The organism is Prevotella pectinovora (assembly GCF_000834015.1).
Lineage (GTDB): Bacteria > Bacteroidota > Bacteroidia > Bacteroidales > Bacteroidaceae > Prevotella > Prevotella pectinovora.
The window spans coordinates 57,672-115,342 of record NZ_JXQI01000026.1 but is presented as its reverse complement, the minus strand read 5'-3'; the positions used below and the strand labels follow the sequence as shown (position 1 = coordinate 115,342).

The 57,671-nt window shown below is 45.4% G+C and carries 43 protein-coding genes (2 of these 43 cut by a window edge); 16 read left to right on the top strand and 27 right to left on the bottom strand.

Annotated features, from left to right (window positions below):
* Positions 1 to 297 carry the 3' end of an endolytic transglycosylase MltG gene (gene mltG / locus ST42_RS03805; protein ID WP_044072385.1) on the top strand. 735 nt of this gene lie to the left of the window's left edge, so 297 of the gene's 1,032 nt are visible here — the last part of the coding sequence; the start codon falls outside the window, past its left edge; it ends in the stop codon at positions 295 to 297.
* Between the two features lie 277 nt (positions 298 to 574).
* On the opposite strand, the gene ST42_RS03800 is transcribed toward mltG, so the two are convergent.
* The 3 genes from ST42_RS03800 to spt form a co-directional block, all read right to left on the bottom strand.
* A complete protein-coding gene (locus ST42_RS03800; RefSeq protein ID WP_044072383.1) occupies positions 575 to 2,626 on the bottom strand; it encodes a M13 family metallopeptidase in 2,052 nt (683 codons plus the stop codon).
* 86 nt (positions 2,627 to 2,712) lie between these two features.
* Positions 2,713 to 4,653, bottom strand: coding sequence for an ABC-F family ATP-binding cassette domain-containing protein (locus ST42_RS03795; protein WP_044072382.1), 1,941 nt, complete (start codon positions 4,651 to 4,653; stop codon positions 2,713 to 2,715).
* Between the two features lie 179 nt (positions 4,654 to 4,832).
* On the bottom strand, positions 4,833 to 6,020 hold the full coding sequence (spt, locus tag ST42_RS03790) for a serine palmitoyltransferase (protein WP_044064849.1): 1,188 nt from the start codon (positions 6,018 to 6,020) through the stop codon (positions 4,833 to 4,835).
* A 199-nt stretch (positions 6,021 to 6,219) separates the two neighbouring features.
* Between spt and ST42_RS03785 the strand changes: the two genes are divergently transcribed.
* Positions 6,220 to 7,254 carry a diacylglycerol/lipid kinase family protein gene (locus ST42_RS03785; RefSeq protein ID WP_044072381.1) on the top strand — a complete coding sequence of 345 codons (1,035 nt, stop codon included), beginning with the start codon at positions 6,220 to 6,222 and terminating at the stop codon, positions 7,252 to 7,254.
* A gap of 116 nt (positions 7,255 to 7,370) precedes the next feature.
* Here ST42_RS03785 and ST42_RS03780 read toward each other — a convergent pair whose 3' ends face one another.
* From ST42_RS03780 to ST42_RS03715, 14 genes are all read right to left on the bottom strand, one after another.
* Positions 7,371 to 8,336 carry a F0F1 ATP synthase subunit gamma gene (locus ST42_RS03780; protein ID WP_044072379.1) on the bottom strand — a complete coding sequence of 322 codons (966 nt, stop codon included), beginning with the start codon at positions 8,334 to 8,336 and terminating at the stop codon, positions 7,371 to 7,373.
* A 6-nt stretch (positions 8,337 to 8,342) separates the two neighbouring features.
* Positions 8,343 to 9,932 carry a F0F1 ATP synthase subunit alpha gene (atpA, locus tag ST42_RS03775; protein WP_044072377.1) on the bottom strand — a complete coding sequence of 530 codons (1,590 nt, stop codon included), beginning with the start codon at positions 9,930 to 9,932 and terminating at the stop codon, positions 8,343 to 8,345.
* 14 nt (positions 9,933 to 9,946) lie between these two features.
* Positions 9,947 to 10,480, bottom strand: a complete 534-nt coding sequence (locus ST42_RS03770) for a F0F1 ATP synthase subunit delta (RefSeq protein ID WP_044072376.1) — start codon at positions 10,478 to 10,480, stop codon at positions 9,947 to 9,949.
* A 5-nt stretch (positions 10,481 to 10,485) separates the two neighbouring features.
* Entirely contained in the window at positions 10,486 to 11,001 is a 516-nt protein-coding gene (gene atpF, locus ST42_RS03765) for a F0F1 ATP synthase subunit B (protein ID WP_022316982.1), read from the bottom strand.
* A 54-nt stretch (positions 11,002 to 11,055) separates the two neighbouring features.
* The gene (atpE, locus tag ST42_RS03760; RefSeq protein ID WP_042517461.1) at positions 11,056 to 11,295 is read right to left on the bottom strand and encodes an ATP synthase F0 subunit C; all 240 of its coding nucleotides are present in this window, start codon (positions 11,293 to 11,295) and stop codon (positions 11,056 to 11,058) included.
* A gap of 89 nt (positions 11,296 to 11,384) precedes the next feature.
* On the bottom strand, positions 11,385 to 12,434 hold the full coding sequence (gene atpB / locus ST42_RS03755; protein ID WP_022316980.1) for a F0F1 ATP synthase subunit A: 1,050 nt from the start codon (positions 12,432 to 12,434) through the stop codon (positions 11,385 to 11,387).
* A gap of 10 nt (positions 12,435 to 12,444) precedes the next feature.
* Positions 12,445 to 12,870 carry a hypothetical protein gene (locus tag ST42_RS03750; RefSeq protein WP_044072375.1) on the bottom strand — a complete coding sequence of 142 codons (426 nt, stop codon included), beginning with the start codon at positions 12,868 to 12,870 and terminating at the stop codon, positions 12,445 to 12,447.
* A gap of 16 nt (positions 12,871 to 12,886) precedes the next feature.
* Complete coding sequence (locus ST42_RS03745) at positions 12,887 to 13,129, bottom strand: F0F1 ATP synthase subunit epsilon (protein WP_022316978.1); 243 nt, start codon at positions 13,127 to 13,129, stop codon at positions 12,887 to 12,889.
* An 18-nt stretch (positions 13,130 to 13,147) separates the two neighbouring features.
* Positions 13,148 to 14,674, bottom strand: coding sequence for a F0F1 ATP synthase subunit beta (atpD, locus tag ST42_RS03740; protein ID WP_022316977.1), 1,527 nt, complete (start codon positions 14,672 to 14,674; stop codon positions 13,148 to 13,150).
* A 342-nt stretch (positions 14,675 to 15,016) separates the two neighbouring features.
* Positions 15,017 to 15,991 (bottom strand): 6-phosphofructokinase, encoded by a 975-nt coding sequence (gene pfkA, locus ST42_RS03735; protein WP_022316976.1) that lies wholly within the window; start codon positions 15,989 to 15,991, stop codon positions 15,017 to 15,019.
* A gap of 69 nt (positions 15,992 to 16,060) precedes the next feature.
* Positions 16,061 to 17,467, bottom strand: a complete 1,407-nt coding sequence (locus ST42_RS03730) for an SLC13 family permease (RefSeq protein WP_022316975.1) — start codon at positions 17,465 to 17,467, stop codon at positions 16,061 to 16,063.
* 141 nt (positions 17,468 to 17,608) lie between these two features.
* Positions 17,609 to 18,466: an N-acetylmuramoyl-L-alanine amidase-like domain-containing protein gene (locus tag ST42_RS03725; RefSeq protein WP_042517467.1), complete on the bottom strand. Its 858-nt coding sequence runs from the start codon at positions 18,464 to 18,466 to the stop codon at positions 17,609 to 17,611.
* A 15-nt stretch (positions 18,467 to 18,481) separates the two neighbouring features.
* Complete coding sequence (locus ST42_RS03720; RefSeq protein ID WP_231556898.1) at positions 18,482 to 19,612, bottom strand: DUF4421 domain-containing protein; 1,131 nt, start codon at positions 19,610 to 19,612, stop codon at positions 18,482 to 18,484.
* A gap of 49 nt (positions 19,613 to 19,661) precedes the next feature.
* Positions 19,662 to 20,645, bottom strand: coding sequence for a Gfo/Idh/MocA family protein (locus ST42_RS03715; RefSeq protein ID WP_022316972.1), 984 nt, complete (start codon positions 20,643 to 20,645; stop codon positions 19,662 to 19,664).
* A 171-nt stretch (positions 20,646 to 20,816) separates the two neighbouring features.
* On the opposite strand from ST42_RS03715, the gene ST42_RS13760 reads away from it, so the two are divergent.
* From ST42_RS13760 to glgP, 5 genes are all read left to right on the top strand, one after another.
* The gene (locus tag ST42_RS13760) at positions 20,817 to 21,692 is read left to right on the top strand and encodes a hypothetical protein (protein WP_044074275.1); all 876 of its coding nucleotides are present in this window, start codon (positions 20,817 to 20,819) and stop codon (positions 21,690 to 21,692) included.
* A gap of 585 nt (positions 21,693 to 22,277) precedes the next feature.
* Positions 22,278 to 24,389 carry an anaerobic ribonucleoside-triphosphate reductase gene (gene nrdD, locus ST42_RS03700; RefSeq protein WP_044072366.1) on the top strand — a complete coding sequence of 704 codons (2,112 nt, stop codon included), beginning with the start codon at positions 22,278 to 22,280 and terminating at the stop codon, positions 24,387 to 24,389.
* A 113-nt stretch (positions 24,390 to 24,502) separates the two neighbouring features.
* Positions 24,503 to 24,976, top strand: coding sequence for an anaerobic ribonucleoside-triphosphate reductase activating protein (gene nrdG / locus ST42_RS03695; protein WP_044072365.1), 474 nt, complete (start codon positions 24,503 to 24,505; stop codon positions 24,974 to 24,976).
* A 174-nt stretch (positions 24,977 to 25,150) separates the two neighbouring features.
* The gene (locus tag ST42_RS03690) at positions 25,151 to 26,818 is read left to right on the top strand and encodes a glycosyltransferase (RefSeq protein ID WP_044072364.1); all 1,668 of its coding nucleotides are present in this window, start codon (positions 25,151 to 25,153) and stop codon (positions 26,816 to 26,818) included.
* Positions 26,819 to 26,849: 31 nt separating this feature from the next.
* Positions 26,850 to 29,408: an alpha-glucan family phosphorylase gene (gene glgP, locus ST42_RS03685; protein WP_044072362.1), complete on the top strand. Its 2,559-nt coding sequence runs from the start codon at positions 26,850 to 26,852 to the stop codon at positions 29,406 to 29,408.
* Positions 29,409 to 29,600: 192 nt separating this feature from the next.
* Here the strand turns inward: glgP and ST42_RS03680 are convergent, their stop codons facing one another.
* The 6 genes from ST42_RS03680 to ST42_RS03655 form a co-directional block, all read right to left on the bottom strand.
* On the bottom strand, positions 29,601 to 31,127 hold the full coding sequence (locus ST42_RS03680) for a DUF4301 family protein (RefSeq protein WP_044072360.1): 1,527 nt from the start codon (positions 31,125 to 31,127) through the stop codon (positions 29,601 to 29,603).
* Positions 31,128 to 31,286: 159 nt separating this feature from the next.
* The gene (locus ST42_RS03675; protein ID WP_044072359.1) at positions 31,287 to 33,428 is read right to left on the bottom strand and encodes a peptidylprolyl isomerase; all 2,142 of its coding nucleotides are present in this window, start codon (positions 33,426 to 33,428) and stop codon (positions 31,287 to 31,289) included.
* Between the two features lie 115 nt (positions 33,429 to 33,543).
* Entirely contained in the window at positions 33,544 to 34,812 is a 1,269-nt protein-coding gene (locus tag ST42_RS03670) for a hemolysin family protein (RefSeq protein WP_044072357.1), read from the bottom strand.
* A 9-nt stretch (positions 34,813 to 34,821) separates the two neighbouring features.
* Positions 34,822 to 35,460, bottom strand: a complete 639-nt coding sequence (gene lptC, locus ST42_RS03665; protein WP_044072429.1) for an LPS export ABC transporter periplasmic protein LptC — start codon at positions 35,458 to 35,460, stop codon at positions 34,822 to 34,824.
* A gap of 2 nt (positions 35,461 to 35,462) precedes the next feature.
* Positions 35,463 to 36,764: a membrane protein gene (locus tag ST42_RS03660; protein WP_044072428.1), complete on the bottom strand. Its 1,302-nt coding sequence runs from the start codon at positions 36,762 to 36,764 to the stop codon at positions 35,463 to 35,465.
* Complete coding sequence (locus tag ST42_RS03655) at positions 36,748 to 37,485, bottom strand: type III pantothenate kinase (protein WP_022316961.1); 738 nt, start codon at positions 37,483 to 37,485, stop codon at positions 36,748 to 36,750. Before ST42_RS03655 ends, ST42_RS03660 begins: the two co-directional genes overlap by 17 nt.
* A gap of 135 nt (positions 37,486 to 37,620) precedes the next feature.
* Between ST42_RS03655 and ST42_RS03650 the strand changes: the two genes are divergently transcribed.
* The 5 genes from ST42_RS03650 (at position 37,621) to feoB (ending at position 47,058) form a co-directional block, all read left to right on the top strand.
* On the top strand, positions 37,621 to 38,778 hold the full coding sequence (locus tag ST42_RS03650; protein ID WP_044072355.1) for an Lnb N-terminal periplasmic domain-containing protein: 1,158 nt from the start codon (positions 37,621 to 37,623) through the stop codon (positions 38,776 to 38,778).
* On the top strand, positions 38,771 to 40,213 hold the full coding sequence (locus ST42_RS03645) for an alkaline phosphatase family protein (RefSeq protein ID WP_044072352.1): 1,443 nt from the start codon (positions 38,771 to 38,773) through the stop codon (positions 40,211 to 40,213). Before ST42_RS03650 ends, ST42_RS03645 begins: the two co-directional genes overlap by 8 nt.
* Before the next feature lie 110 nt (positions 40,214 to 40,323).
* On the top strand, positions 40,324 to 43,635 hold the full coding sequence (gene secA / locus ST42_RS03640) for a preprotein translocase subunit SecA (protein WP_044072350.1): 3,312 nt from the start codon (positions 40,324 to 40,326) through the stop codon (positions 43,633 to 43,635).
* 119 nt (positions 43,636 to 43,754) lie between these two features.
* Positions 43,755 to 44,486 (top strand): ABC transporter ATP-binding protein, encoded by a 732-nt coding sequence (locus ST42_RS03635; RefSeq protein ID WP_042517489.1) that lies wholly within the window; start codon positions 43,755 to 43,757, stop codon positions 44,484 to 44,486.
* Positions 44,487 to 44,643: 157 nt separating this feature from the next.
* Positions 44,644 to 47,058 carry a ferrous iron transport protein B gene (feoB, locus tag ST42_RS03630; protein ID WP_044064866.1) on the top strand — a complete coding sequence of 805 codons (2,415 nt, stop codon included), beginning with the start codon at positions 44,644 to 44,646 and terminating at the stop codon, positions 47,056 to 47,058.
* A gap of 356 nt (positions 47,059 to 47,414) precedes the next feature.
* Here feoB and ST42_RS03625 read toward each other — a convergent pair whose 3' ends face one another.
* Together ST42_RS03625 and ST42_RS03620 are read right to left on the bottom strand one after the other, a co-directional pair.
* A complete protein-coding gene (locus tag ST42_RS03625) occupies positions 47,415 to 48,476 on the bottom strand; it encodes a mannose-1-phosphate guanylyltransferase (protein WP_042517493.1) in 1,062 nt (353 codons plus the stop codon).
* A 165-nt stretch (positions 48,477 to 48,641) separates the two neighbouring features.
* Positions 48,642 to 49,352 carry a tRNA1(Val) (adenine(37)-N6)-methyltransferase gene (locus ST42_RS03620; protein WP_044072426.1) on the bottom strand — a complete coding sequence of 237 codons (711 nt, stop codon included), beginning with the start codon at positions 49,350 to 49,352 and terminating at the stop codon, positions 48,642 to 48,644.
* Between the two features lie 243 nt (positions 49,353 to 49,595).
* On the opposite strand from ST42_RS03620, the gene lon reads away from it, so the two are divergent.
* From lon to ST42_RS03600, 4 genes are all read left to right on the top strand, one after another.
* The gene (lon, locus tag ST42_RS03615) at positions 49,596 to 52,061 is read left to right on the top strand and encodes an endopeptidase La (RefSeq protein WP_042517496.1); all 2,466 of its coding nucleotides are present in this window, start codon (positions 49,596 to 49,598) and stop codon (positions 52,059 to 52,061) included.
* Between the two features lie 74 nt (positions 52,062 to 52,135).
* Complete coding sequence (tgt, locus tag ST42_RS03610; RefSeq protein ID WP_044072348.1) at positions 52,136 to 53,263, top strand: tRNA guanosine(34) transglycosylase Tgt; 1,128 nt, start codon at positions 52,136 to 52,138, stop codon at positions 53,261 to 53,263.
* A 167-nt stretch (positions 53,264 to 53,430) separates the two neighbouring features.
* Positions 53,431 to 54,552: an LptF/LptG family permease gene (locus tag ST42_RS03605; RefSeq protein ID WP_231556905.1), complete on the top strand. Its 1,122-nt coding sequence runs from the start codon at positions 53,431 to 53,433 to the stop codon at positions 54,550 to 54,552.
* A 94-nt stretch (positions 54,553 to 54,646) separates the two neighbouring features.
* Positions 54,647 to 56,101 (top strand): DEAD/DEAH box helicase, encoded by a 1,455-nt coding sequence (locus ST42_RS03600; protein WP_082027876.1) that lies wholly within the window; start codon positions 54,647 to 54,649, stop codon positions 56,099 to 56,101.
* A gap of 96 nt (positions 56,102 to 56,197) precedes the next feature.
* On the opposite strand, the gene rprY is transcribed toward ST42_RS03600, so the two are convergent.
* Together rprY and ST42_RS03590 are read right to left on the bottom strand one after the other, a co-directional pair.
* Positions 56,198 to 56,896 carry a response regulator transcription factor RprY gene (gene rprY / locus ST42_RS03595; protein WP_042517498.1) on the bottom strand — a complete coding sequence of 233 codons (699 nt, stop codon included), beginning with the start codon at positions 56,894 to 56,896 and terminating at the stop codon, positions 56,198 to 56,200.
* 135 nt (positions 56,897 to 57,031) lie between these two features.
* Positions 57,032 to 57,671: the end of a sensor histidine kinase gene (locus tag ST42_RS03590; RefSeq protein ID WP_044072346.1), read on the bottom strand. Its footprint extends 944 nt past the window's final position; only the last 640 of its 1,584 coding nucleotides appear in the window; its start codon lies off the right edge, out of view; the stop codon is at positions 57,032 to 57,034.

The window sequence follows — 57,671 nt, the reverse complement described above, 5'->3', positions numbered from 1 at the left end:
GACCCCACGGTAAAGTTCGCACTCAAGAAATTCGAGCTCAAGCGCATCTACCACAACATGCTCTCCTTTGACAGTCCTTATAACACATACAAATACAAAGGTCTACCGCCAGGGCCAATCAGAATACCATCGGTGGCAGGCATAGACGCCGTGCTGAATTATGTACACCACGACTATCTGTATATGTGTGCGAAAGAGGATTTCAGCGGCACCCATAATTTTGCAAGGACTTATGAGGAACATAAGGAAAATGCAAGGAAATATACCAAGGCGCTGAACGACAGGGGAATAAACTGACAAGTCCGTCATCGGACAGCAAAGACAACATTTACAATCTTGTCACCTGACAGTAAAGACAATATTTACAAGCCCGTCGAAACAGACAACATTTATATACACAGCTAAAACAATAGCCATAAGACTGTATACAAAGATACTTTCTTATGGCTATTTTTTATGCTCGGGCCGAACATACCTCCTACTCGATCGTTTATGGATGATTTAAACCAAATGGTCAGTATGCCTTTTAAACTAAACCAATTTTATTTAAGTTAAAACCGAAATCAATCCTGTATTACCAAAGTTTGAGTCTCTGGTCAGCAGGAACGAACAATTTGTCTGTAGGCTTCACATTGAATGCGTCATACCACATGTTGATGTGAGGCAGAGCACCGTTTACACGCCACATACCAAGAGAGTGTGGGTCGCTCTTTGTACGGTTTCTGATTTCAGCATCCGTGATGTTTGCTGCCCAAACCTGTGAGTAAGCGATGAAGAAGCGCTGGTCTGCAGTCAGACCGTCGATTACAGGAAGAGGATTGTTCTTCGTAGCCTCCTTGTATGCCTCGTAGGCAACCATCAGACCTCCGTGGTCAGCAAGGTTCTCACCAAGAGTGAAACGGCCGTTGGCGTTCAGGTCAGGCAATACCTTGATGTTAGAATAGAACTTGGCGTATCCGTCAGCTCTCTCGTTGAAATTCTTGCCGTCGTTTTCTGTCCACCAGTCTTTCATGTTGCCGTCTTTGTCATAATGACGACCCTGGTCATCGAATCCGTGAGTCATTTCATGACCGATTACAACACCGATAGCTCCATAATTGAATGCGTCGTCGGCTGTTGGGTCGAAGAATGGAACCTGCAGAATACCGGCCGGGAAGCATATCTCGTTGGTCGTAGGATTGTAGTAAGCATTGACGGCCTGTGGAGACATCTGCCACTCATCCTTGTCTACTGGCTTGCCCACCTTAGTTGCGATAACCCATTTGTTCCAGAATCTACGACACTCCTCGATATTTGAATAATAAGACTTTGCCGGGTCGATGTTGAGGTCGCTCATGTCTATCCACTTGTCAGGATAGCCAATCTTCACATAGAAGGCATTCAGCTTGTCAAGGGCGTTCTTCTTTGTTTCCTCGCTCATCCAATCCTGAGCCTCGATGCGCTTTGCCAAGGCAATCTGCAAGTTGTGTACAAGAGTCTTCATGCGTTCCTTTGATGAAGCAGGGAAATATTTCTCCACGTAAATCTTGCCCAAAGCCTGGCCCATCTGGCTTTCCACCTGGCTTGTAGCACGCTTCCACAATGGATGGTTTTCTTTTCTTCCACTCATTGTCTTGCCGAAGAAGTCGAAGTTTGCAGCAATTACGTCATCGCTCAAATAAGCAGCCGCACTCATTATCTGGCCCCACTCCATATAGTCTCTGTATTCATCAGGGGTGATAGCAGACAAGAGTTTGTCGGCACCTGCCACGAAGCCAACCTGACCCACTACCAGATCCTTCACGAGATTCAGGTCTACGCCAGATGCGACAAGCACCTTGTCAATATTGATATGAGGATACTTTGCCATGAATTCAGACAAAGCCATCTTGTTGTAGTTAGCCTCAGGGTCACGAAGTTCTGTGTTAGACTTAGACACCTTAGCCAATTCAGTTTCGAGACGCATCACGTTCTCCATCTTCTTCTGGGCAGCCTTGGCATTGAAGCCGAACATCTGGAACATTCTTACGATGTGCTTCTTGTAAGCCTCTCTGATTGCAGTTGTAGCCGAGTCTGTATCCAGGTAATATTCTTTCTGTCCGAGGGTGGTACCGCTCTGCACTACGTTCAGGATATTCTGTTTGGCATTCTTCTCGTCGGCTCCAAAATACATGCCGATGAATTCGCTGTCGCCATAAGGCACAAGCTCCAGCTGAATCTTGAACAAAGCCTCCTTGGTTTTAGCCTTCTCCATCTTCTTCAGGATTGGCATGAGTGGAGAAACGCCATCTGCGTTGCGGCGCTGCTCGTTCATAGCAAGCTTATACAAATCGCTGAGCTTCTTCTCAATGGTGCCTTCACTATAGGTATTCTCAAGCAGTTCCTGAAAAATACCGTTGATGCGTTTTTTTTTATCTCCCCCCACCACAACAAAGCTGCCATAACGGGAAAAAGCAGCGGGCAGCGTTTTTTTCTTCACCCAACCGCCACAAGCGTAATGGAAAAAGTCGTCTTGTGGCTTGACGCTGTTGTCCATGTTGGACATGTCGAGACCAGAACGCAATTGCTGAGAATGCGGATTCTGTGCCACAGAGGTCATCGATACTGTGGCCAAGGCCACAATAGGAATAATTGATTTAATTTTCATAGTCTTAATATTTATGTTACTAAATTGATAACTGTATTTCGATTGATATATTGCAGATCCGGTGATAAAACTTTCATTACAGTTAGCTATTGGGAAGAAAGCTGCTCGTATTCCTCAGAGAGTTTCTCCCAATTGTCCACTTCTTCATCCAGCTTTGCCTTTATTGATGTATATTCTTCAACAATCTCCATATTTGAGGAGTTTTCCGGTTTCAGAAGCAATTCGTCAAGCTCACCGAGTCTTTTCTCAAGTTCCCCTATCTGGGATTCAGCTTTATCAACGGCTTTCTTCATTTTGTTGAGCTTCTTCTGCAGCTCCTTATGTTCGAGATAGTTCTGCTTGCCTTGTGAGGGTTCAGAAGCGGTCTTCGCATCAGAAGCGGCAGGAGAGGGATTATTGTTGGTGGCAGCATCAATGCTGTCTGTGTGGTGTTTCTGAAGAAAATCATATATTCCTCCGATATGCTCTATCACCTTTCCGTTGCCGAACTCATATACTTTAGTAACCAGACCATCCAGGAACTCGCGGTCGTGGCTTACGACAATGGCTGTACCGTCGAAAGCTTTTATCGCTTCCTTCAACACATCCTTTGAACGCATGTCGAGATGGTTGGTAGGCTCATCAAGAATCAACAGGTTTACGGGCTCGAGCAGAAGGCGGATCATTGCCAGTCTGCTCTTCTCTCCACCGCTGAGAACTGAAACCTTCTTCTCTGAAGCTTCACCGCCAAACATGAAGGCGCCTAATATATCGTTGATTCTCAAGCGCACATCACCTCTTGCCACGCTGTCAATCGTGTCGAAGACGGTAAGGCTGTTGTCAAGCATCTGGGCCTGGTTCTGTGCAAAATATCCAATCTGCACGTTATGGCCAATCTTGAGAGTTCCGGTATATGGAATCTCATTCAAGATACATTTGACGAGAGTGGACTTTCCCTCTCCATTCCTTCCGACAAAAGCGACTTTCTCTCCTCTCTTGACTGTAAGATTGACATTGCCGAAAACCATGTGGTCTCCATAATCCTTCCTCACGTCTTCGCATATGACCGGATAGTCGCCGCTTCTCATGCAGGGAGGAAATTTCAGATGCATTGAAGAATTGTCAACTTCGTCTATTTCTATCGGAACAATCTTCTCCAGCTGCTTTATTCTGCTCTGCACCTGTACTGCCTTTGTCGGTTTGTAACGGAACCTTTCGATAAAATCCTTGATATCAGCTATCTCTTTCTGCTGATTCTCGTATGCACGTATCTGCTGCTCGCGTCTCTCTTTGCGCAATTCCACATACTGGTCATACTTCACCTTATAGTCTGCTATCTTTCCGCAACTGATTTCCAAAGTCCTGTTCGTCACATTATTAAGAAATGCGCGGTCGTGGCTCACAAGCACGACAGACTTCGCACTTTGGGAAAGGAACTGCTCAAGCCATTGGATACTTTCGATGTCGAGGTGGTTGGTAGGCTCGTCGAGCAACAACACGTCTGGTTTCTGCAGAAGAATCTTCGCAAGCTCAATTCTCATACGCCAACCGCCACTGAACTCCTTGGTGGGTCTGTCGAAATCCGTACGCTTGAAACCTAAGCCGGAAAGAGTCCTCTCAAGATTGGCCTCACAGTTGTCTGCACCTAGAATCTGCAACTTGTCATGAGTGGCAGTAAACCGTTCTACAAGGTCAAGATAGCTCTCGCTCTCATAATCTTCACGCTGGGCAAGTTCGGCATTAAGCCTGTCAAGTTCCGCTTTCAACGAACTTATTCCTGCAAATGCCTTAGAAGCCTCCTCGCGAACAGTGGTGTCATCCTTCAGATTCATCACCTGAGGAAGATAGCCGATTGTTGTGTCGCTCGAAACAGACACATTGCCCGATGTCGGACTTTGCAGACGGTATAGAATTTTCAGCAACGTGGATTTGCCTGCGCCGTTTTTACCGACAAGGGCTATCCTGTCATTATCGTTTACAACGAAGCTGACGTTACTGAAAAGGGGCTTGACCCCGAACTCAACACCAATATTATTTACAGATATCATTATTACCGATTATAATATGGATACAAACCTGTAACCCTAATGGCGGTAAACCGTAATGTCACAGGCATGTCTTGATTACATGCTTTTCACACAATATCAACATTTTACAAAACAATGGCAAGCAAGAGGGTTTATTCAATGCAACCTCATGCTTGCCATTTTGTCAATATCGAAGTGCATTATTTGATAATGCCTTGTTCAACAAAAATCTTCTTCAAAGCTTGTACGCCTTTCTCTACTTGCTCCTTAGTATGTGTTGCCATCAAAGCAAAACGTACCAACGTGTCTTGCGGAGCACAAGCTGGAGGAATCACAGGATTTATGAATACTCCTGCATCGAAGGCCAACTTCGTAACGAGGAATGTCTTGTAAGGATCACGCACATATAGTGGGATAATCGGGCTCTCGGTTTCTCCTATCTCAAATCCTTCCTCGCGGAAACGCTTCAAAGCATAGTTCGTGACATCCCATAGACGAGTGATTCTCTCTGGCTCTTTTCTTATAATATGCAAAGCCTCCATTGCCGCAGCTGTAGCTGCAGGTGTGTTAGATGCGCTGAATATATAAGTTCTACAGGCATGACGCAGGTAATTTATCGTATCCTTGTCGCCTGCGATAAATCCGCCGATGCTGGCAAGACTCTTTGAGAAAGTTCCCATAATCAGGTCAACGTCGTCAATCACACCGAAGTGGTCACACACGCCACGTCCCTCACTACCGAAGACACCAAGGCCATGAGCTTCGTCAACCATTACGGAAGCATTATATTTATGCTTCAGTTTGATGATTTCAGGCAAATTAGCCAAATCGCCCTCCATAGAGAACACACCGTCAACGACAATGAGCTTGACAGCTTCAGGACGGCATTTCTTCAACTGCTTCTCCAGGTCTTCCATGTCGTTATGCTTGTATTTCAAGCAAGTGGCAAAAGACAATCTCCTGCCATCTACAATACTGGCATGGTCACGCTCATCGCAAATTATATAGTCTTCTCTGCCACAGATGACCGAGAGGACTCCTGAATTGACGAAAAATCCGGTTGAGAAGCATAATGCCTCATCTTTGTGTTCATAAGCAGCAAGCTCTTTCTCCAACTTCACATGGAGGTCAAGCGTTCCGTTAAGGAAACGGCTGCCTGCGCATCCTGTACCATACTGATCTATTGCAGCTTTTGCAGCTGCCTCCACACGAGGATCTCCTGTAAGTCCCGTATATGCATTAGAGCCGAACATGAGCACCTCATGCCCATCCATCTGTACTACAGTACCCTGTTTTCCTGTTATCTCACGAAAATATGGGTATATACCAGCCTCCATATACTTCTGAGGCTCACGATATTTCTTGTATTTCTCTTGTAAAAGTCCCATTATAAATATAGGTGTAATAAACCACTGTTGTTTATATTTCTTGCAAAGATACGAAAAATAGGTAAAACAGAGCATTATTTCAAAAGAAATGTTCATTTAGGATTAAAATAATGCGCTACAAACTATAAATAAGATATTATTTACTATATTTGCATATTACAAAGTTAAAACAAAATTATATAGCCAAAGCATTATATTTATGCCCCAGAAGAAGATTGCTTTTATAATGAACCCCATATCCGGCACAGTAAAAAAGGCCGGCATACCTAAGCTCATAGACGAGTATTTGGACAAGGATACCTTCAGTTACTCTATCTTGAATACTGAATACGCAGGACATGCGACCTTGTTGGCGAGGAAAGCCTGTGAGGATAATTGCGATGTGATAGTAGCTGTAGGCGGAGACGGAACCATTAATGAGATAGGCAGGGCGCTCATCGACACAAATACTGCTATGGGAATCATACCGTGTGGTTCGGGCAACGGACTGGCGCGGCATCTGATGCTACCCATGGACATAAAGAAATGCATAATGATTATCAACAAATGCATGACCCACGACCTTGACTATGGAGTAATTGACGGCCATCCGTTCTTCTGCACTTGTGGCATGGGGTTTGACGCTTACATTAGCATGAGATTTGCCGAGGCAGGCAAACGAGGCCCCGTGACTTACCTTGAAAACATTCTAAAGTCCGGATTGAAATATGAGGCTGAGGAATACACTATTGAAGCCGAAGAGATAGGCACAATACACAAGCGTGCTTATCTCGTGTCGTGTGCCAATGCCTCACAATATGGCAATAATGCATACATAGCCCCACAAGCCTCGATGAGTGACGGATTGCTCGACGTTATTATAATGGAACCTTTCGACATGATTGATGCACCTCAAATTAGTATTGACATGTTCAACAAGACAATTAACAAAAATCCGAAAGTTAAGACTTTCAAGTCGAGCCACATATTGGTACATAGGAAAAATGAAGGGGTAATTCATTACGACGGTGACCCTGTAATTGCAGGAAAAGACATTGACATAACCTTACACCATAAAGGGATAAAAATTGTTGTAAATCCTGAAGCAGACAAGAGCAGAAGAAAGCCCAATATGGTGCAGAACGCCTTTTGTGACTTGTTCAATGACATTTATGCAGTAAGGACAGACATAACGAAACAGGGAAAACACATACAGACAATAAACAAGCTTCTGCTGAAGAAGCTTAATAAATGACATAGACAAACTGATTATTCTATCCAACCAATGAAGTTGGCTGGTAATAAAAAATTTAAGCCGGACTCAAACAAATGGTCCGGCTTAAATTTTAATCATCGGGTATGTTGAACATATTAGTTGTTTACAGAACCACCAACAATATCCAACAATTCATTAGTAATGGCCTGCTGTCTGCTCTTGTTATATTGCAAATTCAACTCTCGCAACAATTCATCTGCATTGTCCGTTGCCGTCTGCATGGCAACCATACGGGCTGCATGCTCGGAAGCTATACTATCCAATAGAGCCGTATACAGCATAAGATGCGCCAGCTTGGGAATCAGGAGCTTGAGAACCGTGTTCATGTCTGGCTCTACAATGAAATTGTCATTCAGAGGTACCACATGCTCTTCTTTCTTTTGCTCTTCCTTCTGATTCTCTTTCAGATAGGCTTGCATTTCTGCAGTAACAGTCTTATGCGAGAGATCACGGTTGTTGTCTTGTCCAACACCAGAAGTAATGTCAATAGGCAGGAAAGTCTTGCGCTGCAATATTTGAGAACCGGCACTCTTGAAATGATGATATAGAAGCTCAACTTGATCAATCTCGCCTTCAACGAATTTCTTTCCGAGTTCTTTAGCTATTTCTATACATTCTGAGACATTAGGCTTCTCGGCAAGTCTTGTGAAATCACCAGCTATCGGCAATCCCATTTTCTTTGCCTGTTCCGCAACTTTTCTTCCTATCGGATAGACAATTATGTTCTCTTTACCCAAGGACAAGTTCTCTTCTACAACAGAGTGTAGCAGTTTCGCGACATTTGTATTAAAGCCACCACAAAGACTGCTGTTCGACGAATATGCAACGAGTGCTATACGCTTTACCGGGCGAACCTCGCTGAAAACAGTATGTGCATCAGCCTCACTGGCAAGAAAAGTCTTGAGAATGCGCTCAAGCATATTTTCATAAGGAAGCATATTCTCTATCATCTGCTGTGCATGATGAAGTTTTGAAGATGCCACCATTTTCATTGCACTTGTGATTTTGCGCGTACTGTTGACGGAAGAAATTCTACCTTTAATTTCTTTTAGTGACGGCATAAGCAATTACTTTTTATATTGTCCGGAGATGTCGGCCATTACTTCCTCAATCTTATGGCAAACATCATCATTTATAACGCCTGAAGCAAGGACGTCTATGACATCTTGCTGATGTGTAGAACGAAGTTTGTCAAGGAATGTATCCTGACATTTCCTCACATCCTCTACTGGAACATCACGCATCAGTCCATGAGTACCGCAATAAAGAATAGCTACCTGCTCACCAACAGTCATAGGACTATACTGTGGCTGGATAAGCAACTGGTTATTCTTACGTCCTCTGTCCAGAGTCATGGATGTCACAGCGTCCATGTCACTTGAAAATTTAGAGAATGCCTCAAGCTCTCTATACTGGGCCATATCGATCTTCAGCGTACCGGCAACTTTCTTCATGCTCTTTATCTGTGCAGAACCTCCAACACGGCTCACGGAGATACCGACATTGATTGCTGGTCGGAATCCCTGGTTGAAGAGATCACTCTCGAGATAAATCTGTCCGTCGGTAATTGAAATCACATTCGTCGGAATATAAGCAGAAACGTCGCCTGCCTGTGTCTCGATGATCGGAAGAGCTGTCAAAGAGCCTCCACCTTTCACATGTCCCTTCATACACTCTGGAAGATCATTCATCTGTTCTGCAACTTCCTGCTGGTCATTAATTCGTGCTGCACGCTCAAGAAGACGGCTGTGCAGATAGAATACGTCTCCAGGATATGCCTCACGTCCTGAAGGACGTCGAAGAATCAGAGATACCTCACGGTATGCTACGGCCTGCTTTGAAAGGTCGTCGTATACGACGAGTGCAGAATAGCCACGGTCGCGGAAATACTCGCCGATGGCTGCACCGGCAAATGGTGCATAATACTGCATGGCGGCAGGGTCTGCTGCCGTTGCCGATACGATAATAGTATAAGGCAAAGCACCATGCTCCTTCAGATTAGATACGAGGGCAGCCACAGTAGACGCCTTCTGTCCTATGGCAACATAAATACAGTATACAGGTTTGCCTGCATCATAGAAACTCTTCTGATTAATGATAGTATCAATTGCAATGGCGGTCTTTCCGGTCTGACGGTCACCGATGATAAGCTCACGCTGACCACGACCAATAGGAATCATGGAGTCTACAGCCTTCAAACCTGTCTGGAGAGGCTCCTTTACAGGCTGACGGTAGATAACTCCGGGGGCTTTACGGTCGAGCGGCATCTCAAACGACTCAGTAAGATCAAGATCTCCCTTGCCGTCGATGGCTTGTCCCAATGGGTTGATGACGCGACCAAGCATATTGTCGTTCACTCGGATAGACGCGATACGCTTAGTACGTTTCACAACCATGCCTTCTTTGATACCATCAGTAGAACCGAGAAGCACACAACCTACGTTGTCCTCCTCAAGGTTCATGACGATAGCCATAGTACCATTCTCAAACTCCAGGAGCTCGTTGGCTTCGGCATTACGCAATCCGTAGATGCGCGCTACACCATCGCTGACCAGAAGCACAGTGCCCACCTCGTCGAACTGCTCGCCATTACTGATTCCTTTCAGTTGTTCGAGAAGCACCTGGGATACTTCGCTTGGTTTAATTTTATCTGACATATTAATCCTTTTAATTATTTAAGATTCGACAAAATGGTGCTGAGCTGGCGCTTTACGCTGGCGTCGAGTCGATAGGTGTCGTACTCGAGCACGAAACCTCCGATGAGTTCATCATCGACAGAAGTCTTGAACTCAACATTACCATTTGTCTTACTCTCCACTAACTTCCGCAGCTTCGACTCCGTTTCTGGAGTCAGAGCAACGGCAGTTGACAGTTTTGCATGAATCAAGTTATTCTGCTCTCTATAAAGAGAGACAAACGAGTTTGCAATGAATTGCATGATGTTCGCCCTTCCCTCTTTCAATACAAGCCTGATAAAACGGCAGGTCAATTCACACTTTGTACTTCCTGTGGCAGTAATCAGCAATGCTTCTTTCTGCTCCCTTGAAAGCATAGGATTAGCTATGGTGACACTCAGTTCTGGCACATTAACATATTCTGCGGCGAGAGTCTGCATGTCAGCATAGACCTGCTCAGACTGCTTCTCCAGGTTGCTTGCCTTGAGCAATGCTCGAGCGTATCTTACCGATATTAATCCTAAATCCATCCTGCTTATTTATTTAAGTTCACTTCATTCAGCATAAGATCTATGTAGTCCATCTGTGCCTTGTCGGTGTCGAGATTCTTTCTCAAGATCTTCTCTGACACCTCAACACTCAATATGGCTACTTGCTTGCGGATATCGCTGATGGCGGCCTGCTTATGCGCTTCAATCTCGGCTTTGGCCTCGCTGATGATGCGCGCACTCTCCTCACGTGCTTTATCCTGAGCTTTCTCCACAATAGCGTCACGTGTTGATGCGGCCTCCTTGAGTATGGTGGCCTGCTTCTCACGTGCTTCCTGCAGGATCGCTTCACTTTCTTGCTTGATGTTTTCAAGCTTCAGAGAAGCCTCATGGGCTTTCTTCAGGCTCTCGTCGATATAGTTCTTCCTTTTCTCCACCATGACCGTTATTGCCGGGAAACCGAATTTGGCGAGAACAAAGAATACTACAAGGAACGCAAGAAGCATCCAGAAGAGCAATCCTAAGTCAGGAGTTAATATTGATGGCAAACTTGATAAATCCATTTGCGTTAATTTACAAACACCTATTAGTTAAAAACTTCTCCCAAGAAAAGTTCATTAGATAAGGAAGGCACAAGCCACGATTGCGAACAATGCACAACCCTCAACGAATGCAGATGTAAGAATCATGTTTGTCTGGATTTTACCTGATGCCTCAGGCTGACGAGCGATAGCATCCATAGCGCTGCTACCGATCTTACCAATACCCAAACCTGCGCCAATTACTGCGATACCTGCGCCTAAGCTGCAGCCCAGCTGTGCCAGACCTTCAGCAGCCAAAAGTGATGAAATAATCATAATTCCTTAAATTTTAATTGTTATTAATTTTTTGTTTATTCTCTTGTTTAACTCTAATTTTTATTTGTCACACCTCATAAAAGAGGCTTTTACTCCTCCTCCTTGTGGGCAAGTCCGATAAAGACAGCACTCAAGAGGGTGAAGACGTATGCCTGGACGAATGCCACGAGCAATTCCAGAGCATTCATGAAAAGCATCATTATTCCGCTCACGAAGTTGAGTCCTATGCCATAGCCTACTCCCATCGACCATCCGAGGAATATCACACAAGTGAAGCTCAGAATGATTGCGTGGCCTGCCATCATATTGGCGAAGAGACGGACCATCAAAGCGAATGGCTTAGTAAAGACGCCAAAGAACTCTATTACTGGCATAAGCGGTACTGGATATGCTTTCAGGAACACTGGCACTTCTGGCCAGAAAATGTCCTTCCAGTACTCCTTGTTTCCAAAGAGGTTGATTACCACCATTGAACAAAAAGCGAGGAAGAATGTGATGTTTATATTTCCTGTTACATTGGCACCACCAGGGAAGACCGGTAGCAAGCCAAGAAGGTTGGTGGTCAGGATGAAGAAGAACACGGTGAGCAGATATGGTGCGTAAGGACGGAAATGTTTCTCTCCGATGGACGCCTTTGCCACATCTTCGTAAATCATCATCACGAACATCTCCATCATGCCTACGAATCCACCCGGCGCCTCGCTCTTTTCGTCACGATTCTTGTACCAGCGGGCACAGGACAGGAATACGGCTAACATTACGAAGACCACAATCCATATCTGAGCTACAGTCTTGGTGATACTCAGATCGAGCGGACGTTCCGTTGTGCCGTCAGGCATCTTCTCGTAAATCTTGCCATGGTGGGCTTCGTCAAAGAAGAAAGGTTCAGGCAGACTTTCCGCCGTACCTACGAACCAGTCTCCCGTAGCGGAATTCCGCACGATAATCGGCAACGGAATGCTCAAGTGCTTTCCCTCGTAAGTGGCGATATGCCATTCGTAAGAGTCGGAAAGGTGCTCAAGCACGACTTTCGGTATGTCGAGTCCTTCACTTTTCTCTCCACCTTCGTTTGTAGCAAAAGCCAACAAAGGCATCAAGGCAAAAGCAACGAGGATTAATAATGACCTTAATCGTTTCATATAAAAATGTTTATTTTTCTTTGTCACACTTGGCGTGAGAATTCAATACACGAGTGAAGAACACTGAATGGTGAATAAGAAATACAAAATAGAACGACATGAATACAACGCAGTAAGGCAGCATGGCATCACGCCCCTCAACGAGGTAGCACCCAGTCAGGGTGAACAATGCGAGAAACATGCGTAAGCCCGTAGCTGCGGTGAAGAAATTGTGCAGATTCTCCGTGCCGTGTTTTGCTACAATGCGCAACACCAAAGCTTCTGCAATGCAGACTGTCAGAGAGAATATGTCGGTCATTATCATCGGCGCAATCAAGTTCCACTCTGGAAACTGTATGTATAATGCCACGACTATCAATGAAAGGAACACTGTAATCAGGATTCCCTGCACGAAATAACGCCCACTGGCCTGTTCCACATTTCTTTTATTCAACATATTTTATGCTAGCTTGTTAAAGTTCAACACAAATATTGACGATATTTTTCTGTACTTCCACGAATCCCATTGAGACATTGAGTTCGTGTTCCCCTTCTGAATCGTGATATATCACCCGTCCTTTCTCAAGTGTGGAAATGATGGGAGCGTGGTTTTCAAGAATCTCAAACAGTCCGACGGTGCCGGGCACTATGACTCTATCCACTTTTCCCTCATACTCCACTTTCTCGGGAGAGACGATTTTTAATTCTAAACCCATATTGCAACATTTTAGCCTTTAGCCTTTAGCAGCCTCAAGCAGTTTCTTACCCTTCTCTATTGCATCTTCTATGGTTCCGACATTGAGGAATGCCTGCTCTGGCAGGTCATCAACCTTTCCGTCGAGAATCATATTGAAGCCCTTTATGGTTTCCTCTATAGGAACCATCACTCCAGGAATACCCGTAAACTGCTCGGCTACGGTAAATGGCTGTGAGAGGAAACGCTGAACGCGGCGTGCCCTGTTTACGGTAAGTTTGTCGTCATCCGACAACTCGTCCATACCAAGAATAGCGATGATATCCTGAAGTTCCTTATATTTCTGGAGAATTTGCTTTACTCTTTGGGCACACTCATAATGTTCCTTGCCTACAATCAGCGGATCAAGTATTCTGGAAGTAGATCCCAACGGATCAACAGCCGGGTAAATTCCCAACTCCGTAATTTTACGGTTCAACTCAGTCGTTGCATCAAGGTGAGTAAATGTTGTAGCCGGCGCCGGGTCGGTCAAGTCGTCTGCAGGCACATAAACAGCCTGGACAGAAGTAATGGAACCTTTCTTTGTAGAGGTAATGCGTTCCTGCATCGCTCCCATCTCACTGGCAAGAGTTGGCTGATAACCTACAGCCGAAGGCATACGTCCCAGCAATGCCGATACCTCTGAACCTGCCTGTGTAAAGCGGAAGATGTTGTCGATGAAGAACATAATATCGGCAGCTTCTCCGTCCTTACCTCCATGGTCACGGAATTCCTCGGCTACTGTCAGTCCGGAAAGAGCAACGGAAGCACGTGCGCCAGGTGGCTCATTCATCTGACCGTAGACAAGGGTTGCCTGGCTTTTCTTGAGTTCCTCCTTGTCTACGAGACTCAGATCCCATTTGCCTTCTTCCATGGCTTTCTTGAATTTTTCGCCATAACGGATAACTCCTGATTCAAGCATGTCTCGGATAAGGTCATTACCCTCACGGGTGCGCTCTCCTACTCCAGCGAACACAGAATATCCATTGTGTCCCTTGGCGATATTATTGATCAGCTCCATGATAAGTACGGTCTTTCCAACTCCTGCTCCACCGAAGAGTCCGATTTTACCGCCTTTCATATATGGTTCAAGAAGGTCGATCACTTTGATTCCCGTAGCGAGCATCTCTTTGTGGGTGGACAAGTTTTCGAACTTAGGAGGTTCGCGATGAATAGGATAGGCTCCGTCCATGTCAAGTGTCTTCATACCATCAATAGGCTGACCTATTACATTCATCATTCTTCCTTTAATCTGCTCACCTGCCGGCATAAGGATAGGTGATCCTGTCGGTATCGCTTCCAATCCTCTCTGCAAGCCATCTGTATTGTCCATAGCCACGGTGCGTACAGTATCTTCACCGATATGCTGTTGAACTTCGATAACAAGTTCTCTGCCATCCGGACGCTTTACTTTCAATGCATCGTGAATCTTTGGCAACACCTTCTCCGGATCTTCTCCCTTGGTATCGAAATATACATCGATAACAGGTCCGACAATCTGAGAAATTCGACCAATTACTTGTGACATATCTTTATATTTTTAAATATTAGTTTTTCGTTTCCAGAAAGTGCACATAAAGAGAAGCTTAACATCAGAATATGTGTACCTAATTTGTTTTCAAAAAAGTCCTTTCCTTTTTCTCGTCTGCAAAAATAACAAATATTTTTAATCTCACAATATTTTTGGCATTAAATATCGTTTTCTTATTACGTTTAAGGCATTTTCTTTCCTAAACGAATCACGCTATCAAATTAGCGTTTTCGATATAATGCATTTAAAACTAAGATTTTAAAGAATATTCGTTATAGCATACCTCAAGAATTGAATCTTGGGGTATGCCGAATTCATGCCAATAACAAATCTGCAAGTTTATATACTCAACTCATCTAATACTGTTATGAGTTTCTTGTCGAATGGTTTGTCTGAACGGATAGCGTCAAGGAAGGGGACATATACAATCTCGTTGTTTCTGACTCCAACCATAAGATTCCTCTGTCCCTGCATGATAGCTTCTATAGCACCAACACCTGTGCGGCTGGCAAGGATGCGGTCGTGTGCAGAAGGGCTTCCTCCTCGCTGCAAATGGCCGAGTATTGACACTCGCACATTGTAGTCAGGAAATTCCTTATGCACGCGGTCTGCATAATACAAAGCTCCGCATTTGGGGCTTTCGCTTACGATTACTATGCAGCTACGCTTGCTCTTTCTGATTCCACGCTCCATGAAACGTGCCAGCTGGTCGACATCCGTTGAGTCTTCAGGAATGATGGCTGCCTCTGCCCCACTTGCGATTGCGCTGTTCTGAGCCAGGAAGCCAGCATCGCGCCCCATGACTTCAACAAAGAAGATACGCTCATGGCTAACGGCGGTATCTCGGATTCTATCCACACATTCCACAATTGTGTTGAGTGTCGTGTCGTAGCCGATTGTGGAATCGGTTCCATACAGGTCATTGTCGATTGTTCCAGGCAGTCCTATGCAACAGACATCATATTCTTCAGCAAATATTTTGGCACCTGTCAGAGAACCGTTACCTCCGATTACGACCAATGCGTCTATGTTATTGCTGCGCATATTCTCGTATGCTTTCTTCCTGCCTTCCGGGGTCTCAAACTCGCTGCTTCTTGCAGTACGGAGGATTGTACCGCCACGATTGATTATGCCACTTACGTTTTCAGTCGTGAAATCTTTAATCTCGTTGTTAATCAAGCCATCATAACCACGGAATATTCCTTTGATCTTAAAACCATTGCTGATACCGGCACGTGTCACGGCACGTATAGCAGCATTCATACCCGGAGCGTCACCTCCTGAGGTAAGTACACCAATTGTCTTAATCTTCATAACTCAAATATATATACCTATTAAATTTCAAAAGTTTATCTCAATACAAGGAATGTGCAGAACGGTTCTTTAGTATATGAATGTCGTACCCCACATTATTGCCAATCCTATCAGCCATGCAACAAAGCATATCCAGCCTACGTTTCGCAGATACCAGCCAAGCCGTATCCGTTCCATCTTCATGAGGGCCAGTCCGCTGACAGATCCTATCAGCAGCATATTACCTCCCATAGCACTGCAATATGCTATTATTTTCCAATAGACACCATTTCTGACAAAGTCTCCCACATAATCAGAATCTGCCCACAAGCCAAGGTTTGCCACATCCACTACCGGATGCAATGAAACAAATGACATGGACGTGGCAAAAGTGTCTAACACAGAGCCGAAGAATCCTGAAACGATTCCCAGAATCCAGACGTTATGCACATTGTCGTCTATCCATTGGGCCAATGTTGAAACGGCACCTGTTTCCACTACGACACCGACGGCAAACATGATGCCGAGTACAAAGAGCACCATCTGGATGACGCCATACTGCAACACGCGAGGAATCCTTCTTTGAATCATCTTGTCAACATCCATGAGTCTGCGGTTGAATATTTCGTTCACCACCCACAACAGCGAAAGAACACACAATGCCCCGAGGAACGGACTCAGTTTTGTGATATTATGGAATGTCGGAATAAACCATAATCCCCCTATACCGAGAAACAGCATGAGCATTCGTTGCCATCTGTTCAGATTGGTGTCGTCCCCGCGATAAGGAATGGCAAAGCCTTGTGTTTCGACACGCTCCGGCAACTGTCTTCCCAACCACCATACCGGCAAAGCCATTGACACTAGACACGGCAAGGCGAGATACATGGAAAAATCAGATGCGTCCACAGCTCCTATATTCCATAACACAAGACCTGTCGGATCACCGATCACCGTCAGGGCGCCGCCACAGTTGGCAGCTATTATCACCGCGCTGCCATAAAGCATTCTCTGCCTTCTGTTTGCCAATATCTTGTGAATGATGACCAGCATCATCGTCGTTGTCGTCAAGTTGTCGAGATTTGCCGAAATGACAAAGGTCACGATAGAGATAAGCCACAACATCTTCTTGCTGCTTCTCGTATAAAGCAATTCCGTCAGGAAGTCAAAGCATCCGTTGTTGTTCAGAATCTCCACTATCGACATCGTGGCCAACAGGAACAAGGCTATCTCCGCTCCCCTGCCAACATAGTCAAGAAAAATGTTCTGCGAGATGAAATGCTTCACGTTTTCAGGGTTTGGCGCTACCCCCATAAGGAAATCGGAATATTCACGAGGATGTTGTGCCAACACGAAATCTGTTCCATAACAGATATACAAGACCCACCCGACAGTTCCCATGAACACGGCCACTGCGGCCCTGTTGACATTGGTCATCCATCCTGTGGAAATCAGCACATAACCTATTATAAGAATTGATACTATTACAAGTGTCATATATAATACATTGTTTATTTTGCAAAAATACTAAATATTATTTGTAATTGGAAAAATATATTCCCATTTTAGTCAGGTTTAACCTGTTTTTCACAGTATTGATACCATTTTGCCTGGTCTTGATAAGTTCCTGACAACAGGTTAATTTTTCAGTCTGATGATTCTGATGCCTGGCATCGTCTTTCGCTTTGCCAGATATGCAGACAGGAGCATCGGCTCTTCTACCACCTTGTGGTGTATACTGGAGGCATTGAGCAGATGCAGTCCGTCCTTATGCCATACAGCGAAGCCGATATGCTGAGTGTCAAGTCCGCTCTTGTTGGTGATTATCGCGATTATATCGCCATTTTTTATAGTTGAGCGCAGCAGTCTAGTGTTCTTCACCTGCGATTTGGGGATATACCTGTAACTCTTGCCGCTTATGGCTTTCTCCATCTTAGATATTCCTGCGCGATTGAAGCTGTTGTTGAACAACATCGGATATTTATCAGAATGCCTTGACATGTAATCAACTCTGACATGCTGTATCATTGTGAACGGAGGATTAGGCGACTGTATTTCCTTGCAGATCCCGAGCCTTGTGTTGTCTTCTATCCATTCTGTAAAATAATGCAGCCTTCCGATATAGCTCACGTCCTTGCCTCCTCTGTATCTCAGCGTCTGAAGTTTTTTGCAGAATTCCCTGAATGTCTTTTTCCCCGACTGGTGGGTCAGCGCCAAAGCAAGCGAATTCTCAACAAATGTAGTGCAGTCGAGTTGTCTGAGATTTACTACAAGCTGCTCCTTCCGGTTCACCTCCAGGGTGCTTGCCACGTATGGTATTCCTATCAGCTTTCTTGCAAAAAACAGTGTGCGCTCTTGGATGTTGTTGAACTTCTGACTATCAGCTTGAAGGAATAGTCTGACTACTTTCAGACTGTCGGCTTTGCTGTATTGCAGTGACAATGCCGATTGGCTGAAGGAGAGAGCCAGCATCAACAGTAATGTTAGTTTTTTCATAATATCAATTGTGTTTTATTTATACTCTCTTTTCTTTCCGAAGTTAACTCCGGCATATATGTTGAACGAACCGAAGTAGCCGTTTGAAGAGAAACGGCTTTTTTTGTAATTGTATGTATGCAACACCGAACTTGCCCCGACATACCATTTCTTGTTGTTCCACACCACTCCGAAGCGACCGATTCCGTCGAGATTGAAGTTGTTGAAATTAAACGCCTTAAGCTTTCCGTCGTCAGCCGAAGACTGGTCGGCCTCTGACTCTTTATATGCTATTGCAAGCGACAGAGACGCCGAGAAGAGACAATTCTTCATAAACACCCAGTTGTAGGCATATCCTCCGGAAACGGAAATGGAACTGTATTTCACATTACGGAACATCAATCCGCTGTCGAGTGCCACTTCATCCTCCGACATGCCGAAATGGGTCTTGCCGTAAGTCTGCAGCGCCTTCTCGAGCTCTTCATAATCAAGTGATATGGAATGAGATGTGTATCCTACTCCCACAAGTGGTGAGCCGCAGCTCCTTTTCTGACATGTACTCTGGCTGAATGCTGCCGGATATGAGAATTTCTTGTGGTTGAAGATATAATACACGTCGAAGCCTTTGATGCTTGAGTTTATTCCGCTGAATGCCACTTTCCTGAACGATTCGCGTCCCTTGTCACCAAACACGTTGGTTGAGATTATCCTGTAATTGTCACCAGACTTGCGATAGTAAAGGTCTAGCCCGAGCAGGGAACTGTACAGACTTAAATCAAACTCCTTCTTGTTGCCGCCTCCGGCAAAGTTGTCCACGTCAAAAGTATAACCGATGAAGAACCACCTCCAGCCAATATACGGACCGACCTTTATCGTCGGTTTAGGAGCGAACGTCACGCTTTGCCCGGATTTGCTCTTCAGTGTGTATTCCTCATAGGTATTCGTGTTCTGCATCATGAAAGTGTAATTGTAATGCTGCGGTTCGATATAAGCCGTATCTATATCATTGAACCCACGGAAGATACGCGTAAAGAAATTGCCTACAGAATGGAGGAAGTCGGTTTTCCTGGCGCTACGCACCGTGTCGCAGGTCCGGCTCAACGAGTCTTGATGCAATGGCACGCCACACTCCGAAGAAGCTTTCATCTTCGAAATGGAAATTGACATAAGTATCATCAGAAACAGTAATCTCATAAGCGCAAGAATCCGTTAGCGTTCAGAATTTACCCAGAATCCTGTCCATCACCCAATTGACGGGCGTTGCTGAAACACTGGTACAAGAACAGACGCCCTTTCCCTGAAGGCTTTCGACTACACATTTCACAAGTGGCTCCTGCACATAAGCAGGATTGACGACGGAAATCGTAGACTCTCCCATTCTGGAGATGAGCGAAATGGGCTTGTAGTCGAAGACCGAAAAGCTCAACGTGCCGTTTTCTCCCACTATCTCAATTCTGTCTTCTTTTGCAGATTCATGACCGACAAAGCACCACGAGCCGCTTCCCGGCAGTCCGTTTTCAAATCTGAAGCATGCGCTTACGCTGTCCTCCGCCTCATACAGGCCGCCCATGTTCGAGCATATGCCATCAGCATCCACTATCACTCCGAATAACTCCTGCAGAAGGTCAAGCTGATGAGGGGCCATGTCATAGAAATAGCCACCTCCTGAAATCTTCGGCTGTATACGCCAGGGCTGTTCTGTGCCCTTTTCCGCATCGAATTTGCGTGGAGGGTTCGATAGTCTTACTTGAACATTGACGATCTTGCCTAATTCACCACTGTTCACTAGTTCTTTCACCTTCTGGAAATATGGAAGATACCTGCGATAATATGCCACATAGCAAGGCACACCAGTCTGCTCGCTCACTCTATTGATGCGGGCGCAGTCGTCGTAGCTTGCGGCAAGTGGCTTTTCCACGTATACTGGCTTGCCTGCATGCATGGCCATGATCGCATATGTGGCGTGGCTCGAAGGAGGAGTGGCAACATAGATGGCATTAACCTCCGGATCGTCGATCAATTCCTGGGCATCAGTATAAAACCTCTTTATATTATGGGCTGATGCGAAAGCCCTCGCCCTTGATGCTGTCCTGCACATTACGGCAACCACTTCCGATCCTTCTATATTACTGAATGCCGGCCCGGATTTCTTCTCGACCACCTCGCCACATCCGATAAAGCCCCATTTTATATGCTTCATAAGAACTAATTTCTGAACTATACTTAATAATGCAAAGCCAAATACTATATTCAGCCAACAAATCCAAAATTTGATTTTATAATGCAAAGATAATGAATTTTGTCGACAACAAAGAAGCAAATTCTTTGTTATTATTATTACCTTTGCAATAATTAAACATTAAGAAACGATATGAACAACGACAAAGAGTTATACAACGATTTCAAAAGAAGAAGTTACCGTTCTTGTGTATCCGACGCCTTCAGAACCACACGAAAGACCATTTGGCCTCTGACGAAAGCCAACTGGAAACTGTTCTTGTTCCTTGCGTTAATGCAGGGTGCGATTGGAGTATGGACTGAGTATCTGACGCCCGGTGTAATGTATGTCGGCTTTGATTTCCACCCGCTTTCGTTGTTCATGCTGGCCATAGTGGCATTGGCCACCTGCCTGACAATCAGCAGCAAGATGTTTGCAACCATAAACGGCAGAGGACTAAGATGGAACTTCACCAGACAATTGAAGACACTGCCGGTAAGCGCAGGTTTCCTCATCGTCTTTTTGTTGCTGAGCATCCTATGCATATACTTCTGCATTGTGAAGGGTAAAAACCCCGACAGCATTCCGCTTCTAAACGCATTGTCGGTCCCTGTCGCCTTGTCACCGATACTTTTGATATTCTCCCTACCATTGGCATTTGCGTTTACGCAATATATCATGGAACCGGAAAGGAAACTATACAGGTCATTATGGAAATCCTATTCCACGGGATTCCGACGCTGGGGATTCATCTTCACCACCATTGCCCTTGGGGAATTGTGCGTCATAATATTCCAGACTTTCGTATGTCTGCCAAACTATATTCTCACAACAGCTCACAACTACTCCGCAATCGGAGTTTCATCATACAATGACGCACCTGATTTGCCTGCATATTTCTATCCGCTGCTTTTCGGGGTATCCACTTTCAGCGGTATGGTGAAAATATGCGTTACACTCTTTGAGGTATACACATTATATTATATGTATCAGACCATCTGCATAAGACAAAAGGAACGCAAGATGTAATCATTGCCAACACACGGCATCATTCTTCAATCCGGCAGACCATACACCGTCAACCGCATTGGCACAACTGTGGCGACATGTCAGACGAAGAATGCAACATAAGACGACACGAGAGAAATCTCTATAGGGGCCAACAGGTTGCACAACTTGCCGTTTACGAAACGAAAGCAAGCCATTTACGTACAAGAAAAGGCTGGTTTACACAACATAAACAGCATATTTACGAACCTATAATCAAAAGAAAACGATTAAGCCGTTGACAGTCAACAATAAACGGCAACGTGTACAAACGGCCACATCAAATAAAACTCAAGAGCCCGTTTTTTTATGTGAAAAGTCTTTGTCGCCTATACGATTTTTCATATCTTTGCACCACTGAATTCAAAACAAGCAACGGAAAACTTTCTACGTGAGCGATATCTAAAAGTTATCCAAAACGGAAAACTTTTACAGCAGGTAAAATAAAAAAGTTATCCAAAACGGAAAACTTCAGGTAAACGGAAGTTTAAAAGCTGAAACAAGAATTCATGGATAAACAGGAACAAGAACAACAATCATATAAAACAAAATTTCAAACATAACATCATGGAAATCAAGAACTTCACTATCACCAAACGAGACGGGTCCAAAGAAAGATTCAGTCTCGACAAGATAATGAGCGCGATTATCAAAGCGTTCAACTCAGTTAACGAACCAGCAGACCTCGGCTGCATTTCCAAAATAATCGCAAATCTTGATATTCATGAAGGAATCACAGTTGAAGACATCCAGAACCAGGTGGAAGAGTCTCTCATGAAGGAAGGTTATTACAAGGTGTCAAAGAGCTTCATGCTATACAGACAGAAACACACCGAAGACCGCGAGACAATGGACAAACTGAAGTTCCTGTCGGAGTATTGCAAGGCCTCTAATGCCGCAACAGGATCGAAATATGACGCCAATGCCAACGTGGAGCACAAAAACATCGCGACACTCATCGGAGAGCTACCAAAATCAAGTTTCATACGACTGAACAGAAGACTCCTGACCGACAGGATAAAGAAGATGTACGGCAAAGAACTTTCAGACAAGTATATTGACCTGCTTACACACCACTTCATATACAAGAACGACGAAACGAGCCTGGCAAACTATTGTGCATCCATAACCATGTACCCATGGCTTATCGGAGGAACAACATCCATAGGCGGCAACTCCACAGCACCGACCAACCTGAAGTCATTCTGCGGCGGATTCGTAAACATGGTATTCATGGTGTCGAGCATGCTGAGCGGAGCCTGCGCAACACCGGAATTTCTGATGTACCTGAACTATTTCATAGGGCTGGAATACGGGAAAGACTACTGGAAGGAAGCGGACAAAGTGGTTGACCTCTCATTAAAAAAGCGCACCATCGACAAGATAATCACCGACTGTTTCGAACAGATTGTATACTCCATCAACCAGCCTACAGGCGCAAGAAACTATCAGGCTGTATTCTGGAACATAGCATATTATGACAAACCATACTTCGAGAGTCTCTTCGGAGAATTCTTCTTCCCAGACGGAAGCAGACCTGACTGGAACGGACTAAGCTGGCTGCAGAAACGATTCATGAAATGGTTCAACAAGGAAAGAACCAAAACCGTACTCACATTCCCTGTAGAGACAATGGCTCTTCTTTCCGACGGCAAGGACGTGCTCGACAAGGAATGGGGAGACTTCACGGCAGAAATGTATTCTGAAGGCCACTCATTCTTCACATATATGAGCGACAATGCAGACTCGCTAAGCTCTTGCTGCCGACTGAGAAATGAGATCCAGGACAACGGTTTCAGCTACACGCTTGGAGCAGGAGGAGTGTCTACCGGTTCTAAAAGCGTACTGACGATAAACTTGAACAGATGTATCCAATACGCTGTGAACCACAAAATTGACTACAAGGAATATCTTGCCGAAATAGTTGACCTGACACATAAAGTGCAATTGGCATACAACGAGAATCTCAAAGAATTCCAAAAGCACGGAATGCTCCCACTCTTTGATGCCGGATACATAAATATGAGCAGACAGTATCTCACTATCGGAGTCAACGGACTCGTAGAAGCAGCTGAATTCCTCGGACTGCAGATCACAGACAATCCAGACTATCTGAGCTTTGTGCAGGGTGTGCTTGGAATCGTGGAAGAATACAACAAAAAGTATCGCACCAAGGATGTGCTCTTCAATTGCGAAATGATTCCAGCAGAAAACGTAGGAGTGAAACACGCCAAATGGGACCGCGAAGACGGATACTTCGTGCCACGCGACTGCTACAACAGCTATTTCTACATCGTGGAAGACGAATCGCTGAACATAATCGACAAGTTCAAGATGCATGGAGCCCCATATATAGAACACCTTACAGGCGGTTCTGCACTACACATGAACCTGGACGAGCATCTCTCAAAAGCCCAATACAGACAGCTACTGCGCGTTGCTGCCAAAGAAGGATGCAACTACTTCACGTTCAACATCCCGAACACCATCTGCAACGACTGCGGATACATAGACAAGCGCTATCTCAAGGAGTGCCCACATTGCCATAGCAAGAACGTGGACTACATGACAAGAATCATCGGCTACCTCAAGCGCGTCAGCAATTTCTCTGCCGCAAGACAGGAAGAGGCAGGCAGAAGATTCTATGCCGGCAAAAACGCTCTCAGCAAGGAGGACTAAAGAATATTATTCACCGACAAACCATAACGTCAGCATCAATTCTGCAAGCAATATCAAAGACGCTTGCAGGATTGATGCGATATAAAGTGAAATCTTATCTAACAAAACAAACAATGCTGAAATACGTCAACTGCGGAATTGTGTTCCAGGAAATCCCCGATGAAGTAACTCTCTCGATAAACATTTCCAACTGCCCCTGCCATTGCCCTGGCTGCCACAGCAACTATCTGTGGACAGACACAGGCACTCCACTCGACGAAAAAGCCATAGACGGTTTCGTGAAAGAATACGGAAGCGACATAACATGCATCTGCCTGATGGGTGGCGACTCCGAGCCGTCACGCATCAACTCATTGGCAAGATATATCAAAAAGAACCCCCACGACCTTCATGTAGGTTGGTATAGCGGAAGGACAAGAATCTCAAGCCAAATAGAAAACCGCCATTTCGACTATATTAAGATAGGTCCATACCTGAAGCATCTCGGCGGGCTGAAAGAGAAGACAACCAACCAGCGGCTTTACAAAATCGACAATGATTTTGAACTCAAAGACATTACAAATGCATTTTGGAAAAAACCGGTATGATATTCATGTCATCTGTTCCGAACACACGAATATGAAGCATTCAGAACAGATAATATGAATAAAGAATTATCACAAATCAATAAAGACACACAAATTACAAATTAGGAAACAATAAAAATTGTAGTTTTGGCACCTTCATGCTATCTTTGCAGAGAATACAATTGCAATTTGAGTATGAATACAAACCAAACAATCCCTGACTACATTTTTGAGTCAAGCTGGGAAGTATGCAACAAAGTTGGCGGTATATATGCCGTATTATCGACAAGAGCCAATACTCTACAAAAGAAATTCAAGGACAGAATCATTTTCATCGGTCCTGATTGTTGGCAAGAAAAAACATGTCCTTATTTCAAAGAAGACCTTTCGCTGTTTCCAGATTGGAGAAATGAAGCAGAAAAAGACGGTCTCAGAATCAGAACGGGAAGATGGACAATCCCGGGAAATCCAATAGCCATTCTGGTGGATTTCAACAAATACTACAAAGACAAGAACACCATTTATACACAACTTTGGGAAGATTTCAAAGTGGACAGCCTTCATGCATATGGCGACTATGATGAAGCTTCTATGTTCTCATATGCCGCGGCAAAGGTGGTGGAAAGCTTCTACAACAAATATCTCGGAAAGAAAGACAAGGTAATATACCACGGAAACGAGTGGATGACAGGATTGGGACTGCTATACATAAAGAAGCATCTGCCGCAGATAGCAACCATATTCACTACACATGCCACGAGCATCGGAAGAAGCATCGCAGGAAACAACAAACCACTTTACGATTATCTCTTTGCCTATAATGGAGACCAGATGGCAGAAGAACTGAACGTTCAGAGCAAGCATTCCATAGAGAAGCAGACGGCACACAACGTAGACTGCTTTACAACAGTAAGCGAGATAACCGGCAAGGAATGCGAAGAACTTCTCGACAAGCCCGCGGATGTCATACTGCCTAACGGCTTCGAAGACGACTTCATACCCAAAGGGGCAATTTTCACAAAGAAACGGGCTGCAGCACGCAAGAAAGCCCTACAGGTAGCAAACGCCCTACTCGGCACTCAACTTGACGACGATACGCTGATTGTATCGACAAGCGGAAGATATGAATTCAGGAACAAAGGCGTTGACGTTTATATAGAAGCATTGAACAGGCTTCTGAGAGACAACGGCATGAAGAAAACCGTTGTTGCCTTCATAGAAGTTCCGGGGTGGTGTGGAGAACCAAGACAAGACTTGATAGAACGGTTGGAATCGGGAAAGAAATATGACACACCGCTGGATGTGCCTATGATTACCCATTGGCTACACAACATGAGCCACGACAATGTGTTGGGAATGCTGAAATATCTCGATATGCAGAACAGAAATGAAGATAAAGTGAAGCTTATCTTCTTGCCATGCTATTTAGACGGCAATGACGGAATATTGAACATTCCATACTATGACATCATCCTCGGAAACGACTTGTGTATCTATCCATCCTACTATGAGCCATGGGGATATACCCCTCTTGAGGCCATAGCATTCAAAGTGCCATGCATAACAACAGATCTTGCAGGCTTCGGACTTTGGGCTAATGCAGAAAAAGGCAGATACTGCGAGATTGAAGATGGTGTGAAAGTAGTACACAGAACTGACTACAACTACTCTGAAGTAGCAGACCGCATAAAGGAAACTATAATCAAATTCTCTAATTTCACTCCGGCAGAAGTAAATAAAGCAAGGTCAAACGCATACAAACTTTCCAAGAAGGCTCTTTGGAAGGAATTCATAGAGAATTATTATATCGCGTATGACTTCGCACTCAATAAAGCAGAACAAAGGAAAAATAATTTGAATTAAATAAACAGATTAGAACCTAATATTAACTAAAATGAAAATTAAAGCAGATCATGTCAATGCTCCCCAGTGGAAAGAGGTGACAGTGAAATCAAAACTCCCTGAGCAACTGAAATGCCTGGACGAGTTGGCTCATAACATGTGGTGGGCATGGAACTACGAGGCACGCGACTTGTGGAGAAGCCTTGATGAAGAACTTTATGAAGAAGTTGGACACAATCCTGTATTGCTTCTTGAGCAGTTGAGCTACGAGAGGAAAGAAGAGATTGTGAAAGACAAGGCTCTGATGAAGCGTGTGAAGGACGTTTATGCGTTGTTCCACAAATATATGAACGTAAAACCAGACAGCAAACGTCCGTCAGTTGCATATTTCTGCATGGAATTCGGTATCAACCAGGTACTGAAAATCTACTCTGGCGGTTTGGGAATGCTTGCCGGTGACTATATGAAAGAGGCTTCCGACAGCAACGTCAACATGTGTGGTGTTGGCTTCCTCTACAGATACGGATACTTCAAGCAGTCGTTGAGCATGGACGGACAGCAGATTGCAAATTATGACGCACAGAACTTCAATTCTCTGCCTATCGTACGTCAGCTCGACGAAAACGGAGAACCGTTGGTAATTGATGTGCCTTATATGAATTACAACGTTCACGCCTATGTATGGAGAGTAAACGTAGGCCGCGTGCCTTTGTATCTCCTTGATACAGACAATGAGCTGAATTCTGAATTCGACCGCCCTATCACCCACTCACTCTATGGTGGCGATTGGGAGAACAGACTGAAGCAGGAGATTCTCCTGGGTATGGGTGGTATCCTTTTGCTGAAGAAACTTGGCATCAAGAAGGACATCTACCATTGCAATGAAGGCCACGCTGCCCTCTGTAACCTGCAGCGCCTTTGCGACTACGTGAAAGAAGGACTGACATTCAACCAGGCCATGGAACTCGTAAGAGCTTCTTCTCTTTATACTGTTCACACACCAGTACCGGCAGGACACGACTATTTCGACGAGGCTCTCTTCGGAAAATATATGGGCGGCTATCCTCAGCAGCTCGGCATAACATGGGATGAGTTCATCGGTATGGGACGCAACAACCCTGATGATCACAGCGAGAGATTCTGTATGTCTGTGTTTGCATGCAACACATGTCAGGAAGTGAACGGTGTGAGCAAACTGCACGGATGGGTAAGCCAGAAGATGTTCAACAACATCTGGAACGGATACTATCCGGAAGAGAATCATGTGGGATACGTTACAAATGGTGTACACTTCCCTACATGGGCAGCTACAGAATGGCGCAAGCTTTATGCCCAGTACTTCGACGAGACATTCATGAGCGACCAGAGCAACGAGAAAATCTGGCAAAATATCTACAACGTGCCGGATGATGTGATCTGGGGTACCCGCATGGCTTTGAAGAAGAAGCTTACAGACTATATCCGTTCGAAGTTCCGTGAAACGTGGCTGAAGAACCAGGGTGACCCATCAAGAGTGGTATCACTTCTGGAGAAAATCAACCCTAATGCTCTGATGATAGGATTCTGTCGCCGTTTCGCCACTTACAAACGAGCACACTTGTTGTTCACAGATCTTGACCGCCTTTCAAAGATTGTCAACGACCCTGAGCACCCGGTACAATTCCTGTTCTCTGGTAAAGCTCATCCGGCAGATGGTGCAGGACAGGGACTTATCAAGAAAATCTACGAGATTTCGCAGCGCCCAGAGTTCTTGGGCAAAATCATTTTCCTCGAAGACTACGACATGCGTCTGGCTAGACGACTCGTATCCGGTGTTGACATCTGGATGAATACTCCAACCAGACCACTTGAGGCATCTGGCACCTCTGGAGAGAAAGCAGAGATGAACGGAGTCGTAAACCTTTCCGTCCTCGACGGCTGGTGGCTTGAAGGCTACAGAGAAGGTGCAGGATGGGCTCTCACAGAGAAGCGCACATACAAGAACCAAGGCTATCAGGATCAGCTCGATGCTGCCACTATATATGGTCTTCTTGAGAACGAAATCATTCCTCTGTACTACAACAAGGGAGAGAAGAACTACAGCGAAGGCTGGATAAAAGTAATCAAGAACTCTATCGCTCAGATTGCTCCTCATTACACAATGAAGAGACAGCTTGACGACTATTACGACAAGTTCTACTGCAAGGAGGCAGAGCGTTTCCACAAGCTTGAAAGCAACAACTACAGTCTCGCCAAAGAGATTGCCCAGTGGAAGGAAACCGTGGCCGAGCGATGGGATTCTATCAATGTAGTTTCAAAAGAAACCGACATCCCATCAACAGGAATGGTTACCGGCGAGACATATAAAGTAAGATATGTCATTGATGAGCAGGGCCTTAATGACGCTGTCGGATTGGAGGTCGTTGTTGTAAAGACAAACAAGAACGGAGAGGAATATGTTGTTAACAAGCATCCTTTCAACATAATTGGCAAGGACGGCAACAACTATATCTTCGAAGCAACGATAGAAGCTGACGAAGCCGGCTCTTTCAAGACCGGTGTCAGAATGTATCCAAAGAATGAAAACCTTCCACACAGACAGGATTTCTGCTATGTGAAATGGCTTGGATAATGAGCAAATGAAAACGATTAGGAGGTAAGCACAATTCATTGGTGTTTATCTCCTATTTTCGTTATGATCAGATAAGGGGATGCATCACATTTCTGATGCATCCCCTTAATAATAATGGTGTGTCTGAGATATCGTATCGCGACACACCATTATTGGTTTCATTGTAAAAACAGTATTGTATTTTTCGGATTATTATCCCTGATGCTGCTCACGCAACAGATCGTTTACCGTCTTCACAGGATTGAATGTTGACAGAGGTACTTCAACAAATACAGTATTCCAATCACTCATTGCACCATTCCACAATCCCGGTAGTTCCAATGCTTTAAGTTCCTTTCCGTTCTTGCTTTTGCTGCTGATAAAACCTGTGGAACGGTCAACGAAATCAGGCAAATTAAATTTATCCCCATTGTAATCCTTTGTCGCACAAACCAAATCAACAGGATTGAAATGCGTACCCTCTGTGAACATCTTCGTATAGTCAGAATTATCTTTGTCTATCTGGCTGCTCTCGAGTATCTGCAGGCTGACGGTACCATCACTATTATAAGCAAGGAAAGGACCACCACCTGGTTCGCCAACATTCTTCACCACTCCACAAACACGCATCGGACGATTAAGTTTCTTCTTGAGATATGCCACAAGTTCTGCGCCTTTCAAGTCGTTTATTCCTGGTTTATGGCAACATAGTTCTTGCTCGAGGAACCTTACAATTTCTTTCAACGTGTCATCATCAAATTGTCCGCTCTCAAGAAGTCTAAGATACTCAAACGCCTTTGTCTGAAGAGATACGAGCACTCCTGCAAGTAACTGTTTGTATGTAACGGTATCTTCCTTGAACTTATCGAGGACTACATTGTCTATGTTCTTGATGAAAACAATATCTGCATCAACATCATTAAGATTCTCGATCAATGCACCGTGACCACCAGGACGGAAAAGCAGACTACCGTCGGCATTACGGAATGGAGTGTTGTCAGGATTTACCGCAATGGTATCTGTAGAGGGTTTCTGAACGGAGAAAGAAACACAATATCTGACATTGAACTTCGATTCGTATTCACCTTTTACATGATTGACGCAGTCTTCAAACAAGTTCTTGTGTTCTGGACTTACCGTATAATGTAGATGTACCACACCATTACAGTTGGCGTAAAGTGCACCTTCAACGAGATGTTCTTCCAACGGAGTTCTCTGAGTGCCGCCATATTTGTGGAAGAGCAGCAATCCTTTCGGCAACTGACCGTAACCGAGCCCCTTGTCATTCAGCAGGTAATCAACCACAGTCTTGTAGCAGCCTTTCTCCATCAACTCATGAATACTGCAATTCTCTTTCTCTTTACAAACTTTATCTAAGACGTTATAGAAAGCGAATTTCTCAATATTGCTGAAGAAAGCTTTCTCGAAATCTGTTTCCGGAGCGTCATATTCGGCACTAAGAAAGGCGAAAAGATTCTTGAACATCCTGCTTGCAGCTCCACTTGCAGGTACGAACTTCAGTATCTTCTTGTCTCCCATCTTGTATTGATTCCACAAATCAATATATTTGGAGATGTCACCAGCAGCAATTGACTTTATTCCTTTGCCTACACTTGCTGCAGCTTCCAACTTAAGATATGGGAAACCTGTCTTAAACTCGTCCAATTGTCTTTCGATCTTGGACTGGGTAATTCCTTTTTCTGAGATTTGCTCTAAATCCTTAGGAGAAAATGTCACCATAAGTATTTGTTTTAAAGATTATATAATAGTTATCGATATTCTAAAGTAAGATTACCCTACAAAATTACAAAAAAACTTCATATGAAAAGACTTTAAGCGAAAAAAAATGGCATACGAAACAATATCGTATGCCATTTTTATCGGATTTATATCTTTTATTTAGAAGAACAAGTATCTGTTGTCTACTACATTAGCCTTGAAATAAAGCTCCTGCATGAAATTTCCAGCATATTGCATTGCCTTCTGCTTGAGACGCTGCTCATACTCTTTCTCATTGAACTTGCCTGGGCGGTTGCTCTTGCTTATAACCTGGAAGAGATAAACACCAGCCTGTCCTTTTACTGCGTGGTTGACAAACTTACCCTTTGCTGTAGCTGCAACAGCTCCGCTCAATGCCGGTTCGCTCGAACCTGTAAGAGTTACGAATGCTGGAGAAGCAAATGTCACCTGATTGAGTTCTGCAATCTTGGCACCCTTTGCCTTTGCAGCAGCAATGCTGTTCACTCCTTTCACCTTGGCGATGATCTGCTCAGCCTTCTTGTCTCTGAGGACTTCCTGCTTCAGATATTCCTTCACCTTGCTGTCATCGAATGAACGATAACCCTTCTCGTGAGTCTTTGTCAGAGCCAATACCAACAGGTGGTCATTGTCTCCACACTCATATAATGGAGAAATCTTTCCGTCTTCTGAATCAAACAGCCATTTCATTGCATCACGGGTTCCATGGATGCCAGCGACGAAATGTTCCTGTGTAGAAACATCGTTGCGCTCCTGCAACTGGTATCCATACTTACCGGCATTCTTCTCGAGAGCCTGAAGTGTCTGACTTTCGCTGACGAACTGGCTGAACTTGTTGAATGCTGTGCTGTATGTATTCTTAGAGAACTTGATCTCCTTCTTGATTACAGCGGCAACATACTTAGAAGTCATTGCCTTGCGGTCTGTAACCTGAACGATCAAACTGCCCTGCTGCAATGATATGTTCTTGATTGCATTCACTCCAAGAGTGTTGAGGGTGTTAATGTAGTTCTTTGTATCTGCATCCATAGAAGGCGCATTCTGATACTGTGCTGAAGTTATCCATTGCTTCTCACCAGTCTGGTTATATTTCTTGGCAATAGCCTCGAAATCACCTCCGTTCTCAAGTGCGGTGTAAATGCTGTCAGCACTCTTCTTTACGGCATCCGGAGTTGCTCCTACTACCTGAATTGCACGGAACTGGACAGAGTCTGGCAACTCAGACTTTGACAACAGTCGAATGATGTTGAGAGTGTTGTCCTGCTTGTTCTCCACTACTCCTGTGGTTGAACCGACTGCCATGGAATCAAGTCTTGCGGCAATGTCGGATGGGAAGGCTGCCTTTGTCTGAGGAATACCCAAATAGTTTACCAAAGAAGCGGTCTTGTGCATGAACTGTGTTGGGTCTTCCACGCCTCTGATTTCAGTTTCATAGGCTTTGAATTCCTTGTTCAGCTCTGCCTTGTCTGCATTTGAGGCAACTACCTTTACATCGACGTATTTGATGTCGCGTGTCTCAACGAACTGCTTGAATCTTGGCTTCAGTTCTTCATACTTAGCCTTGAGCTCTTCATCAGTAACCTTGATGGTGTTATCGTTGATGTCGGCGTATGGGAATGCAGCGAGCTGGATATTGCTCTCCTCTGTATCTTCCTTGAAAGCCATCTTTGCTGATACCGGATTTGACAAGAAGCAGTTGGCGAAAAGCGACTGGTACTTGCTTGCAAGAATCTGCTGTCTCAAGCTCTTCTCTACGAATGTCCAGAAATTATAGATGCTCTGATACTGCTCAGCCATCTGAGGATTTGTGGTCTTTGCCGACTTGTATTCTGTCAAGAACTTCTTCAGCATGTTGGCGTCGAAGCGTCCTGTCTGCTGGTTCACGAAAGGAGTCTGCAAAAGCATTGGGTTTGTACCTGCGGCGAGAACGTTCTGAAGCTCCTTGTCCGTTACGGTGAGCCCCAGCTTCTTGGCCTCTTCTTCGATGATGCGGTTCTGCACGTATGTCTGCCAAACCTGATCCTTCACCTGATTCAACTCGTCGTCAGTAAGGTTGTCTCGACCTTGAGTAATCTTCAATACATTTGTAAACTCATCAACAAGCTTCTGATACTCCTGCATGCTGACTTTTTCGCCTAACACTTCGCCGATTTGCTGTCGGCTCTCATTCTTATGAGAGTCACACGAACGGAAAGCTTCTTCAGCGATAAACGCCAATAGCGCGGCACCGATAACTCCGACCAATATTGCGCCATGGCTTCTAATTTTTCCTAATGCTGCCATTAATTTGTTTTATTTAATTATTATTTTTATGTTCTGAAAATGTTATATTTCCACTTTAGCGCACAAAATTACAAAAAAGATAAGACAAAAATAAATTTTGCGCCAAAAATATTGACTAATCAATAACTTTTAGGCGTACCAGCTCTATTTTGGTCATGGTATTCTTTATAATCTTGAACTCAAAGCGTCCTATTCTGACTACTTCATTCAACTTGGGGAAGTTTTCATATTCGTGGAGTATGAAGCCGCCAATGGTCATATAATCCTCACTTTCGGGAATATCGAGAGAAAACAAGTCGTTCACCTTGTCTATCTCCAGTCTTGCTGAAAGGAGGTATGATCCGTCCGGATTCTTCTGCGCTATATAATTTGAATTGTCGTGCTCGTCTTCAATGTCGCCGAATATCTCTTCTACGATATCTTCGAGGGATATGATTCCGCTCGTTCCTCCGAACTCGTCGACGACTACGCCGAGGCTTTTCTTCTGCTGAAGGAAGGTCTGCATCATCTTTCTGGCAGACATGGTTTCAGGAACGAATGGCATTGTTCTGATATGATTGTGCCAGTCATTTGGATTCCGGAATAATTCCAATGAATGTATATAGCCTATGATATGGTCGATGTCGTTATCGTATACCAGGATTTTGGATTTCCCGCTCTCTATAAATATGTTTTTCAAATCTGAAAGCGACGAAGACTTTTCTACTGCACATATCTCGGTGCGGGGCACCATGCAGTCCCTTACTTTGGTGTCGGAGAAATCCAATGCATTCTGGAATATCCTGACTTCATCATCAATCTGAGAGTTGTCGGAAGCGTTGTCAATGCTCGACTGCACGAGGTAATCCAGGTCTACTTTTGAGAACTCCCCGTCATCATTGTCCTTGTCCACCTTCACTCCGCTTATTTTAAGCAGGATTTTGGACAGTAAAGTGGAAAAACGGGAAACCGGCCATAGCAGCAGATAGAACAGGTATGCCGGAAAGACAAAGAACGAAAAGAACTTGTTGGGGTTGCTTTTGAACAAAGTTTTGGGCAGGAACTCTCCTGTGAAGAGCACTACCAGTGTAGACAGAATAGTGTCTGCCGTAACTGAAATAGCCGGGTCAAGTCCTTTGAAGATTGTGTTGTCAAGCAGTCTTGCCACAAAGATTCCATATACGACCAGCACGATATTGTTGCCCACAAGCATCGTGCTCACGAAGTCATTGGGGTTCTTGTAAAAGAACGTCTGAAGTCTTCGGGTCAGTTTAGATGAGCCTTTGTCCATCTCGGCAAGCATCCTGTTGCTCGACACGAAGGCGATTTCCATACCGGAAAAGAACGCAGACAGAAGCAATGTTATGAAAATACCAACCACCAAAGATATAGATACTTCTTCCATAGAGATAATTTAAATGTTTTTCCTTGCTGCAGGCGTAACTGGCAATCTCAGTTTTTGCTTTGTCGTATCAGGAGCGTTTACGATAGTGTCGCTCTCACTATTGAACACGTTGCCTTTGAGGAACGAGCCCTTGGTGTTGCTGATGAAATAATGTGTCATTCTTTCGTCGCTTCTGAAATATGCGCCCTGCAGCTCTCTGTCCGGTGAGACCACGCGGGAGAACTTGTTGCTGTAGAGTTCATGGCGGTTCTGATCCCAGAACAACTCCTCGCTGGAGAACCTCACGCCATCCAAAGTGCGGATACGGACCCGGCCTCTGAGCTCCCACACCTTGTTTTTGTCATAGTAATAGGCAGTATCACATTGTATATAGGCCTGGACATGGAATCTCTCGTCAAACTGTTCCAGGAACAGACCCCGTTCAAACATCCATCTTGACGGATTCCGCACTTCATTGACTTCCCATTTCTCCGTCACGATTCTATACTTCATGACCCCAGAATCGGATATGAGGGTATTGACTCCGAAGGATGTCATCAGCGAAACGGAATCCTTGGGATTTATTGCCGGTGCGGTATGTTCCTTCTCCTGAGAGCAGGAAACGGCCAAAAACAATGAAACTGCCAATAAGAAGAAAGGTGTCTTCATCATCAATCCACTTTCCACTTCATGAACCAACGCTCATTGAATGTCAGTCCAATGTTGATTCTGAATGTATTCTCTTTTATGAAGTTCTTTGCAGAAGTGCGTACCCACTGTCCGGAAATGTTGAGCATGGAACGATTGTTATAGCTGTTCATGATAGGAATTCCCAAACCGGCGCTCACACTGATCTCGCTCGGGCCGTCTTGTCCGTTTATTTTATAATATGGTGTAGCGTATGAAGCACCAGCACGGAAATGCAGACGTTTCAAGAAGCTGCGGTTGTTTTCATCACCGCAGAAATCGCCGCCCACATTGATTTTATGACGGTCGCTATAATAGTCGTTGTTCATCACATAAGCCGGAACCTGATTGTTCACGACATAAACAGGGAAACCTATTCCGCTCCATTTCTGGAAGCTGTAATCCACTCCCAACTTGATGCGGTTGGCATTGTTCCACGCCAAGCCTGCGCCAACTGTGGTAGGTATCTTGAGACCTTCTTTCAAGGAATACGGTGCCGTTTCCGGAGTTGACGTCGTTGGATTTGTCGAAGTAACCACGCATGAAGGGTTTCCTCCAATATCATGCCCGGGAGAGTATGTAGCTCCAAGGGTGAACTCGTTTTTCTTGTCCACGGCGAATGCGTATTGGACACCGAAATCCAGCTTGTAGTTTGTCACCGAAGCGGAATACACTTTCTGGATTGTCTTAGCATAGGAGTCGCTGTATGAATTCGTCACGGTCTTGTCGTAGCGGCCCCACAGATATGAGACATTGGCTCCCAGGGAGAATCCTTTGAACAACTGATAGCCTAAGCCCACATACACCTGATGCAAGCCTCCTTCTCCGTAATATGAATTTGAATATGTGGTCGAGAGGACATTGCTTCCTGGTGTTGAAGAGGTATAGTTATATCCCACGTTGGTATATGGCAGGATACCGAAACTCACACCGAAACCTTTTGCAACTCTGAACGCCGCTACAGCATATTCGAAGTCTGCATTCTTGGCATTGATTTTCTTGCCGCTTTCATTGAAGTTGGTGATCTGGCCGGAGAATCCCACATCGAAGATAAAAGAAAGGGAGTCAACTGCAGAATAAGACGCCGGATTTATGAAGTTCACTTGGTTGTGCTCTCTGAAGCCAAGCCCCACCCCATTCATTCCTCGGTTGAAGCCGCTTGTCTGGTCGCTCAACACTCCCAATCCATATTGGCTGTAAGGAGAGTTTGTGCCACTCTGAGCATATATACCTATAGAAAATGCAAGCGCTGCAAAAGCGCAAAATACCCTATTTGTTGATTTCATCATTATATTCTAATATTCGGTTAAGTCCTTTCGGGACTATGAATCTGTCTGCAAAGATGGTGATTTTTTCCGAGAAATGCAAATCTAATTGTACACCACCTGTTAAATATACAAAAAGGTGTGGATATTTAGTCAAAAACCTATGGATATAGCCATTTATCTCATACTCTATGCCATGCAAAACACCACTTCTTATCGCAGTTTCCGTAGAATAACCTACCAGAGGAGCCTCTCCCCTTCTTTCCACCAAAGGGAGTCGTGAGGTGTATTCGTGTAACGCCTTCAAGCGCATCGTAGGTCCTGGCGAGATGTTCCCGCCCAAATATTCTGCTGACGAGCTGATTAAGTCGTAAGTGACGCAGGTTCCGATATCAATGACGAGTATATCCTTACCTGGCGAACAATCATTCGCCCCTACGACGGCAGCGAGACGATCCGTCCCTAAAGTCAACGGAGTGTTGTATCCGATTGAAACCGGCACGGGCGTCACGCCACTTTCAAATTCCAAAACACGGAACGGAAGCCCTTTCAGTTTCTCCATAAATGAATCTGAAACAGACGAAACTGAAGACACTATACCTTTTGAAAACGGATACTTCGAACAAAACCGCGACAAGGCCTCGACGTCGTTGCCATCAACGCGTTTCTCTTCTATAACTTCACCATCATCAAAACACACCAGTTTGACGCATGTATTGCCAATATCAACGATTAAATTCACTCTATTCAAAATTTGTGAGCTGCAAAATTATTGAAAAAAATCGAAACTTCATAACTATAAGTGAAAAATATCGCTTATTTTTGCATCGTGAAAAAGCTGAATATTTTTTTATATAGGTTACTTTTAACGTTCATCTTGCTTGATATCAGCAAGATAGCAATAGGTAACACAACCAATTATGCCGAAACTCCAGCCGACTCGATCAGAGTCAGCCTGCTTACATGTTCGCCCCACGACGAGATTTACAGTCTCTACGGACACACGGCGATAAGATACGAGGACAAGGCATCGAAGACTGACATCGTGGTCAATTACGGTATGTTTTCCTTCAAGAAACCCTTTTTCGTCGCCAGGTTTGTCTTGGGACTGACAGACTATGAAATGGGGATACAGGACTTTAACGATTTCTGCTACGAATACCAGTATTTCGGATCACAGGTCACACAACAGGAAATAAATCTTACGCCAGAAGAAAAAGGACAGTTGCTCAAAGCCCTGCAGGACAATTACGACAATGCCAGGGTATACAGATACAACTATTTCTACAACAACTGCACCACCAAAGCGAGAGACATCATCCTGAAGTCAATCAACGGCAAGATAGAATACGAAAACGCCATTGACAAGTCTGTATCATTCAGAGACCTGATACACGGCTGCAACGCCAATTATTCGTGGGCAAGCTTCGGCAACGACCTTCTGTTAGGATTCAAAGCCGACATGCAGACAACACGTGAGGAGCAGCAGTTCTTGCCAGACAATCTGATGAGGGATTTCGGACAGGCAAAGATAGTATCGGCAGACGGAAGCGCAAGGCCTTTGGTGAAAAACACCGAAATCATCGTAAAAGGAAACGATCACGCGATTGCGGGAAAGACAAAAGTGACGCCTCAATTCGTCTTTATTACATTATTATTATTAATCGCTGCGATAGTCGTTGCGGAATTCAAGACAAAAAAGAGGTTTCTCTGGGTAGACATCTCGTTGTTGCTCGCGAGCGGACTGGCAGGATTGATTCTGTTCGTCATGCTCTTCTCTGAGCACCCGACAACAAGTACCAATCTGCAAATATTCATATTATGCCCGCTGAATTTGTATTGGGCAATATACATCATCAAGAACAAACGAAACGAAAGGAAACTAAGAAAGGCCTGGACTTTCCTTTCCATAATGCTCTGCATAGGCCTGTCAGGACGATTAATACAAGTTTACGCTGAGGGGATGCCTCTTTTGGCATTATCTTTGCTATTGAAAAATTGCTGCAATCTATATGCAACGAGAAAGAATGATTAAAACAACGGCTACGAAATACAGTATAATAACGGCGACCACAATAGCCATTTTGGCTTGCGGCACTGCAAGAGCACAGATCCATACATCTGTGCCAAGGCTTGTTGTAAACATCACCATCGACCAGCTGCGTTCGGATCTGCTGTCTGACTACAAGCGATTCTACAAGGAAAACGGATTCAAGGAAATCCTACGCAACGGTATCGTGTTCACAGACGCAAGATTAAATTTCGCATCTGCAGACCTGGCATCTTCTATCTCCAGCATAAACACAGGAACCTCTCCGAGATACAACGGCATCATTGCTGAAAAATGGTTTGACCGGAACAACATGAAAATCGTTTCATGCGTTGAAGACAACAATTTCGACGGTATCTCCACCTTGGAAAGGAATTCCGCGGAGAACGTACAGACGACTACCATCAGCGACGAACTGAAGATTGCCAACAAAAAATCTGTAGTCATCAGCATTGCCGAAGACCCGGTTTCAGCCATAATCCCCGCAGGACACAATGCCGACGGAGCTTACTGGATTGACACGAAAGAAAGAAAATGGTGCACTACATCATATTATCAGAAAGAAGACCGCAGACTGGAAACCTACAACTCCAGCAACCGGATCAAGACCGGAGATGTAAAGTCAAACACAAACGTGACAGACTTTGCCATCCACTGCCTCAATGAATATTCATTGGGAGCAGACAACACGCCGGACATGCTGTTCGTGACTTACAAGGCAAACCGACCTGAATCCAAATCAACCGACAAGCAGTTCATATATACGGATCTGGACAACAACATCGGCAGATTGATAAATACAATCAGCTCAAAAGTGGGATTGTCAAACGTGCTTTTCGTCATAAACTCCACCGGATACTACAACGAAGCCAGAACCGCAGAAGAAAAGAAGTTAAGGATACCTGGCGGCACTTTCTATATCAACAGGGCATCAAACCTCCTGAACCTTTACCTCGGGGCTTTGTATGGAAATGACAAATACATAGAGGGTTACAGCCGCGACCAGATATACTTCAACAACAAACTGTTTGACAAGAAGCGACTTAACACAAACCAGATCTGCGAATTGTCGAAAATATTCATCAGGCAATGCCAGGGAGTGGGCAATTGCCTTTCGGCAAACGACATCCTGTCTTTCAATACATCTGAATCGGAAACGGTAAGGAACTCATACAATTTACGGAACAGCGGCGACCTTCTCGTTGAGGTGTTGCCAGGTTGGAACATAGCCAACGAAGACAATGGAGAAACATATATACAAGGGGCAAACTGTCAGAATTTCCCGATAATCTTTTACGGTTTCGGACTGAAAGGCGAAGTGGTGACGACTCCTGTCTGCGCCGACAGAATAGCCCCGACAATATCAAAAACTATAAGAATCAGAGCCCCGAATGCAAGCAAAGGCGAACCTCTATTCTAAAAAAACAACGTGCAAAACAATAATAAATAGATGTTAATGCCCTTAAAAGGAATAAATTGTATAAATTTGCACACGAATATAATCAAGAAATAAAAAAAGCATAATATATAATGGGATTCAACAATTTACTGAAATCGCTTTTTGGCGACAAGTCAACACGCGATATGAAGCAGATTCAGCCTATCGTAGAGAAGGTAAAAGCTGCTTACCCCGAAATCAAAGCTCTCACAAACGACCAGCTGAGAGAACGCACAAAAGAACTGCAGAAACAATTGCAGGACGCAGTAGCCAATGAAAAGGAACAGATCAAGGGTCTGAAGTCTAAAATCGAAGACACGCCTATCGATGAGAGAGAGGAAATCTTCAATCAGATAGACAAGTTGGAAAAGGAAGTCCTGGACAAATATGAAGTAGTGCTCAACGAGATACTGCCTGTTGCCTTCAGCATCATGAAGGATACAGCCAGAAGATTTGCCGAGAACGACGAAGTGGTTGTTACTGCAAATGATTTCGACCGTGAACTTGCAGCTACAAAGGATTTCGTAAGAATCGAAGACGACAAGGCTATCTACAGCAACCACTGGATGGCGGGTGGAAACGACCTCAAATGGGACATGGTGCACTATGACGTACAGCTCTTCGGAGGTATCGTACTGCATCAGGGAAAGATTGCGGAGATGGCTACCGGTGAAGGAAAGACCCTCGTGGCAACACTCCCTGTATTCCTTAATGCCCTGACAGGAAACGGTGTGCATGTCGTAACAGTGAACGACTATCTGGCAAAGCGTGACTCGGAGTGGATGGGTCCATTGTACGAGTTCAACGGTCTTTCAGTAGACTGCATCGACAAGCATCGTCCGAACTCACAGGAAAGAAGGAATGCATATCAGGCAGACATCACTTTCGGTACGAACAACGAATTCGGCTTTGACTATCTTCGCGACAACATGGCGTTATCTCCAGCCGACCTCGTTCAGAGAAAGCACAACTACGCCATCGTCGATGAGGTTGACTCCGTATTGATTGACGACGCACGTACACCACTTATCATTTCCGGTCCGGTGCCGAACGGAGACGACCAGATGTTTGAGGAATACCAGCCGTTGGTAGAGAAACTGGTTGAAGTGCAAAGGAAACTTGCAACAAAGTATCTTTCAGAGGCAAAGCAGCTCATCGCTGAAGGTCAGAAGAACAATGACCAGAAAAAGATGGACGAAGGTTTCCTGAGTCTCTACCGTTCACATAAGGCCCTTCCAAAGAACAAGCCACTCATCAAATATCTCTCTGAAGACGGCATCAAGTCAGGAATGCTGAAGACTGAAGAGATATACATGGAGAACAACAACCGCCGCATGCCGGAAGCTGTTGAACCATTGTATTTTGTCGTTGACGAGAAGCTGAATTCCGTTGACCTTACAGACAAGGGAACGGAATGGCTGGCAAAGGAAGTGAACGACAAGGAGTTGTTCGTGTTGCCAGACATCACGACCCAGCTCTCTAATCTGGAGAACGAGAACCTCTCTGAGCAGGACAGACTTGACAAGAAAGACGAACTTCTCAACCACTACTCAGTACAGAGCGAACGAGTACACACCTTGCAGCAGCTGCTCAAGGCATACACTATGTTCAACAAAGACGACGAATATGTCGTTATGGACGGAGAAGTTAAGATTGTGGACGAGCAGACAGGCCGTATCATGGAGGGTCGCCAGTGGAGCGACGGACTCCATCAGGCTGTTGAGGCAAAAGAGCACGTCAAAGTGAAAGAGGCCACACAGACATTCGCTACAATCACCCTTCAGAACTATTTCCGTATGTATCACAAGCTTTCGGGAATGACCGGTACTGCAAGCACGGAAGCAGGTGAGTTCTGGGATATCTACAAACTGGATGTGGTTGAAATTCCTACCAACCGCCCGGTACTGAGAAAGGACCTCGACGACAGACTCTACAAGACAGCAAGAGAGAAATATAATGCCGTGATTGAGGAGATACAGGAAATGATCAACCAAGGCCGTCCGGTACTTGTAGGTACGACATCAGTTGAAATTTCGGAGCTGCTTTCAAAGATGCTCACGATGAGACATATTCCTCACAATGTACTCAACGCAAAGCTTCATCAGCACGAGGCCGACATCGTGGCCAAGGCTGGTCTCAGCAAGACTGTCACCATCGCTACCAACATGGCTGGCCGTGGTACCGACATCAAGCTTTCTAAGGAAGTGAAAGACGCTGGAGGATTGGCAATCATCGGTACGGAGAGACACGAGAGCCGCCGCGTAGACCGTCAGCTCAGAGGACGTGCCGGCCGTCAGGGCGACCCTGGAAGTTCCGTATTCTACGTCAGCCTTGAAGACAAGCTGATGCGTCTTTTTGCAAGTGAGCGCATTGCTCGCGTCATGGACCGCATGGGTATAAAAGAAGGTGAGAGAATTGAGAGCTCACTCATGTCGAAGAGTATCGAAAGGGCACAGAAGAAAGTTGAGGAAAACAACTTCGGTATCCGTAAGCGCCTCCTGGAATACGACGACGTGATGAACAAGCAGCGTACTGTGGTGTATGACAAGCGCCGCCACGCCCTTATGGGTGAACGCATTGGCATGGACATAACCAACATAATCTGGGATAGAGTCGTGAACATAATCGAAAACCATGATTATGAGGGATGCAAAGAGCAGTTCCTGAAACTTCTCGCTATGGAATGTCCTTTCACCGAAGCTGAATACCTGAACGAGAACCACAACAATCTCGCTGAGAAAGCCTTCCAGATGGCTATAGCAGACTTCAAGCGCAAGACAGACCGCATACAGGCTGTCGGATTCCCGGTAATAAAGCAGGTGTATGAAGAGCAGGGTGCTATCTATGAGCGCATTATGGTGCCTATAGCCGACGGCAAGAGGGTTTACAACATACCTTGTAACCTGAAGGAGGCATACGAGACTGAAGGCAAGAGCGTGGTGAAGGAGTTTGAAAAGACTATCATGCTCCATATCATCGACGAATGCTGGAAAGAGAACCTCCGTGCGCTCGACGAGCTGAAACACAGCGTTCAGAATGCTTCTTACGAGCAGAAAGACCCGCTCGTGATCTTCAAGCTGGAAAGCGTAAAGCTCTTCGACGATATGGTAGACCAGATGAACAACAAGATTGTCAGCATATTGATGAGAGCCCAGATTCCGGTAATGGAACAGCAGGAAGTGCAGGAAGCGGCTCCTGACAAGCCAAGCCAGCGCTATACAGAAGAGAAAGTCGACCTGAACGACTCTGTACAGCAGGCTGCCGCCCAACATGACACAAGGGAAACGGCTGCCCAACAGCATCACGAACCGATAGTAAAAGACAAGCTTCCCGGTCGCAATGACCCATGTCCTTGTGGCAGCGGAAAGAAGTTCAAGAACTGTCATGGCAAAGGACTCGTTTAAGACGATATAAAAGATGAGACAATTAAGGTGTATCTATGCGTATTTATATACCATGATACACCTTAATGCTTTTTTCACAAAACTCAATTGCGCAATTCTAAAACCATAAATGACTGATTATGGAAATCCAGATTCATAAACTGAAAAAATCATTTTCAACCAAAGTTGCAGTAGACATAGACTCATTGGAAATCCCTGACAATACGTTATTAGGCGTTGTCGGCAACAACGGAGCAGGCAAGACCACCCTATTCCGCTTGATGCTCGATTTGCTGAAACCCGATGAAGGTGAAGTACACCTGACATTCAGGATGAAAGACGGATCGACATACGGCACCAACGTCAATGTTGATGAAGAATGGAAAAAATATACAGGAGCATTCATTGATGAAAGTTTCTTGATAGACTATCTTTCTCCTGAAGAATATTTTGAATTCATAGCAAAAATAAGCAACATAACAAAAGAAGAACTGTCGGAACATCTGCAACGTTTCGACGCTTTCATGAATGGAGAAATCATAGGACAAAACAAATTGATAAGGAGCATGTCTGCCGGAAACAAACAGAAAATCGGAATAATATCATCACTCATACATTCTCCCCAGCTTGTAATTCTTGACGAACCGTTCAATTTCCTTGACCCTACAAGCCAGAACATCCTGAAGAAGATGCTAGTTGACTATAACAAGGAAACCGGAGCATCAATATTAATAAGTAGTCACAATCTGATGCATACCGTAGACATATCAAACAAAATCGTATTGATGGAACACGGCAGAATCATACGCTACATAACTGAGAATGACGAAAATACAAGGAATGAGCTTGAGCAATACTTCAACAAAGATTAACGCGCCTCAGAAATGTGAAGTCTTGTATGATATAGCTCAAGCAGTACCGATTATTAGGTATTTTAATCTATGCATATAAAACTTGTACCATTTTTTTTATACCTTTGCATTATTGAAATAATCCACCGAACAGGATTATCGTAACAGTAGCAGAATCATGAAATTATCAGAATTAAGCACCGGACAGAAAGGCGTCATTGTAAAGGTGTTGGGCCACGGAGGTTTTCGCAAGAGAATCGTTGAGATGGGTTTCATCAAAGGACAAGAAGTAGAGGTTCTTCTGAATGCCCCTCTTCACGACCCCGTTAAATACAAGATAATGGGATATGAGGTGTCTTTGCGCCATACCGAAGCCTCAATGATAGAAATCATCACAGAGAGCGAAGCGAGAAACAAAGACATCGCCAATCCTGACACCACAGAAGAAAACGGAATCTCCGTGGCTTCAAATAGCGAACAAGACACGGAATTCAACAATCTACACGAAGAAGCGCTAAAGAAACGAAGAATCATCAATGTAGCTCTTGTGGGCAATCCGAATTGCGGCAAGACCTCATTCTTCAACTATGCTTCGGGAGCCCATGAAAGAGTGGGCAACTATTCAGGAGTTACCGTAGATGCCAAAGAAGGACGTGCTGAATACAAAGGCTATAACTTCAACCTCATCGACCTTCCCGGCACATACTCTCTCTCTGCATACAGCCCTGAAGAACTATACGTGAGGCGTGAGATAATCGACAAGACGCCTGACGTTATCATCAATGTAATCGACTCAAGCAATATTGAGAGAAACCTCTACCTGACAACGCAACTCGTGGACATGAACCAAAGGATTGTCTGCGCGCTCAACATGTTTGATGAATTTGAGGAAAGGGGCGACAAGCTCAACTATAAGGTTCTGGGCCATCTCCTGGGAGTACCTATGATTCCTACCGTGTTCAGAACAGGAAGGGGTATAGACGAATTGTTCCAGACCATAATAGATATGTATGAGGGGCAGGATTCCACCTTCAGACACATACACATAAATCATGGCAAAGACATAGAAGAGGGAATTGACCGTGTGAAGCAGCTCATACAGGAAGACGAGCAGATACGATACAAATACTCCACACGTTATCTTTCCATCAAGTTGCTTGAAAACGACAGCCATGCTGAAGAGTTCATCAAGACACTGCCCAACGGTAATGAGATTCTGAAACTACGCGACAAAGAAGCGGTAAGGATAAAGGAAGAGTGCAAGGAGGACAGCGAAACAGCCATTATGAACGCGAAATACGGCTTCATACATGGTGCGCTCAAGGAGGCTGAATATCAGGAAGGAAACATCGAGGACACTTACCAGACCACGCATGCTCTGGATAAGCTCATAACAAACAAATATCTTGGTTTTCCATTGTTCTTCCTGCTTCTGTACATAATGTTCCAGGTGACATTCTCCTTAGGACAATATCCGATGGACTGGATAGACAGTATGATTGGCGCATTAGGAGGATGTATAAGCGACACGATGTCTGACGGCCCTCTGAAGGCAATGCTCGTAGACGGCATTATCGGAGGTGTAGGCTCGGTTATAGTATTCCTTCCACAGATACTCATCCTCTATGCCTTCATTTCATTCATGGAAGACAGCGGATATATGGCAAGGGCAGCCTTCATCATGGACAAGCTCATGCACAAGATGGGGCTACATGGAAAATCATTCATTCCTCTGATAATGGGCTTCGGATGCAATGTGCCTGCCGTGATGGCTACGAGAACCATCGAAAGCCGCAGGAGCCGCCTCATCACGATGCTCATATTGCCGTTCATGAGCTGTTCTGCCAGATTGCCTATATACATCATGATAACGAGCACGTTCTTCGCACTGAAATACCGCAGCGCGATAATGATTTCTCTCTATGTGATAGGCATCGCCGTGGCTGTAATCATGAGCAAGGTGTTCAGTCGCTGGCTGGTGAAGAGCGAGGACGTTCCATTCGTGATGGAACTTCCGCCTTACCGTTTCCCTACTTCAAAGGCAATCTTGCGCCATACCTGGGAGAAAGGAAAACAATATCTGAAAAAGATGGGAGGCATCATCCTTGTTGCCAGTATAATAGTGTGGGCATTGGGATATTTCCCGCATAATGACAAGCTGAACCAGCAGGAGCAGCTTGAGCAGAGCTATATCGGCAGTATAGGAAAAGTGGTAGAGCCCGTGTTCAAGCCTCAGGGATTTGACTGGAAACTGTCAATAGGACTCATTTCCGGTGTAGGAGCCAAGGAGATCGTGGCTTCCACGATGGGCGTACTCTACGCTGGCGATGAGACAGTAGCCGATGATGAAGCCCAGGACACGGCAAAATACAGCAATCTATACCGTAAGATGTCGGCAGACGGGGTGACTCCATTGATAGCATTCTGTTATCTGCTGTTTGTCCTGTTGTATTTCCCGTGCCTGGCTACGATAGTAGCGATAAAGAACGAGTCAGGAAAATGGAAATGGGCTATATTCACAGCCGTATATACCACGGCTACGGCATGGTGTATTTCTGCATTGGTCTACCAGACTGCAAGATTGTTTCTATAAGAAAATCGGTCATTAGGAGAAGCAAAAGACCGCACAAACAGTTATAAAAGACTACCATTTAACGGTCTAATGACCGTTTCGGGATTAAGAAACTAACGTAAAGACAACGGATTATAAATGAAATAGAAACAGGGTGTGTTGATTCATCAAGAATTACACACCCTGTATTTATTCTGCATACAGTATAGAAATGGCATTAGGCAAGAGTAGTCCTGTTTTTACATCCCTACTCTCACACTCTCAACCCTTCGTCCATAAACTTGCCAGAACGGATACTGGTACAGATTATTACAAATCGGTCATTAGTGACAATCAAACGTTCTGATGACCGATTTGGGGATTATCATCACAACAGATCAGTTCTGTCCTGAGAATTGTTTTATCCTTTGCTCTTCAGAGAGTTTGCATATCAGCAATCTTCCATCCTTCTCCGCAACGATATAACCATCCAGACCTTGAACCACAACCTGCTTGTTCTCTGTGGTATGGATAATGCAATTACGAGTTTCAAAAGTGGAAATGCCATTGCCTATCAATGAGTTGCCCATCAGGTCATGCTTGGTCTGAGTCCAGAGAGAGCCCCATGTCCCCAGGTCGCTCCATCCGAAACTTGCAGGACATACGAAAATCTCTTCAGCCTTCTCCATTATAGCATAGTCAACAGAAATGTTTTCACACTCCGGGAATCTCTCGTCAATCACCTTCTGCTCATTTTCCGTTCCGTACACGTCTGCGATACTCTCAAATATATTTGCCAATGAAGGCTGGTAAATCCTGAATGCGTTGACAACGGTCCTCACGCTCCAGATGAAGATACCTGCATTCCAGAAATATCTGCTCTCGGCAATATATTTCTGAGCTGTTTCCAAATTAGGCTTTTCCTTGAAAGAATCAACTCTGTAGATTTCCTTGTTGCGTGGCGAACAGCAGGTCAGATCAGCCTGAATATATCCGTAGCCAGTCTCCGGACGTGTCGCCTTCATTCCCAAAGTGACAATGGAATCCGTCTCGGCCGTGAATTTCAGGCAATTGCCCACAACTCTCTTGAATTCAGGAACATCCATCACAACATGGTCACTCGGAGTGACAACTACATTGGCATCAGGATTAGCTGATTTGATTCTCCAGCTTACGTATGCGATACATGGTGCCGTATTCCGGCGGCACGGTTCACACAAGATATTCTTTGCCGGTATTTCCGGCAATTGCTGTTTCACTATTTCTGCATAATTCTTGTTTGTCACCACCCAGACATTCTCTGGCGGACAGATTGTTTCGAAACGGTCGTATGTCAACTGCAACAAAGAACGTCCCACTCCGAGGACGTCGATGAACTGCTTAGGACATTCTGCTGTACTCATCGGCCAGAAGCGGCTGCCCACTCCACCGGCCATTATTACAAGATGGTTATTATTCATATATTTTCAATTTTAGATTTCTGTTGCTAACTTCAATTTCTTGTTCCTACGATATAATCTTGTGTCCGATATATAACTTTTGCAAACTTAATTATTTTTTCCAAAAAAACAAAACAAAACGACGAAATCAGCATGATTGGAGGCATCTGAAATGTTGGAACAGTATCAACGCACATAGAATTCTGATGTAATATCAGAATACCATTCCGACCTTCTGCCGTCGTTATCCTGCAGGCAATGCTCCTCGTGCTGCATTTCTATTCCACCATGCAAGACATATTCCAGCAGCATCCTCTTGGGGGGCTTCCTTTCCACAGTCCTGATCCGGCACAAGCGAGAGCATCTGAATCCCGACATCCGGGCCTCAGCATCAAAAGAGGGATGGCTGTCGGTAGGGATTACCACAGACAAGCGTCCTTCATCTGAAAGCAGATTCTTCACCGACCTCAACAACACATCAAAAGGGAGCGATGATGAATGCCGGGCTATATGGCGCTTGTCGTCGGGACATCCCAATGAATTGACATAAAAGGGGGGATTGCATACTATCGAGTCGAATTTCTCATCCGCATACTCCGTGCTGAAATCCTGTATAGACTGGTTGAAGAGCTTTATCCTCCCGTTGAAAGGCGAGTTCTCCACGTTGTCCATTGCCTGAAGATGAGCGTCGCGGTCTATCTCCACTGCATACAGTTCAGCATCTTCAAACCGCTGCGCCATCATCAGCGCCACAAGCCCCGTGCCTGTACCGATATCCAGTATTTTCCTGCCGCCACGAGCCCATGAGCCCAGCAGCGTGCCGTCTGTGCCGACCTTCATGGCACATAAGTCCTGGCGGACGACAAACTTCTTGAACTGGAAATAATTATTTGACATCAGCAATATAAAAGACAGTTTTTTCTATTTCATTCCAATGCAAATTTAAGAAAAAAGATTAAAAACGACTTATAAAAGCATTAATATAATTTATGTTTTCAGCATTTATGGTTTTACACACAATATAAATGAAGAAAAATGACTACCTTTGCACCTCTTATTATATAAATAAAGAGACGGATTTCCAAAATTACAGATACAGATTTTCAAAATTATTTAAAATAGAGACCGACAATAACTTATATGAATGCAAAAATAGGAAATGGTATTTCAATGATAGCAGATTTCGATGGTGACATCAAAGAATTGTTCAAGGATCACCCCGAAGGAGAAATACCTATATTGGCAACACGCAACCTCATGATGTTTCCTGGTGTCGTTTCCCCCATACTGGTGGGCAGGGAAACGAGCAAGAAACTCATCAAAGCCGTAGGCAGCAAGAAGAAAGGCAATCAGATCTTCGCCGTTTTCTGCCAGAAAGACATGGAGCAGGAAAGTCCTACGGCAAACGATCTTTATGAATATGGAGTTTACGGCAAACTCATAAAGGTGCTTGAATTCCCTGGAGGTGGCGGCAACAGCACGGCAATCATACAGGGACTCGGCAGATGCCGTCTGGACGACATCACCAAGCGGCGCCCATATCTCAAAGGCCATGCCAGCCAAGCCTCTGAGACAATGGCCGATGAGGGCGACAAGGAATACGCTACTGCGGTGGAAGACCTGCAGAAGAAGAGCATACAGTTCATCATGGGCAATGACGACATCCCGGATGAAGCATCCTTCGCCATGAAGAATATCTCTAACAGATATCTCCTCACAAACGTGATCTGCGCCACCCTGCCCTTCTCCATCGAGGAAAAGGCAGAGCTCATCTATATGGACTCAATCAAAGACAGGGTGTTCGCCATGCTCAAGATAATAAACCGTGAGCTTCAGCTCCTGGAGCTCAAGCAGAACATACGTTCTAAAACCCGGGAAGACCTCGACGAACAGCAACGCGAATATTTCCTCAAGCAGCAGATCAAGAACATTAAGGAAGAACTCGGAAACGAAGACGGGCAGCCAGAACGCAAGGAACTGCTCGACAAAGCCCAAAAGAAAGCATGGAACGACGACGTGGAGAAGGTCTTCAAGAAGGAACTCGACAAACTCGACCTGCTCAACCCGCAGAGTCCGGAATACAGCGTGCAGCTTACATATCTGCAGACTCTCGTCTCACTTCCCTGGAACGAATACACCATCGACGACCTTGACCTGAACAGGGCAAGGAAAGTTCTTGATACCGACCACTACGGGATGGAAAAAGTGAAGGAACGCATCCTGGAATACATCGCCGTATTGAGTCTGCGAGGAGATTTCAAGTCGCCAATCCTCTGCCTCTACGGTCCTCCAGGAGTGGGCAAGACAAGTCTTGGCAAGAGCATCGCCAAGGCAATGGGCAGAAAATACGTCAGGGTGTCGCTTGGAGGTCTTCACGACGAGTCGGAAATCCGCGGTCATCGCCGCACATACATTGGTGCGATGCCAGGAAGAATCATCAAGAACATCCAAAAGGCAGGAGCTTCCAACCCCGTTTTCATCCTCGACGAAATCGACAAGATAACGCAGAACACCGTGAACGGCGATCCCTCGTCGGCTCTTCTCGAAGTACTCGACCCAGAACAGAACAACGCTTTCCATGACAACTACCTCGATGTGGACTACGACCTGTCGAAAGTACTGTTCATCGCTACTGCAAACGACCTGAACACCATCCCGCGCCCTCTGCTCGACCGCATGGAGACAATCGAGGTAAGCGGCTATATCACAGAGGAAAAAGAAGAGATAGCCAAGCGCCACCTCATACCCAAAGAGAAAGACAACACCGGTCTTGGCGACCAGCGCCTCTCGTTCACCAAGCAGGCCACAGAAAAGATCATCGAACAGTATACGCGAGAGAGCGGAGTGCGCCAACTCGAAATCCAGATAAACAAGGCGCTTCGCAAACTCGCATTCATGAAAGCAAGCAAGGGAGAACTCCCGTTCTCGCGCATCACGCCGAAGGAGATAGAATCCCTGCTCGGCAAACCGCCTTTCTATCGCGACATATACCAAGGCAACGACTATGCGGGAGTGGTAACCGGACTGGCATGGACAAGCGTGGGAGGAGAAATCCTCTTCATCGAGACAAGCCTCAGCAAAGGCAACGGCAACAAGCTCACGCTTACCGGCAACCTTGGCGACGTGATGAAAGAGTCGGCTATGCTCGCACTTGAATACGTGAAGTCACACTCCGACGTGCTCGGAATAGACTACCGCATCTTCGACAACTGGAACATACACATCCACGTGCCGGAAGGAGCGACTCCAAAAGACGGCCCTTCTGCCGGCATAACGATAGCCACATCCATCGCCTCAGCCCTCACACAACGCAAGGTGAGAAAGAACACTGCCATGACAGGAGAAATAACGCTGCGCGGCAAGGTGCTTCCCGTTGGAGGAATAAAGGAGAAAATACTGGCAGCCAAAAGAGCAGGCATAACAGATATCGTGATGTGCAGGGAAAACAGGAAAGACATCGAAGAAATACCCGACATGTATCTGAAAGGACTTTCATTCCACTATGTGGAGAACGTGCTCGACGTGTGGGACTTCGCCCTGACAGACGAACTCGTGGACAACCCGACGAAATTCACGATAGAAGAAAAGGGAAAGACCGACAAATGAAACAAGCATCCACAACCGCCTTTCCCTAACATGAATAATACAACAACAGCAACAGAAAGAATATCAAAAAGAAAATGACATTCGAATTAGAACATACCGATCCAGCAAGCGACGCACGCACCGGAACGATTACCACTGCCCACGGCAAGATAAAGACACCCATCTTCATGCCTGTAGGTACATGCGGCAGCGTGAAAGGACTCCATTTCAGCGAACTCAGAGAGCAGGTAAAGGCACAGATAATACTCGGCAACACTTACCACCTCTATCTTCGTCCAGGACTCGACACGCTGCAAAAGGCAGGCGGACTACACAAATTCAACACCTGGGACCGCCCCATACTTACAGACAGCGGAGGATTCCAGGTGTTCTCCCTCACGGGAATCAGAAAACTGAAAGAAGAAGGCTGCGAGTTCCGTTCACATATCGACGGATCGAAACATTTCTTCACCCCTGAAAACGTGATGGACACCGAAAGGATAATCGGAGCCGACATTATGATGGCATTCGACGAATGCCCTCCGGGCGAGAGCGACTACCAATATGCCAAGAAGAGTCTCGGACTGACCCAACGCTGGCTCGACAGATGCGTGAAACGCCTCAACGAGACCGAGCCTCTCTACGGCTACGAACAGTCTCTGTTCCCAATCGTGCAGGGCTGCACCTTCAAGGACCTGCGCCGCGAAGCAGCGAAGCATGTTGCCGACAAGGGAGCCGACGGCAATGCCATCGGCGGACTCGCCGTGGGAGAACCCACAGAAGTGATGTATGAGATGATAGAGACCGTGAACGAGATACTGCCGAAAGACAAGCCGAGATATCTCATGGGCGTGGGCACACCTCAGAACATCCTCGAGGCGATTGAAAGAGGTGTGGACATGTTCGACTGCGTGATGCCGACACGAAACGGCCGCAACGCCATGCTCTTCACCTACGACGGCACAATGAACATGCGCAACAAGAAATGGGAAAACGACTTCTCCCCCATCGACCCCGACGGCTGCGACATCGACAGACTTCACTCCAAAGCCTATCTGCACCACCTCTTCAAAGCCCAGGAGCTGCTGGCTATGCAAATCGCAAGCATACACAACCTGAGCTTCTATCTGCGCCTCGTTACCGATGCCAGACACCATATCGAGCAGGGCGACTTCGTGGCATGGAAGCGCTCAGTAATAGACAATCTGGGAAGACGCGTATAAAGGCGGTCTGGCAAGACGCACTTATAAACGACAAGGAAGACGCGTAAAAAAAACAAATGTAAAAGAAAAAGCAAATGAGCATCAAATCTTTGGCTACCAGATTCAAGCAGCGCATGCAGAAAACGGACCATCCTCTCACCTCCCGTCTAAAGTGGCTGGGAGAGCACATGAGGTGGCTCCGCTTCATCAACCCACGCCGCTACATCAAGATTCTCGACTGGTATATAATAAAGAAGTTCATAGGAACATACATTTATTCCATACTTCTCATCATATCCATCTCGATAGTCTTCGACATCAACGAGAATCTGGCAAAGTTCACACAGTATCATGCACCCCTCAAGGCGATAGTCTTCGACTACTACATGAACTTCGTGCCATATTTCGCAAACCTCTTCAGTCCGCTATTCGTATTCATAGCCGTAATCTTCTTCACCTCCAAACTGGCAGGCAACTCGGAGATAATATCAATGCTGGCAGCAGGAGTAAGCTTCAAGCGACTGATGAGGCCATATATGATTTCGGCTTTGATAATCTCGGTCCTCACATTCTATCTCGGTTCCTACATCATCCCCAAAGGCACCATTGTGAGACAGAATTTCGAGACGATGTATAAGAACAAGAAGAAGAACACGTCGGCCGACAACGTGCAGCTGCAGGTGGGCAGAGGCGTCATAGCCTACATACAGCATTACGACAACGAACTGAAAAAGGGCTACGGATTCTGCCTAGACAAATTCGAGAACAAAAAGCTCGTGAGCCATCTCACAGCCAGCGAAATACAATACGACACAATCTCCGACAGCAAATACCATTGGAAACTCACCAACTGGCGGCTGCGCAAACTGCTGGGAATGCGCGAAAAGATAACCAACGGAATGCAGCGAGACTCCGTGATAATGATGGAGCCGACTGACCTCGTGTTCTCCAAAGGCCAGCAGGAAACATTCACCAGCCCTCAGCTGAAGGAATACATCAGCAAGCAGATAGACAGAGGATCAAGCAACGTAGTGCAATACGAAGTGGAATACCACAAGCGCATAGCCACCTCCTTTGCCTCATTCATCCTCACCACCATCGGACTCTCGCTATCCTCACGCAAGAGAAAAGGCGGAATGGGAATGTATCTGGGAATCGGACTGGCTCTGAGCTTCGGCTACATCATGCTTCAGACAGTATCGGCAACATTCGCCATACAGGCAGACACACCGCCTATGCTCGCGGCATGGATACCGAACATCATATTCGCCGTGGTGGCATACTTCTGCTACCGTAAGGCACCTAACTGATAACAATAAAAAGCGAAAAGCATCCAACAGACAACAAAAAAGCGAAAGCATATAACTGATAACAATAAAGAAAAGTTTTTAGAATAACAACGATATGGATTTCTACGATTTGGATTTGAGCGACAACACTCTTGACGCTCTCGACGATATGAACTTCACCACCTGCACACCCGTGCAGGAACAATGTATCCCACCCATCCTCGACGGACACGACCTGCTGGGCGTGGCACAGACAGGCACGGGAAAGACGGCAGCCTACCTGCTCCCTATCCTCAGTATGCTCGACGACGGAGGGTTCCCCAAGGATGCCATAAACTGCGTCATCATGAGCCCTACGCGAGAGCTGGCACAACAGATAGACCAGGCTATGCAAGGCTTCTCGTATTATATGAGCGACGTGAACAGCGTTGCCGTATACGGAGGCAACGACGGCAACCGCTACTACCAGGAGGCTAAAGGAATGAAGCTCGGGGCCGACGTGATAATAGCAACTCCAGGACGACTCATAAGCCACATCACGATGGGAAACATAGACCTCAGCCGCTGCGCATTCTTCGTGCTCGACGAGGCTGACAGAATGCTCGACATGGGCTTCTCTGAAGACATCATGAACATCGCCAAGCTGCTGCCAGACGACTGCCAGACCATCATGTATTCTGCCACTATGCCGCCAAAGATAGAGCAGCTGGCGAAAACGCTCCTAAAGAACCCTACCGTGGTGAAGCTGGCGGTAAGCAAACCGGCAGAAAAGATTCATCAGGCAGCATACGTGTGTCATGAGAACCAGAAGATAAAGGTGCTGCAGGAGATATTCAAGAACGAAGAGCAGCAGAGGATAATCATCTTCTCAAGCAGCAAACTGAAGGTGAAGGAGATAAACCGCGAACTGCTTCGTCTGGGCATAAACAGCTGCGAGATGCATTCAGACCTCGAACAGGCGCAGCGTGACGAAGTGATGTACCGTTTCAAGAGCGGACAGACCGACGTGCTCGTGGCTACCGACATCGTGGCTCGAGGCATCGACATCGACGACATATCAATGGTCATAAATTTCGACGTGCCACGCGATGTGGAAGACTACGTACACCGAGTGGGACGCACGGCAAGGGCAAACCGCGACGGCAAGGCGATAACGCTCGTGCGCGGTCTTGAAGTGGGCGACTTCATGAAGATTGAAGAATTCCTCGGTCGCACGATAGAGAAACTCCCTCTGCCCGACTATATCGGCAAGGGACCGGAATACAAGAAGATGAACCGTCCGGCAAGAAACGGACGAGGCAGCAAGACAAGAGGAAGAAATAATGGTCAAAGAGGAAGGAACAACGTCAAGCGTAATGATGCTCCCAAAGGCAAAGGCGGCGGAAGGAATTCAGACAAAAGGAAAAGCAAAAAAACCAAGGAAACCATTGTGACCAATGCTCCTGAAAATTCTCAAATACTGGAAACGAACAAATCCAATGCACCGGTGACGAACAACAAGAAACCACACAAACGCAGGAGAAAGCCTTCTGCCAATAAAACTAACAAAGATTCCAAACAAGACAAATAGTCTTGTATAAAAAAGACGGGTAGTCAAAGCATTCATGGCCGATAAGTCAGACAGAATACTTAGGCTACCCGTAATTATTTGCACCTACGAGAGAAATTACTCCTCTTCCGGAGTGATGAGCTTATAGCCCTTGCCGTGGATGTTTATGATTTCAATCTGGTCGTCATCCTTCAGATGCTTGCGCAGCTTTGTGATGTATACGTCCATCGAGCGGGCGTTGAAATAGTTGTCGTCAATCCAGATAGTCTTCAGGGCGAAGTCACGCTGCAGAATCTCATTGGCGTGGCTGCAGAGCAGAGCGAGCAGCTCATTCTCTTTCGTGGTGAGCTTGGTCTGCTTCTCGCCGATGGTGAGCAGCTGCTTCTGTGTGTCGAAGGTGAATCTGCCGATATGATACAGCGTGTTCTCCTTGTTCTTCTTTCCACGAACGCGTCTGAGTATCGCCTCAATACGGAACACCAGTTCCTCCATTGAGAAAGGCTTCGTGATATAGTCGTCGGCACCAATCTTGAAACCCTCCAGTATATCCTCCTTCAGCGTCTTGGCTGTGAGGAAGATGATAGGCATGTCCGGGCTGCCCTGTCTGATTTCCTGTGCCAGTGTGAATCCGTCTTTCTTTGGCATCATCACGTCGAGAACGCAGATGTCAAACTTTGTCTTCATGAAAGCCTTGTAGCCAGCCTCCCCGTCGGGGCAGAGTTCTGCTGCATAGCCTTTGGCCTGCAGATATTCACGAAGCAACATTCCGAGGTTCTCATCGTCCTCGCAAAGCAAAATCTTAAGCTTGTCGTCCATAATCATATATTTTTATATTAGTATTCTTTTTGTTGAATATTAGTGTTTCACTTGTTTCAGAATCCGTTTCCTTTTTCAGAATCCGTTTCTACATTGTCTGTCCGATGTTGCAGGGGTATACAGCAATAGTGTTGATCACTCGTCGGCTCCTGTCTGTTTTCCGCTTTTTATCTCGGGCAGCGAGATGATGAACTTGGTTCCTTTTCCCCTTTCGCTCTCCACGTGAATCTCTCCCTTGTGGAGTTCCACGATTTTCTTCACGTATGCAAGTCCGAGTCCGAAACCTTTCACGTCATGCACATTTCCCGTATGCACTCTGTAGAACTTCTCGAATATCTTCTTCAGGTTCTCCTTCTTGAGTCCTATGCCGTTGTCTTTCACGGAGAGATACAGCCTACCGCCCTCGTTCCATGATTTTATCATCAGCTCCACTGGTCGGTCCGGATGCTTGTATTTCACGGCGTTGTCGAGCAGATTGAATATCACGTTGGTGAAATGCATCTCGTCCACATATATCGTCGGCTCTTTTGCGTTGAGCTGTGTCTGTATGTGTCCGCCCGTATGCTCCACACGCAATGTGAACGTGTTTGCCACATTCTCTGCCAGGTCATTCAGATCAAGTTCTTTCTTCTTGAAAATCGCCTTCTTGCGGTCGAACATCGACATCTGCAGCACTTTCTCCACGAGGAATCTCAGTCTCTTCGACTCGTCGTTTATCACTCCTCCCAGATGTTTCATCATCACCGGGCTCTTCGTCACGGTATCGTCAGATAGC

What these genes read in the sequence shown, in the direction of transcription:
- secA (WP_044072350.1), top strand. Translation starts at nt 40,324, where the DNA reads ATGGGATTCAACAATTTACTGAAATCGCTTTTTGGCGACAAGTCAACA.
- nrdG (WP_044072365.1), top strand. Translation starts at nt 24,503, where the DNA reads ATGCTGAAATACGTCAACTGCGGAATTGTGTTCCAGGAAATCCCCGAT.
- atpA (WP_044072377.1), bottom strand. Translation starts at nt 9,932, where the DNA reads ATGTCAGATAAAATTAAACCAAGCGAAGTATCCCAGGTGCTTCTCGAA.
- atpB (WP_022316980.1), bottom strand. Translation starts at nt 12,434, where the DNA reads ATGAAACGATTAAGGTCATTATTAATCCTCGTTGCTTTTGCCTTGATG.
- atpE (WP_042517461.1), bottom strand. Translation starts at nt 11,295, where the DNA reads ATGATTATTTCATCACTTTTGGCTGCTGAAGGTCTGGCACAGCTGGGC.
- spt (WP_044064849.1), bottom strand. Translation starts at nt 6,020, where the DNA reads ATGGGACTTTTACAAGAGAAATACAAGAAATATCGTGAGCCTCAGAAG.
- ST42_RS03715 (WP_022316972.1), bottom strand. Translation starts at nt 20,645, where the DNA reads ATGAAGCATATAAAATGGGGCTTTATCGGATGTGGCGAGGTGGTCGAG.
- ST42_RS03600 (WP_082027876.1), top strand. Translation starts at nt 54,647, where the DNA reads ATGGATTTCTACGATTTGGATTTGAGCGACAACACTCTTGACGCTCTC.
- atpF (WP_022316982.1), bottom strand. Translation starts at nt 11,001, where the DNA reads ATGGATTTATCAAGTTTGCCATCAATATTAACTCCTGACTTAGGATTG.
- ST42_RS03635 (WP_042517489.1), top strand. Translation starts at nt 43,755, where the DNA reads ATGGAAATCCAGATTCATAAACTGAAAAAATCATTTTCAACCAAAGTT.
- ST42_RS03675 (WP_044072359.1), bottom strand. Translation starts at nt 33,428, where the DNA reads ATGGCAGCATTAGGAAAAATTAGAAGCCATGGCGCAATATTGGTCGGA.
- tgt (WP_044072348.1), top strand. Translation starts at nt 52,136, where the DNA reads ATGACATTCGAATTAGAACATACCGATCCAGCAAGCGACGCACGCACC.
- lon (WP_042517496.1), top strand. Translation starts at nt 49,596, where the DNA reads ATGAATGCAAAAATAGGAAATGGTATTTCAATGATAGCAGATTTCGAT.
- ST42_RS03730 (WP_022316975.1), bottom strand. Translation starts at nt 17,467, where the DNA reads ATGACACTTGTAATAGTATCAATTCTTATAATAGGTTATGTGCTGATT.
- ST42_RS03785 (WP_044072381.1), top strand. Translation starts at nt 6,220, where the DNA reads ATGCCCCAGAAGAAGATTGCTTTTATAATGAACCCCATATCCGGCACA.
- ST42_RS03625 (WP_042517493.1), bottom strand. Translation starts at nt 48,476, where the DNA reads ATGAATAATAACCATCTTGTAATAATGGCCGGTGGAGTGGGCAGCCGC.
- ST42_RS03660 (WP_044072428.1), bottom strand. Translation starts at nt 36,764, where the DNA reads ATGAAATCAACAAATAGGGTATTTTGCGCTTTTGCAGCGCTTGCATTT.
- nrdD (WP_044072366.1), top strand. Translation starts at nt 22,278, where the DNA reads ATGGAAATCAAGAACTTCACTATCACCAAACGAGACGGGTCCAAAGAA.
- ST42_RS03605 (WP_231556905.1), top strand. Translation starts at nt 53,431, where the DNA reads ATGAGGTGGCTCCGCTTCATCAACCCACGCCGCTACATCAAGATTCTC.
- ST42_RS03725 (WP_042517467.1), bottom strand. Translation starts at nt 18,466, where the DNA reads ATGAAAAAACTAACATTACTGTTGATGCTGGCTCTCTCCTTCAGCCAA.
- ST42_RS03720 (WP_231556898.1), bottom strand. Translation starts at nt 19,612, where the DNA reads ATGTCAATTTCCATTTCGAAGATGAAAGCTTCTTCGGAGTGTGGCGTG.
- ST42_RS03745 (WP_022316978.1), bottom strand. Translation starts at nt 13,129, where the DNA reads ATGGGTTTAGAATTAAAAATCGTCTCTCCCGAGAAAGTGGAGTATGAG.
- glgP (WP_044072362.1), top strand. Translation starts at nt 26,850, where the DNA reads ATGAAAATTAAAGCAGATCATGTCAATGCTCCCCAGTGGAAAGAGGTG.
- ST42_RS03800 (WP_044072383.1), bottom strand. Translation starts at nt 2,626, where the DNA reads ATGAAAATTAAATCAATTATTCCTATTGTGGCCTTGGCCACAGTATCG.
- atpD (WP_022316977.1), bottom strand. Translation starts at nt 14,674, where the DNA reads ATGTCACAAGTAATTGGTCGAATTTCTCAGATTGTCGGACCTGTTATC.
- ST42_RS03750 (WP_044072375.1), bottom strand. Translation starts at nt 12,870, where the DNA reads ATGTTGAATAAAAGAAATGTGGAACAGGCCAGTGGGCGTTATTTCGTG.
- ST42_RS03780 (WP_044072379.1), bottom strand. Translation starts at nt 8,336, where the DNA reads ATGCCGTCACTAAAAGAAATTAAAGGTAGAATTTCTTCCGTCAACAGT.
- ST42_RS03770 (WP_044072376.1), bottom strand. Translation starts at nt 10,480, where the DNA reads ATGGATTTAGGATTAATATCGGTAAGATACGCTCGAGCATTGCTCAAG.
- rprY (WP_042517498.1), bottom strand. Translation starts at nt 56,896, where the DNA reads ATGGACGACAAGCTTAAGATTTTGCTTTGCGAGGACGATGAGAACCTC.
- ST42_RS03680 (WP_044072360.1), bottom strand. Translation starts at nt 31,127, where the DNA reads ATGGTGACATTTTCTCCTAAGGATTTAGAGCAAATCTCAGAAAAAGGA.
- pfkA (WP_022316976.1), bottom strand. Translation starts at nt 15,991, where the DNA reads ATGAAGATTAAGACAATTGGTGTACTTACCTCAGGAGGTGACGCTCCG.
- feoB (WP_044064866.1), top strand. Translation starts at nt 44,644, where the DNA reads ATGAAATTATCAGAATTAAGCACCGGACAGAAAGGCGTCATTGTAAAG.
- ST42_RS13760 (WP_044074275.1), top strand. Translation starts at nt 20,817, where the DNA reads ATGAACAACGACAAAGAGTTATACAACGATTTCAAAAGAAGAAGTTAC.
- ST42_RS03620 (WP_044072426.1), bottom strand. Translation starts at nt 49,352, where the DNA reads ATGTCAAATAATTATTTCCAGTTCAAGAAGTTTGTCGTCCGCCAGGAC.
- lptC (WP_044072429.1), bottom strand. Translation starts at nt 35,460, where the DNA reads ATGAAGACACCTTTCTTCTTATTGGCAGTTTCATTGTTTTTGGCCGTT.
- ST42_RS03670 (WP_044072357.1), bottom strand. Translation starts at nt 34,812, where the DNA reads ATGGAAGAAGTATCTATATCTTTGGTGGTTGGTATTTTCATAACATTG.
- ST42_RS03645 (WP_044072352.1), top strand. Translation starts at nt 38,771, where the DNA reads ATGATTAAAACAACGGCTACGAAATACAGTATAATAACGGCGACCACA.
- ST42_RS03690 (WP_044072364.1), top strand. Translation starts at nt 25,151, where the DNA reads ATGAATACAAACCAAACAATCCCTGACTACATTTTTGAGTCAAGCTGG.
- ST42_RS03795 (WP_044072382.1), bottom strand. Translation starts at nt 4,653, where the DNA reads ATGATATCTGTAAATAATATTGGTGTTGAGTTCGGGGTCAAGCCCCTT.